Annotated in this window: 46 protein-coding genes (2 of these 46 cut by a window edge); 31 read left to right on the top strand and 15 right to left on the bottom strand. The window is 35.3% G+C overall.

From position 1 onward, the window contains the following. The 4 genes from ES765_RS10020 to ES765_RS10005 form a co-directional block, all read right to left on the bottom strand. Nucleotides 1–1,191, bottom strand: the start of a protein-coding gene (locus ES765_RS10020) for a penicillin acylase family protein (RefSeq protein WP_138113784.1). Its footprint begins 1,203 nt before the window's first position; only the first 1,191 of its 2,394 coding nucleotides appear in the window; its start codon is at nt 1,189–1,191; its stop codon lies beyond the left edge, outside the window. Between the two features lie 69 nt (nt 1,192–1,260). Then, a complete protein-coding gene (locus tag ES765_RS10015; RefSeq protein WP_138113782.1) occupies nt 1,261–3,225 on the bottom strand; it encodes a protein-disulfide reductase DsbD family protein in 1,965 nt (654 codons plus the stop codon). Then, on the bottom strand, nt 3,222–4,532 hold the full coding sequence (gene tilS / locus ES765_RS10010; protein WP_138113780.1) for a tRNA lysidine(34) synthetase TilS: 1,311 nt from the start codon (nt 4,530–4,532) through the stop codon (nt 3,222–3,224). Before tilS ends, ES765_RS10015 begins: the two co-directional genes overlap by 4 nt. A gap of 76 nt (nt 4,533–4,608) precedes the next feature. Then, entirely contained in the window at nt 4,609–5,145 is a 537-nt protein-coding gene (locus ES765_RS10005; RefSeq protein ID WP_138113778.1) for an NADPH-dependent FMN reductase, read from the bottom strand. 128 nt (nt 5,146–5,273) lie between these two features. Here ES765_RS10005 and ES765_RS10000 point away from each other — a divergent pair, with 128 nt between their 5' ends. Beyond that, on the top strand, nt 5,274–6,458 hold the full coding sequence (locus tag ES765_RS10000) for a heparan-alpha-glucosaminide N-acetyltransferase domain-containing protein (RefSeq protein WP_138113776.1): 1,185 nt from the start codon (nt 5,274–5,276) through the stop codon (nt 6,456–6,458). A 90-nt stretch (nt 6,459–6,548) separates the two neighbouring features. Here the strand turns inward: ES765_RS10000 and lpdA are convergent, their stop codons facing one another. Next, nucleotides 6,549–7,955, bottom strand: coding sequence for a dihydrolipoyl dehydrogenase (gene lpdA / locus ES765_RS09995; protein ID WP_138113774.1), 1,407 nt, complete (start codon nt 7,953–7,955; stop codon nt 6,549–6,551). Nucleotides 7,956–8,003: 48 nt separating this feature from the next. Further along, nucleotides 8,004–8,462 (bottom strand): Lrp/AsnC family transcriptional regulator, encoded by a 459-nt coding sequence (locus tag ES765_RS09990; protein WP_138113772.1) that lies wholly within the window; start codon nt 8,460–8,462, stop codon nt 8,004–8,006. 150 nt (nt 8,463–8,612) lie between these two features. Between ES765_RS09990 and ES765_RS09985 the strand changes: the two genes are divergently transcribed. The 11 genes from ES765_RS09985 to ribB all read left to right on the top strand — a co-directional run bounded on the left by ES765_RS09985 (nt 8,613) and on the right by ribB (nt 19,637). Next, entirely contained in the window at nt 8,613–9,833 is a 1,221-nt protein-coding gene (locus ES765_RS09985; RefSeq protein WP_138113770.1) for an aminotransferase class I/II-fold pyridoxal phosphate-dependent enzyme, read from the top strand. 76 nt (nt 9,834–9,909) lie between these two features. Next, on the top strand, nt 9,910–11,394 hold the full coding sequence (nhaC, locus tag ES765_RS09980; RefSeq protein WP_138113768.1) for a Na+/H+ antiporter NhaC: 1,485 nt from the start codon (nt 9,910–9,912) through the stop codon (nt 11,392–11,394). Between the two features lie 214 nt (nt 11,395–11,608). Further along, entirely contained in the window at nt 11,609–12,253 is a 645-nt protein-coding gene (locus ES765_RS09975; protein ID WP_138113765.1) for a peroxiredoxin, read from the top strand. Nucleotides 12,254–12,329: 76 nt separating this feature from the next. Further along, nucleotides 12,330–12,644: a thioredoxin family protein gene (locus tag ES765_RS09970; RefSeq protein ID WP_138113763.1), complete on the top strand. Its 315-nt coding sequence runs from the start codon at nt 12,330–12,332 to the stop codon at nt 12,642–12,644. After that, nucleotides 12,625–12,882 carry a DUF6952 family protein gene (locus tag ES765_RS09965; RefSeq protein WP_138113761.1) on the top strand — a complete coding sequence of 86 codons (258 nt, stop codon included), beginning with the start codon at nt 12,625–12,627 and terminating at the stop codon, nt 12,880–12,882. Before ES765_RS09970 ends, ES765_RS09965 begins: the two co-directional genes overlap by 20 nt. Before the next feature lie 117 nt (nt 12,883–12,999). Continuing rightward, a complete protein-coding gene (gene tpx, locus ES765_RS09960; RefSeq protein WP_138113759.1) occupies nt 13,000–13,503 on the top strand; it encodes a thiol peroxidase in 504 nt (167 codons plus the stop codon). Nucleotides 13,504–13,518: 15 nt separating this feature from the next. Next, a complete protein-coding gene (locus ES765_RS09955; RefSeq protein WP_138113757.1) occupies nt 13,519–13,884 on the top strand; it encodes a diacylglycerol kinase in 366 nt (121 codons plus the stop codon). A 64-nt stretch (nt 13,885–13,948) separates the two neighbouring features. Beyond that, nucleotides 13,949–16,312, top strand: a complete 2,364-nt coding sequence (locus ES765_RS09950; protein WP_138113755.1) for an FtsK/SpoIIIE family DNA translocase — start codon at nt 13,949–13,951, stop codon at nt 16,310–16,312. Between the two features lie 13 nt (nt 16,313–16,325). After that, nucleotides 16,326–16,970 carry a LolA family protein gene (locus ES765_RS09945; protein ID WP_138113810.1) on the top strand — a complete coding sequence of 215 codons (645 nt, stop codon included), beginning with the start codon at nt 16,326–16,328 and terminating at the stop codon, nt 16,968–16,970. A 26-nt stretch (nt 16,971–16,996) separates the two neighbouring features. Continuing rightward, complete coding sequence (locus ES765_RS09940; protein WP_410504495.1) at nt 16,997–18,490, top strand: LptF/LptG family permease; 1,494 nt, start codon at nt 16,997–16,999, stop codon at nt 18,488–18,490. Nucleotides 18,491–18,500: 10 nt separating this feature from the next. Further along, nucleotides 18,501–19,637 (top strand): 3,4-dihydroxy-2-butanone-4-phosphate synthase, encoded by a 1,137-nt coding sequence (gene ribB / locus ES765_RS09935; RefSeq protein ID WP_138113751.1) that lies wholly within the window; start codon nt 18,501–18,503, stop codon nt 19,635–19,637. Nucleotides 19,638–19,641: 4 nt separating this feature from the next. Here the strand turns inward: ribB and ES765_RS09930 are convergent, their stop codons facing one another. The 3 genes from ES765_RS09930 to ES765_RS09920 form a co-directional block, all read right to left on the bottom strand. Further along, nucleotides 19,642–20,835, bottom strand: coding sequence for a DegT/DnrJ/EryC1/StrS family aminotransferase (locus ES765_RS09930; protein WP_138113749.1), 1,194 nt, complete (start codon nt 20,833–20,835; stop codon nt 19,642–19,644). A 38-nt stretch (nt 20,836–20,873) separates the two neighbouring features. Beyond that, nucleotides 20,874–21,629 carry a sulfite exporter TauE/SafE family protein gene (locus ES765_RS09925; protein ID WP_138113747.1) on the bottom strand — a complete coding sequence of 252 codons (756 nt, stop codon included), beginning with the start codon at nt 21,627–21,629 and terminating at the stop codon, nt 20,874–20,876. A gap of 89 nt (nt 21,630–21,718) precedes the next feature. Beyond that, nucleotides 21,719–23,884, bottom strand: coding sequence for a thioredoxin domain-containing protein (locus ES765_RS09920; protein WP_138113745.1), 2,166 nt, complete (start codon nt 23,882–23,884; stop codon nt 21,719–21,721). Between the two features lie 644 nt (nt 23,885–24,528). On the opposite strand from ES765_RS09920, the gene rimK reads away from it, so the two are divergent. From rimK to ES765_RS09885, 7 genes are all read left to right on the top strand, one after another. After that, nucleotides 24,529–25,404, top strand: coding sequence for a 30S ribosomal protein S6--L-glutamate ligase (gene rimK, locus ES765_RS09915; protein ID WP_138113743.1), 876 nt, complete (start codon nt 24,529–24,531; stop codon nt 25,402–25,404). Next, complete coding sequence (locus tag ES765_RS09910; RefSeq protein ID WP_138113741.1) at nt 25,394–26,365, top strand: succinylglutamate desuccinylase/aspartoacylase family protein; 972 nt, start codon at nt 25,394–25,396, stop codon at nt 26,363–26,365. Before rimK ends, ES765_RS09910 begins: the two co-directional genes overlap by 11 nt. Before the next feature lie 191 nt (nt 26,366–26,556). Beyond that, complete coding sequence (locus tag ES765_RS09905) at nt 26,557–26,868, top strand: DUF6660 family protein (RefSeq protein WP_138113739.1); 312 nt, start codon at nt 26,557–26,559, stop codon at nt 26,866–26,868. A 120-nt stretch (nt 26,869–26,988) separates the two neighbouring features. Next, nucleotides 26,989–31,332: a CusA/CzcA family heavy metal efflux RND transporter gene (locus ES765_RS09900; RefSeq protein ID WP_138113737.1), complete on the top strand. Its 4,344-nt coding sequence runs from the start codon at nt 26,989–26,991 to the stop codon at nt 31,330–31,332. 1 nt (nt 31,333) lies between these two features. After that, nucleotides 31,334–32,518 carry an efflux RND transporter periplasmic adaptor subunit gene (locus ES765_RS09895; protein WP_138113735.1) on the top strand — a complete coding sequence of 395 codons (1,185 nt, stop codon included), beginning with the start codon at nt 31,334–31,336 and terminating at the stop codon, nt 32,516–32,518. An 82-nt stretch (nt 32,519–32,600) separates the two neighbouring features. Further along, on the top strand, nt 32,601–33,017 hold the full coding sequence (locus ES765_RS09890; protein ID WP_138113733.1) for a Fur family transcriptional regulator: 417 nt from the start codon (nt 32,601–32,603) through the stop codon (nt 33,015–33,017). A gap of 44 nt (nt 33,018–33,061) precedes the next feature. Further along, nucleotides 33,062–35,029, top strand: coding sequence for a heavy metal translocating P-type ATPase (locus ES765_RS09885; protein ID WP_138113731.1), 1,968 nt, complete (start codon nt 33,062–33,064; stop codon nt 35,027–35,029). 79 nt (nt 35,030–35,108) lie between these two features. Here ES765_RS09885 and ES765_RS09880 read toward each other — a convergent pair whose 3' ends face one another. From ES765_RS09880 to ES765_RS09865, 4 genes are all read right to left on the bottom strand, one after another. Continuing rightward, a complete protein-coding gene (locus ES765_RS09880) occupies nt 35,109–37,304 on the bottom strand; it encodes a PepSY domain-containing protein (protein WP_138113729.1) in 2,196 nt (731 codons plus the stop codon). Nucleotides 37,305–37,453: 149 nt separating this feature from the next. Beyond that, the gene (locus tag ES765_RS09875; protein WP_138113727.1) at nt 37,454–37,939 is read right to left on the bottom strand and encodes a DUF2271 domain-containing protein; all 486 of its coding nucleotides are present in this window, start codon (nt 37,937–37,939) and stop codon (nt 37,454–37,456) included. 113 nt (nt 37,940–38,052) lie between these two features. Then, nucleotides 38,053–39,552: an ankyrin repeat domain-containing protein gene (locus ES765_RS09870; RefSeq protein WP_138113725.1), complete on the bottom strand. Its 1,500-nt coding sequence runs from the start codon at nt 39,550–39,552 to the stop codon at nt 38,053–38,055. A gap of 4 nt (nt 39,553–39,556) precedes the next feature. Further along, complete coding sequence (locus tag ES765_RS09865) at nt 39,557–40,462, bottom strand: DUF6607 family protein (RefSeq protein WP_138113723.1); 906 nt, start codon at nt 40,460–40,462, stop codon at nt 39,557–39,559. A 114-nt stretch (nt 40,463–40,576) separates the two neighbouring features. On the opposite strand from ES765_RS09865, the gene ES765_RS09860 reads away from it, so the two are divergent. The 8 genes from ES765_RS09860 (at nt 40,577) to ES765_RS09825 (ending at nt 52,329) form a co-directional block, all read left to right on the top strand. Further along, nucleotides 40,577–42,682 carry a TonB-dependent receptor plug domain-containing protein gene (locus ES765_RS09860; protein ID WP_138113721.1) on the top strand — a complete coding sequence of 702 codons (2,106 nt, stop codon included), beginning with the start codon at nt 40,577–40,579 and terminating at the stop codon, nt 42,680–42,682. 38 nt (nt 42,683–42,720) lie between these two features. Next, nucleotides 42,721–43,347 (top strand): HmuY family protein, encoded by a 627-nt coding sequence (locus tag ES765_RS09855; protein WP_138113719.1) that lies wholly within the window; start codon nt 42,721–42,723, stop codon nt 43,345–43,347. Between the two features lie 312 nt (nt 43,348–43,659). After that, nucleotides 43,660–47,373 carry a PAS domain S-box protein gene (locus tag ES765_RS09850; protein ID WP_171017276.1) on the top strand — a complete coding sequence of 1,238 codons (3,714 nt, stop codon included), beginning with the start codon at nt 43,660–43,662 and terminating at the stop codon, nt 47,371–47,373. 24 nt (nt 47,374–47,397) lie between these two features. Further along, nucleotides 47,398–47,895 (top strand): response regulator transcription factor, encoded by a 498-nt coding sequence (locus tag ES765_RS09845; protein WP_138113715.1) that lies wholly within the window; start codon nt 47,398–47,400, stop codon nt 47,893–47,895. A gap of 224 nt (nt 47,896–48,119) precedes the next feature. Next, on the top strand, nt 48,120–48,353 hold the full coding sequence (locus ES765_RS09840; protein WP_171017275.1) for a sensor histidine kinase: 234 nt from the start codon (nt 48,120–48,122) through the stop codon (nt 48,351–48,353). A 5-nt stretch (nt 48,354–48,358) separates the two neighbouring features. Then, a complete protein-coding gene (locus tag ES765_RS09835) occupies nt 48,359–48,898 on the top strand; it encodes a response regulator transcription factor (protein ID WP_138113711.1) in 540 nt (179 codons plus the stop codon). 439 nt (nt 48,899–49,337) lie between these two features. After that, entirely contained in the window at nt 49,338–50,426 is a 1,089-nt protein-coding gene (locus ES765_RS09830; RefSeq protein WP_138113709.1) for a response regulator, read from the top strand. 979 nt (nt 50,427–51,405) lie between these two features. Further along, on the top strand, nt 51,406–52,329 hold the full coding sequence (locus tag ES765_RS09825; RefSeq protein ID WP_138113707.1) for a Gfo/Idh/MocA family protein: 924 nt from the start codon (nt 51,406–51,408) through the stop codon (nt 52,327–52,329). A 311-nt stretch (nt 52,330–52,640) separates the two neighbouring features. Here ES765_RS09825 and ES765_RS09820 read toward each other — a convergent pair whose 3' ends face one another. After that, nucleotides 52,641–53,369: a hypothetical protein gene (locus ES765_RS09820; RefSeq protein ID WP_138113705.1), complete on the bottom strand. Its 729-nt coding sequence runs from the start codon at nt 53,367–53,369 to the stop codon at nt 52,641–52,643. A 380-nt stretch (nt 53,370–53,749) separates the two neighbouring features. Here ES765_RS09820 and ES765_RS21720 point away from each other — a divergent pair, with 380 nt between their 5' ends. The 4 genes from ES765_RS21720 (at nt 53,750) to ES765_RS09805 (ending at nt 57,216) form a co-directional block, all read left to right on the top strand. Further along, complete coding sequence (locus tag ES765_RS21720; RefSeq protein WP_171017274.1) at nt 53,750–53,899, top strand: hypothetical protein; 150 nt, start codon at nt 53,750–53,752, stop codon at nt 53,897–53,899. A gap of 99 nt (nt 53,900–53,998) precedes the next feature. Then, a complete protein-coding gene (locus tag ES765_RS09815; protein ID WP_171017273.1) occupies nt 53,999–55,591 on the top strand; it encodes a tetratricopeptide repeat protein in 1,593 nt (530 codons plus the stop codon). A gap of 3 nt (nt 55,592–55,594) precedes the next feature. After that, nucleotides 55,595–56,260, top strand: coding sequence for a response regulator (locus ES765_RS09810; RefSeq protein WP_138113701.1), 666 nt, complete (start codon nt 55,595–55,597; stop codon nt 56,258–56,260). Between the two features lie 230 nt (nt 56,261–56,490). Next, on the top strand, nt 56,491–57,216 hold the full coding sequence (locus ES765_RS09805) for a hypothetical protein (RefSeq protein ID WP_138113699.1): 726 nt from the start codon (nt 56,491–56,493) through the stop codon (nt 57,214–57,216). Between the two features lie 261 nt (nt 57,217–57,477). On the opposite strand, the gene ES765_RS09800 is transcribed toward ES765_RS09805, so the two are convergent. Beyond that, nucleotides 57,478–57,671, bottom strand: the 3' end of a protein-coding gene (locus ES765_RS09800; protein WP_138113697.1) for an endonuclease/exonuclease/phosphatase family protein. The gene runs 619 nt beyond the window's last position; 194 of the gene's 813 nt are visible here — the last part of the coding sequence; its start codon lies off the right edge, out of view; the stop codon is at nt 57,478–57,480.

The raw sequence follows: 57,671 nt of genomic DNA, 5'->3' as shown, positions 1-57,671 counted from the left end.
TTGGGTATAAATCCAAGACATGGCTATAGGGCGATTACCTTGAATCTGGTCGGCTATACCATTTAGTATTGGTCCGTGTACCGATTTTTTATACGTGAATTCAACATCAGCTGAATCTTTAACCTTAATCGTTTTATTTATAATTTCATAATCTACATACCCATTCAATGTTAAGTATTGATTATCATTTTCTGGATTGTTTTGCTCGTAATAAAAATCTACATCATCATTTTCAAACATGGTAAGGCCATATGCCAATTCTCTATTATGCCCTAACAATGGAAACGGTATTCCTGCTATATGATACCCATACTTTGAATAGGTCGGGGTTTCTAAATGTGCTTCATACCAAACTGATGGCTGTGCGAAACCAATGTGAGGGTCATTCGCAAAAATAACTTTTCCGTTTTTTGTTTTCTCTGGAGCGATGACCCAGCTATTGCTTCCTTCAAATAAAGGAATATTTAATGCTCCCAAAGCTTTATCAACAACTGCGGTAAGATTGTTCTGTATGGAATCATTTAAAGATGGATTATAATTTTTTATCCATTCTGTATCTATATCAGACCCAATATGAAAATCTTTTAAATATTCCGGACCTAATTTTGAATTAATGCTCGTTAAGAGAGGATCTGTTTTATGTGCCATGGCAAAACTAAATGCCATGTACCCTATCGTATTGTATACATCTTCTAAAATGAACTTTTCCTTGTCAATACCCGTTAAATAAAATTCAATGGGTGTAGACCCTTCAGTTATAAACTGGTTGATACCATCTAAATAAGCTTCTGCCAAAAGAGTACTTGTATCTGCCTTATCGTTATTAGCAACCGTAATTTTAGAAGCATCTGCTATACCTAGAGAAAGGAAGAACTTATCTGTTTCTACTAAATCCGCACCAAAAATTTCAGATAGGCCGCCACTAGCAATTCTTCGTAACACCTCCATTTGCCATAAACGATCTTGAGCATGTACATATCCTAACGCCCGAAAAGCATCTTTTTCATTTTCACCATAAATATGTGGAATTCCAAAGGTGTCATAATACACCTTTACTTGTTGTTCTAAATCAACGAGCTCTTTCTCACCAGAATAATCGGGCGTTAACGTATATAGGAAAATTCCAATCACCAAGAGTAAAAGGGCTAGAAATGCTAATAAGAAGACTCCTGTTTTTTTAAATGTTCTCATTTTTATTAGGGAGGATTAGCTCCTAATTTATAGTTATTTTCAATATTAAATACTTCGTAGACCTTCTAATTATTGATTGTTACTTAGCCCTTCTAACAACCAATTTTTGTAGGTCGGTATATCAGAATTTTGAATAGCAACATTCAGTACTTCTAAATCTGGTGATAACAATACATAAAACGGTTGAGAAATAGAATTGAAGTTAATCTCTTGGAACGTTCCCCATTTTTGGGCGATATTAGTGATGGGCTTTACTCTGCCACTTTCAAACTGAAAATTGAATTTCTCAGATTCGGGTAGTTCCTCTCTGTCATCGGTATATAATGAAATTAAGACGTACTTATTTTTGATAATTGGAAACACTTCGGCATCACTCCATACATTTTCCTCCATTTTTCTACAATTAACACATGCCCAGCCTGTAAAATCTAGTAAAATAGGCTTATTTACTTCTTTGGCATAGGCTAACCCGGCATCAAAATCCTTAAAGCAATCAATACCTAAAGGGCAATCAGTTTCCTGTTCAAAAATGCTATAAAATTCTGGTGGAGGAAAACCACTTAATAATTTTAAGGGCATTATTTTAGTTATCCCCAATACGAGGTAAATAGTGAATACCAAGCTAAGAAAAGCGGTTAGTTTACGTCCGACAGATAATTTTTTAATAGGGCTATCATGCGGAAATTTATAAAGTCCGAAAAGATAAAGCGTCATGGCGATTGCTAAAATAATCCATATTCCCAAGAATATTTCACGCTTTAATATGCCCCAATGCCCTACTAGATCTGCATTAGATAAGAATTTTAAGGCTAAACCTATTTCCAAAAATCCTAAAACCACTTTTACAGTGGTCATCCATCCACCCGATTTGGGTAAGGAGTTTAACCATGCTGGGAATAATGCAAAAAGTGCGAACGGTAATGCCAATGCTACCCCGAACCCAGTCATACCTGCGGTAAGGTTGGTTGCAACTTCGCCTTCAGCTAAGGTTGTTCCACCTAATAGACCACCCAATATTGGACCAGTACATGAAAAAGATACTATTGCCAAAGTAACCGCCATAAAGAAGATACCAATAACACCACCTACTTTTGATGAAGCTGCATCCATTTTATTCGCCCAAGAGCTTGGTAATGTCAACTCATAATATCCGAAAAAGGAAAAAGCAAAAAACATAAATATCACAAAGAACAGAAGATTCAACCACACGTTGGTGGCTATTGAATTGAGAATTTGAGAATCGACCGAATCAAACAAATGAAATGGTAGACTTAACAAAAAGTAGATGAGAATTATAAAAAACCCATAGAGGATTGCGTTTATAATTCCTGTTGATTTTTTCTTTGACTGTTTCGTAAAGAATGATACGGTTAAAGGTATCATAGGGAAGACACAAGGGGTTAGTAGCGCAATAAGTCCACCAAGAAAACCTAAACCAAATATGACCCAAATATTAGTTGCTGCATTTATATCTTCCAACCCTTTGGTCAGCAGCTCTTTATTTTTTAAATCTAAACGTAACTGTTGTCCTAGCTCTAAGCTTCTACCATCTACGGTGGTAATTAAATCCTTGGCGGCTGAGCCATCTAAGGTGAAAATGAACTTCTTATCCATTGGGATACAAACCTCCTTACAAACCTGAAAAAACAAATCCACATCAATTTGATTGATTGAAGGGTCTGAAACTTTAATGCGTTGAGTAAAAATAGCATTATCCTTAAAATAGGTTTCCTCAACTTCAAAAATTTCACTGTACTCTGTTATAGTTTCACTTTCTATCGTACCGTCAACTAATTCATACATTGTTCCGTTACTATTATACGTGAACTCACTAGGCAACGAACCAAATTCTGATGTGAATTGAGAGTACATATGCCACCCATCAAATATTGAGGCTTGCATTACCAATTCATATTCGGTGTCAGAAATTTTATTAATTTGCTGCTCCCAAACTACAGGGTTCTTTTCAGTTTGACTGTAAACACCAAGTGGTACTACAACCATAAAAAGTAGTAAAGCAATAATTCTCATCATGTAATTTCTATTTTTAAAATCTCCTGACTATTGTCGGTCACTATAAAACGTTCGTCTGCACGCATTCCAACGACCCAAACTATTTGTTCATTTGAATATAATAACCATACTTCATCTTTTGACACAATGTCTATTTTTTCATCCTTAAAGTACTTTGACAATTTCTTTTTGCCTTTTAGACCTATCGGGTAAAAATAGTCGCCATTTTTCCATTTCCTTATCTTTAACGGATACTTTAACGTATCTTTTTGAATATAAATAACCTTACTGGTATTATCGTAACGTTCTTGCACAACTGAAAATTTCAGTGCTATTGGAGAATCTATTTGCTCGACCTCTTTCTGAACATAAAAAATTTGCTCATTTTGATTATTCTCTTTCAACGGTGACAATACTAAGAATTCACGATTCTTAACCAAAACATGTGTATTGGACACTAATTGTTTACCACTCAACCCATCCAATAAGTCTTCAAGGTTATCCAGTTCCTTAAATCCGTATTCTTTAAAAAGACCATGTAAATAAACTGATAGCGGACTTAATTCTTTAAGCTTCTCTATAGAAATTTCAAGCTTTTCATCTTTCTGAACAAAAAGGTCTTCTTTCAAGTTTTTTAAATAAGTCGAAGCTATTGCCTCTGTCTGCCCTAAATAATCTAATGTGTTTTTAAAATTATCTGAAAACGTAGGATGCAACTGATTTAGTAGTGGAATCACCTCTAATCGTATTTTATTTCGTAAATATTTGGTGTCGGTATTACTAACATCTTCACGCCATTGTAGCTGTTGCTTTTGGGCATACCCCTCTAATTGCTTTCTAGTGAATGGTAATAAAGGTCTTCTTAACACTTCGGTTTTAGCAGGTATACCAGTTAATCCATCAATTCCTGTACCTCTCGAAAGGTTGATTAAAAAAGTTTCCAGATTATCATTGGCATGATGGGCAGTCAATAAAAATGGAATTTTATGCTGAGATAATAAGTGCTCAAACCAAACGTATCGAAGCTCTCGGGCAGCCATTTGAACAGACACTTTGTGCTGATTTACATACCCCATAGTATCAAAATGGGTTACGTATATAATCTTGTTTAATTCTTTAGCTTGTTCTCTTACGAAAGCCTCATCGCCTTTACTTTCTTGTCCACGCAATCTAAAATTACAATGCGCCAATGAGAAATGCAAACCGGCTTCATGACAAAGTTCGGTAAGCACCATACTATCCAAACCACCACTACAAGCAATCAAGAAGTGATTTGTACCTAACTCAGGAAAGGTATTTTCAATATGTTTTTTGAATGCTTCTAACATGGAATAAAGGTAAAGAAGTCCCCTAAGTTATTAGGGATGTAAGCTACATATTTTATATAGGCTATTTAACCAATTACTATGAAATCGATTTCAAAAAAGAATTTACTTTTTCGTTATGAATTTTAGCTAAAGCTGCATGGGTAATTCCCTTCTCCTCATCAAAATTTACACTGTAATTTGCTAGAGAGAAGGACGCAACAACGTCACCCTTAAATCTAGTAAGCATTTTTTCAGCCACATCTAAAGCACCCATAGCACCACGATTTCCATTTGAAGTTGCCATTAATAAAATCTTCTTATCTACCAAAAATTTAGAATCCAATCTTGAAAGCCAGTCGATTACATTTTTAAAATAGGCAGACGGATAACTGTTATGCTCATTTACCGCAATAATTAAAGCTTCGGCGTTACCTATTTCATTCTTGAATTCTATAAGTGAATTTGAAAACCCATGTCCATTTTCATAATCTTCACTATACATTGGAAATGGATGCTTTGCCATGTCTCGTAAGCTAACTTCGTGACCCTTTACCAACGAAGCGGTATACCTTGCCAATTTATAATTGATAGAAGTTGAAGAATTACTACCCGCAAATGCTAAAACATACCCCATAGACCCTATTTTTAATAAGATTACGAATTTAATGTAAATAGGATTAACCTTAATTTATTTTATCTAGTTTTGCCGCTTTAAACATCCAAACATACTGTTTTATAAGTATATAGGATATAATTTGTACCATGAGCAACGCTAAGGCTAGACTGTATTTTTTAGACGCTATTCGCGCTTGGGCTATCTTAATGATGCTACAAGGTCATTTTATCGATGGCTTATTGGATAATGCCTTTAGGGATGATTCTAATTTACTATACAGCACTTGGAAATATTTTAGAGGTATTACTGCTCCTGTTTTTTTTACAGTTTCTGGATTCATTTTTACATTTCTACTCATAAAATCACCACAATCAGGATTTGACAATCCTCGTGTAAAGAAAGGTATACGAAGAGGTTTAGAACTATTAGTCATAGCCTACCTCTTAAGAATGAACTTATTCGGTATTTTTAAAGGTGAAATATATGATTCTTTTTATTTAGTAGATGTATTACACTGTATTGGTCTTTCCCTTTTATTTATTACAGGGTTTTACTTACTAACTAATGCTAAACAAAAGTGGATTTTCCCTACCGTCTTGGCATTTACGACCCTTTTACTGTTCTTGTTGGAGCCTGGGTATAAAGCATCTAGTTTTGAATATTTACCTCAGTTTTTAGCAAACTATCTAACAAAATCGAATGGATCTGTTTTTACAATTATACCTTGGTTAGGCTACGCAACAATAGGTGGTTTTATGTCTATTCTGTTCTCAACATATCAAGAGAATAAAAATATTTATTATTACATCGTGCCTATTTACATGGCTACAGGATTGATTTTAATCTTTTTTTCTTCAGATTTTTTCTATTCTATTTTCGAAGTAACAGGCATACCGTTATTTCGATCGATATTCAACAATAATTACCTATTCATTCGATTAGGTGATGTTCTATTGGTTTTTTCAATATTTATAATCCTTCGAAAGTTTCTTGTAAATACTACTTGGTTGAAACTAGGTCAAAGTACTTTATCAATATATATCATCCATTTCATTATTCTTTATGGAAGTTTTACCGGTCTAGGCCTTTATAGCTTTTTTCATCACTCCCTAAATCCTTGGATAGCGATACCCGGTGCTATTTTATTTATGATTTCTAGTTCTTTCTTGGCGTTGGGGTATGAACGTAATAAAGCGGATATTAAATCTGGCGTATTATTATTTTTATCTGCTACCAAAATGTATTTGGAGCATATTGCAATTATTCTATTTGAAGCTGCAAGAAGCGCAACAGAAAAAATATTACGGGTTTTAAGATTAATAAAAAACTAAGTATATAAAGGTTAAAAGTTACCTCTGAAAATATCTTATAATATAAAAAAGCAGCCTAATAGGCTGCTTTTCTTTCATAATACAATATTCTTAAATATGCAAAGCACGATCATCAGTTGCGGCTAATGCAGCTTCTTTCACAGCTTCAGCATATGTCGGGTGTGCATGGCTCATACGTGAAATATCTTCAGCAGAAGCCCTAAATTCCATAGCGGTTACAGCTTCGGCAATTAAATCTGCACAGCGTGCACCAATCATATGAACCCCTAAAACTTCATCGGTCTTTTTATCAGCCAATATTTTAACGAAACCATCGGTATCCATACTAGCTCTAGAACGTCCTAAAGCACGCATAGGAAATTGCCCTACCTTATAATCAATACCAGCTTCTTTTAGTTCATCTTCCGTTTTTCCAACAGCGGCAACCTCCGGCCATGTGTAAACAACACCTGGTATCAAGTTATAATCGATATGTGGTTTTTGACCTGCCAATTGTTCAGCAACTAAAGCACCTTCCTCCTCTGCTTTGTGCGCCAACATAGCTCCTTTTATAACATCACCGATTGCATAGATTGTATCAACATTGGTTTTCAAATGATTATCTACAACAACCTTACCCCTATCATCTAATTTCACACCGGCAGCATCTAATTTCAACCCATCGGTGTAAGGCCTTCTACCAACTGCAACTAAGCAATAGTCACCTTCAAATATAATCTCTTTCCCTTTTTTATCATCTGCCTTAACAATGACTTTGTCGCCTTTTCTTTCGACAGACTTCACTTTGTGAGATAAAGCAAACTTTACTTTTTGCTTTTTCATCACTTTCATTAGTTCTTTAGAAAGTGCGCCATCCATTCCTGGAATAATACGGTCCATAAATTCTACAACCGTAACATCTGCACCTAATCTTTTATATACCTGACCTAATTCCAGCCCAATCACACCACCACCTATAACAATCATATGTTTAGGAATCTCCTTAAGTTTTAAAGCTTCGGTAGAAGTAATAATACGTTCCTTATCTATTTTTATAAATGGCAAACTTGATGGTTTAGATCCGGTAGCGATTATTATATTTTTCGCTTCAATTTCCTCAGTATCACCATCATTCTTTTTAATGTTTACATGGGTAGCGTCTTTAAAACTACCAAGCCCCTCATAAACGGTAATTTTATTTTTGTCCATTAAAAATTGGATACCCTTTGTGGTTTGGTCAACAACACCTTGTTTACGCCCAATCATTTTTTCTAAGTTCACCTTAATCTCTCCTGAAATATCGATTCCATGTTCCTCGAAATGGGTGATTGCATCTTCATAATGATGTGAAGAATCTAACAAGGCTTTAGACGGAATACATCCTACATTTAAACAGGTTCCACCCAATGTGGAATATTTTTCAATTATTGCCGTTTTCATTCCTAATTGAGCACAACGTATTGCTGCTACGTATCCTCCAGGTCCTGAGCCAATAATGGCTACATCATATTGATCCATAAAATATTTGTTTTCTAATGTGATACAAAATTAATACTATTTTTAGTTTTACAATGGTATAGCCGTCGAATGCTTAACCTCTTTTATAGTAAACGAACTTTGTGTACTACCTATATGTTTCATTGCTGTAAGCTTATTAACCATAAAATTACGGTAACCCTCCATATCTTGAACATGAATTTTTAATAAGTAATCATAATCTCCACTAAGATGATGACATTCTACTACTTCTTGTAATCGCATTACCTGAGCTTCAAACTGAGCAATATTATCTTTCACGTGCTGTACCAATTTCACATGGCAAAATACAGTAAAGTTTCTGTCAACTATTGTTTTATCTACCAAGGCTACATAATTTCTAATAGCGCCTGTCCTTTCCAACCTTTTTATACGTTCGTAAATAGCAGTTGTTGACAACCCTAGCTTTAATGCATACTCTTTCGTGGTTCTTTTACTATTGGCCTGTAAAAGCTCCAATAGCTTTACGTCCGTTTCATCTAGTTTCATACTGATTGTAATTCTATCACACGCTGTTAGTCTAGTAATCTAACGATAATAAATCTGCCAATTGAATAATTTTAGATTTTAAATCTAAATTATTCAATTAGTATTGACAATTACTCTATCGTACGTTAGATTTACTTAAATTTTTATTCCATGAGTCAAAAAAACAGTAACGATTTACAGGATTTACAATATTTCGGAGAATATGGTGGCGTAAACCCATCCATATCCGATTCATCTACCTATACCTTTATATCGGCAAAAACCATGTTCGATACATTTGAAGGAAATACAGAAGGGTGTTATCTATATAGCAGACATTCCTCACCTTCAAATTTATATTTGGGGGAAGCACTTGCTGCTTTAGAAGGAACCGAGAGCGCTAATGTTACGGCCAGTGGTATGGGAGCCATTACAGCGGTAATTTTACAACTTTGCAATGCCGGTGATCATATTATTAGCAGTAGAACTATTTATGGTGGCACATATGCCTTCATGAAGAATTTTTTAATCAAATTCGGAATCGAAACCACTTTTTTAGATATTACCGATCTTGATGCAGTCGCAAAAGCTATTGGCCCAAAGACAAAAATGATCTATTGTGAGAGCGTAAGCAACCCATTATTAGAAGTAGCCGATATCTCTGCTCTTTCTCGTATTTCTAAGAAAAATGAACTTCCGCTGATAGTTGATAATACCTTTTCACCTCTTTCTGTTACACCAGCAAAATTAGGTGCAAACATCGTCATTCATAGTCTTACCAAATTTATAAACGGCACTAGTGATTGCGTTGCAGGCGTCGTTTGTGGAACAACAGAATTTTGCCTGGGCCTTAAAGATGTGAATAATGGTGCTGGAATGTTATTAGGTAGTACGTTAGATAGTTTGCGTGGCGCATCTATATTAAAGAATATGCGTACCCTTCATATACGTATGAAACAACATAGTGAAAATGCGATGTTCTTGGCCAAGAATTTTGAGAAAGATGGACTGAGAATTGTCTATCCAGGTCTTCCTTCACACCCAGGTCATTTGATTATGGGAGATCAAATGAATCCGGAATATGGCTATGGAGGATTAATGACTATGGATGTTGGCACATTAGAAAATGCCAATGCCCTTATGGAATTGATGCAAGAACGCAAATTAGGGTACTTAGCAGTTAGTCTAGGTTTTTACAAAACGCTGTTCAGTGCACCTGGCAGCTCTACTTCTTCTGAAATTCCCTTGAAAGAACAAGAAGAAATGGGACTTGGAAATGGACTTATACGTTTTTCCATTGGGCTAGATGATGATATTCAAAGAACTTATTCCATCATGAAAAAATGTTTAACAGACCTTAAAATATTGGATAACATGGGCATAAACGCTTAATTTCCTATTTATGCATGTAGTTGCACATTCGTTGCATAAATCGTAATATTACGAAATAACCAAACGCATTTTTTTTATGGCTAACCAAAATACCAATGAACATAGGGAGAACGAGCATATTGTCGACAATAAAGAACTAAGCATTATTGAAGCACTGATTCCCGTTGTAGCTCTTGTAGGAATGCTAGCTTATAATGTCTATGTTTTTGGTGATGACGCATTGAGCGGTTCAAATCAATTCATATTATTATTAGGAGGAGCGGTTGCTGCCATCGTTGGTTTTTTCAATAAAGTCTCCTACAAACAAATGTTAGCAGAGGTAGCCGAAAATATTAAAGCCACAACAGGGGCGCTACTTATTTTACTAATGGTTGGTGCCTTAGCTGGAACTTGGCTTGTGAGCGGTATCATTCCTGCTATGATATACTATGGTCTGCAAATTTTAAACCCCACCATATTTTTAGCTGCATGTGTAATTATATGTGCCATAATATCAGTAGCAACAGGAAGCAGCTGGACAACCTCGGCTACAGTAGGTATTGCTTTAATAGGTATTGGGGAAGCTCTTGGGGTTTCGCTTGGTATGACTGCAGGTGCCGTATTATCTGGAGCCTATTTCGGAGATAAATTATCTCCCTTAAGTGATACCACTAATTTAGCCCCTGCAATGGCAGGCGGAGAATTGTTTACGCATATTAAATATATGTTGTGGACCACCGTACCGACCATTTCTATAACCTTATTAGTTTTTATTATAATCGGATTGAACATAGAAACAAGTGGTGTAGCTGACATTGATGCTATTTTAGCCTCAATTGACACTTCTTTTAATATCAATGGGTGGCTCTTTATTGTTCCCATTGCTGTGGTTGTATTAATCGTAAAAAAAACACCTCCATTGGCCGCCCTCTTAATTGGCACCTTGCTGGGCGCCCTTTTTGCTGTTGTTTTTCAACCAGAAGTGGTAGCAGGTCTTACAGGTACTAAGCAGTTAGATTTTTATTCTGGCTATAAAGGAATACTAAAAGCAATCACAGTAAATACAGAAATACCAACTGACAACGAGGTACTGAGTGATTTGTTTTCAGCGAAAGGCATGGCAGGTATGCTAGGTACAATTTGGCTTATAGTATGTGCTATGGTATTTGGCGGTATTATGGATGGTATTGGTGCATTATCAAGAATTACAAAAGCATTATTAAGTTTAGCCAAATCAACATTTGGTTTATTTTTTAGTACCGGTATAAGTTGTATGGTACTTAATGGTACTGCGTCTGACCAGTATTTGGCAATTGTAGTGCCCGGAAAGATGTTTTCTAAAGCGTTTAAGGACAAAGGATTGGCTCCTGAAAATTTAAGCAGAACCCTAGAAGATACTGGTACGGTAACTTCAGTTCTAATCCCTTACAATACCTGTGGAGCTTACCACAGTGGAGTTTTGGGTGTTGGCGTTGCAGAATATTTCGTCTATGCTATTTTCAACTGGCTAAGCCCAATAATGACATTTATTTTTGCTGCTTTAAATATTAAGATCAAAAGATTAACTACTAAAAATAGTTAACTTTTAATTTTTAAAATTTGACCTCTTCTTTTCTAATTCTATTAATCTGATAATGATACAGCCAAATAACTAAACCTTTAGCAGTATAGTAGGCTTATTTTTTTAGCTATTCAAAATAGCTATTACCCTATTGAAAATACTAATTCAGAAAGTTACTTAACGCTTATTCAAATCTTAATTTTGCTTTATAATTAATTATAAAGCAAAATATATTATGGCATTTGTCGGAAAAAAATTTCCAAATATCAGTGTTAACGCAATGAATGACATGGGCGATACTTTTAAACTTAATGTTTTAGAAGAAGCTCAAAAAAACAATAAAAAGGTGGTTCTGTTCTGGTACCCAAAAGATTTCACTTTTGTATGCCCTACTGAACTTCATGCTTTTCAAGCTGCTTTAGGTGAGTTCGAAAAAAGAAACACTGTGGTTATCGGTGCCTCTTGTGACACCCCCGAAGTACATTTTGCTTGGTTAAGTACAGATAAGGACAATGGCGGAATTGAAGGCGTAACCTATCCAATTTTGGCAGATAGCAATAGAAATTTAGCCGCTACTTTAGATATTCTTGATATTACCAACAAAACCTATGATGAAGAAAATGACATCATTACGGTTGAGGGCGACAATGTAACATATCGTGCTACCTATTTAATCGATGAAGAAGGTACCGTTTTTCATGAAGGCATAAACCATATGCCATTAGGTAGAAACGTAAACGAATATCTTCGTTTAATAGATGCCTATACACATGTTCAAGAAAAAGGTGAAGTATGTCCTGCAAACTGGGAAGAAGGCAAAGACGCAATGTCGGCCAATAGAGAAGGTGTTGCGAGTTACTTGTCGGCACACTCCAATTAATCAACTATTTTAATGACGAGTAGCATTGGGTTTAAACACTCCATGCTCCTCGTTTAATATATAAACAACTACAATTATGTTAGTAGAATTGGAAGAGGATAATTTACAGGAAATAATAGAAAAAAATAAAAATGTTATAGTTCAATATTCAGCAACCTGGTGCGGTAATTGCCGTATTATGAAGCCTAAATTCAAGAAAGAAGCTTCAGTAAATGAGGATATTACTTTTGTAATTGCCGATGCTGAGAAATTTTCTGAATCAAGAAAGCTTGCCAACGTAGACAATTTGCCCACTTTTGCCTCATTTGTAAATGGTAAATTAAAAAATCAGGTGCAAACCAATAAGTATGACCTTTTAAAAGAATTGATAAGTGAGGTTACCAATAATTAAACTCCTTACAGAGTTCATAGAAAAAAAAGACAGCGATTACGTACTAGAGACAATAGATACTTTAGAAGCGCTAACAGAGCTACCTTCATTAAAAGATGAAGAATTAGATGTAATCGGAGAGCTGATTTCAAATATGTACGGCGCCTTAGATGTAGCTAAAAGCATACAAGAAGGAACACCCAAAAAAGAAGCGATGAACCAGTTCATGCAGCGCGTTTTAGGCTCGATAGACAAGTAATATTCTTATTTAAAATTAAAAAGTCCTTTCAAAATTGAGAGGACTTTTTTATCACATTACTTCACGTTTTATCTTTATATTTTATAATTTCACATCTTCTAATTTTAAACTAAGAAAATGGCTTCTATAACTTTAAAGGGTAGTGCAGTACATACAGTAGGTTCTTTACCTGCTTCAGGTGAAAAAGCACCAGATTTTCAATTAACGAAAAATGATTTATCTACCGTTAAACTTTCTGATTATGAAGGTTCAAGGGTTGTATTGAATATATTTCCAAGCGTAGATACAGGTACATGTGCCCAATCAGTAAGACAGTTTAACCAAGAGGCTGCAGAATTAGATAATACCATAGTACTTTGTGTCTCAAAAGACCTTCCTTTTGCACAAGCACGATTTTGTGGTGCTGAGGGAATTGAAAACGTTGAAATGTTATCTGACTTTAAGGATGGCAATTTTGGGAAGTCGTACCATGTTGATTTTTCCGATGGGCCATTGGCTCCTTTGCATTCAAGAGCTGTCGTTGTGGTTGACGAGAAAGGCACTATTCTGTATACTGAGCAAGTGACAGAGATTACTGAGGAACCAAATTATAAAGCGGCATTAGAGGCGTTAATGAATTAATTATAAACGACTCTCATGCCTAAGGAATCCTTTTTGGTCAATCGTATCAAAAGTGTTGGTTTTGCCTTTAAAGGTGCCTTTTTGTTGATACGCACAGAAGCAAGTATAAAAATTCAGGTTTTTATTGCTATTGTAATGACAATTGCAGGCTTTTACTTTGAGATTTCCAATATAGAATGGATTCTTCAAATATTTGCAATTGCTTTGGTATTAGGTGTTGAAGGCATGAATACGGCCGTTGAAAAACTATCTGATTACGTACAGCCCGAATTCGATACGAAAATCGGATTTATAAAGGATATTTCCGCCGGTGCAGTTATGCTTGTTTCAATAGCATCTGCCATAATTGGTCTTATTATTTACCTGCCTAAAATAATCTAGGTCGTTTTATCATTTACAATAGCTCATCGTAAATTTGTAATTTAGCAACAGAATAAAAGATTTAATGGCAAAGAAGGCAACTAAATCAAAGCCAAAACCTACTAAAAAAGGATCATCGTTTAAAGTATCCAAACAGAATAAAATTATTTTGGGTAGCTTGTTGATGCTTTTTAGTATCGCTCTGTTCTTTTCATTTATATCATTTTATTTTAATTGGCAAGATGATCAAAGTCTGCTATCAGAATTCAGGAATCGTAACGAGCTGGCCAAAAACCTATTGAACAAATTTGGTGCTAGCATAAGTCACTTTTTCATGTATAAAGGCTTTGGCTTAGCATCGCTCATACTTCCCTTTTTAATTTGTATTACTGGAATATATCTCTTTTTAGGACTTCCATTGAAAGCACTTTTCAAAAAATGGATTTGGGGTTTACTTTTCGTAATCTGGATTTCAATTGCTTTGGGCTTTTTTGCCACAAGCAGTCCTTTATTAGGGGGCTTGGTAGGATTTGAAATGAATGATTTCCTTCAAGATTATGCAGGAAAAATTGGCGTACTCTTATTATTGATTTTTGGTCTGATATTTATTCTAGTAAGACTATTTGAAATAACTCCAGAAGGTATTTCATCATTTTTTAAATCGAAAAAAGAAGTAATTTCCTCAGAGTTTAAAGCCAGCAAACAAAGAAAAGCTAGCGATAAAGAGAAAGTAATGACTACTTCGATGGAGAAAGAAACTCCTATCGTTGTAGACACATACACCCATAAAACAGAAATTCCGCATTTAGAAACGGTTAAGGATACTAACGAATTAGAAATTACTTCTACAGCACCTGAAGAAACACTGTCTATGGAGGTTGAGCAGGTGATTGAGGAACCTGAAGAAATTGATATTCTTGCCAATAAATTGGTGGATGATTTTGGTGAATTTGACCCTACATTAGAATTAGGTAACTATAAATTCCCAACTATTGAACTTTTAGACCAACATGGTGTTACGGGTGGAATAACCATTAACCAAGAAGAATTAGAGGAGAATAAAAATAAAATAGTTGAAACCCTCAAAAATTATAAGATTGGCATTGCACAAATAAAAGCAACAATAGGGCCTACCGTTACCTTATATGAGATTGTTCCTGAAGCAGGAGTTCGAATATCCAAAATCAAAAACCTTGAGGATGATATTGCTTTATCATTGGCAGCATTGGGCATACGTATCATCGCTCCTATTCCAGGCAAAGGAACTATTGGTATAGAAGTTCCCAATAAGAATGCGACCATCGTATCTATGCGTTCTGTCATTGCCTCTAGCAAATTTCAAAAAGCGGAAATGGAATTACCAATCGCTTTCGGTAAAACCATTAGCAACGAAACATTTGTAGTTGATTTGGCTAAAATGCCTCACATGTTAATGGCAGGTGCCACCGGACAAGGAAAATCTGTGGGTCTAAATGCCGTGTTAACTTCCCTACTGTATAAAAAGCATCCAGCAGAAGTTAAATTTATTCTTGTAGATCCCAAGAAAGTTGAACTAACGCTTTATAATAAAATTGAGCGTCATTTCTTAGCAAAACTACCCGATTCCGCAGAAGCAATAATAACTGACAATACGAAGGTAATACACACCTTAAATTCCCTTTGTATAGAAATGGACAATCGCTATGAGTTATTGAAGCTAGCGATGGTACGTAACCTGAAAGAATACAATACAAAATTCAAGGCACGTAAATTAAATCCTAACGACGGACATAAATTTTTACCCTATATCGTTCTTGTAATCGATGAGTTTGCAGATTTAATTATGACTGCCGGTAAGGAAGTGGAAACACCTGTTGCGAGACTAGCTCAATTGGCTAGGGCAATTGGCATCCATTTGATTATTGCGACTCAAAGACCTTCAGTGAATGTTATAACGGGTATCATCAAAGCTAACTTCCCCGCTAGGTTAGCGTTTAGAGTAACGTCTAAAATTGATTCAAGAACCATTTTAGATACTGCAGGAGCGGATCAATTGATTGGTAGAGGAGATATGCTATTTACGCAGGGTAATGATGTGACACGTATTCAATGTGCTTTTGTAGACACACCAGAGGTTGCTAAAATCGTTGAGTTTATTGGTAGTCAGCGTGCATATCCAGAAGCACATGAGCTTCCAGAATATGTTGGGGAAGATTCTGGCACGAGTGTTGATAATAATGTATCGGAGCGAGATCAAAAGTTCCGGGAAGCTGCAGAGGTAATTGTCATTGCGCAACAAGGTTCTGCCTCCTTAATTCAGAGAAAATTAAAATTAGGGTACAATCGCGCTGGTCGAATAATTGACCAACTGGAAGCTGCTGGAATCGTAGGTCCGTTTGAGGGCAGCAAAGCTAGACAGGTATATGTTTCAGACATGGTAGCCCTTCAACAAATATTGGATAATGAATGATATGAAAGAAGAAATGAAAAAAATTATTATTGTTTTAACGATACTGTTTACCGTAACAATGGCAAATGCCCAAAGTTCAGACAAAGCAAAGGCTCTTTTAGATGAAGTATATACCAAAGTAAAAAGCTATAATAACATTTTTGTGGATTTCAAATTCGACCTAAAAAATGCAGAAGCTGGTATTAACCAAGAAACTAGAGGAGATGTTACTCTTTCTGGGGAAAAATATATGTTTAACTATTTAGGTTCTCAACAGATGTTCGATGGTAAAAAGGTGTACACCATTGTGCCAGAAAATGAAGAAGTGACCATAGAAAATAAGTCTGAAGATGAAAATGCGATGACACCTTCAAAAATGCTTACTTTTTATAAAGAGGGTCACAATTATGCATGGGATATTTTGCAAGATATTCAAGGACGAAAAATTCAATTTGTAAAATTGACGCCTATCGATTCAGATACTGAAATAAAATCTAGATTATTGGGTATAGATATGGGCACAAAGCATATATATAAGTTAATTGAAACCGGTAAGAATAGCACAAAGACCACAATCACTGTTAATTCTTTTAAAACAGATCAAGATTTGTCCAAAACCTTATTTACTTTTGACGAAGCTAAATATAAGGATGAAGGCTATTTCATTCTAAGAAATTAGAACTATTGAGAATTCTAGACCGCTATATCCTATCAAGGTTCGTCTTTAATTTTGTCAGTTCGTTTGTAATATTGATGTTCATCTTCATATTCCAAACAATTTGGCTTTTTATTGATGATTTAGCGGGTAAAGGTCTAGATATTGTAATCATCGGTAAGTTCCTATTTTATTTAATACCTGATCTTACCGAAAAAGTACTTCCACTAACGGTACTTTTATCTTCTATTTTAACCTTTGGTTCCATTGCTGAAAACTACGAATTTGCGGCAATGAAGGCTTCAGGTATATCGTTACAACGATCAATGGTGAGCTTAATAGTATTTGTAACCATTTTAGGTGGTGTAACCTTCTTCTTCGCAAATAATGTGATTCCGCTATCGCAACGTAAAATATATAATCTTCGTAGAAATATTGCGAAGGTGAAACCTGCCGCAGTAATTTCAGAAGGCGTTTTTAGTGATTTTGAAGGAATGAACATCAAGGTTGATGAGAAGTATGGGGACAATGATCGTTTTTTAAGGAACGTGATTATTCATAAAAAGTCTGAATCTAATATTAACACCACAGTTATTAAATCAGAAACTGGAGAATTGATTAGTAGTGAAGATTCCGATATTATTCAATTGGTTTTAAAGAATGGACATTTCTATGAAGATGTTACTACAAAAAGTAACGATAGTAAAATGAAATTTCCTTTTGCTCAGGCCGATTTCGATACCTATACCATGAATATTGAAATTCCTGAAATCAATAATGATGACTTAGAGGAGGAGCGGGATATTAGTACTGATAAGATGAAAAATATTTCACGGCTTTCTAAAGATATAGACTCGTTACGAAGTGATAATTATAGAATTGTTCGTGCATTTTCCAAGAATATAGAGAGTAGGATTGGATTATTTGTACCGTTAATCACAAAGAATACCGATTCTACTATGGCCGATATGGTCTCCAAAAAAGATTCTATTTCTAGAATAAAGTCCATCAAAGCAAAAGCTAATATTGCCCTACAAGATTCAATTAAGGAAAACTTTCTTGTTCTATTCCCAGAGTGGCAGCAATTACAAATTTTGAGTAGCGCTAAAAATGCAACAAGTAGTATTTTAGGTACAGTAAGTGGTAAAAAAGAAGAGCTGGAAAAAAGATACAAAATCTACAACATGCATATCCTTTCTTTACATAGCAAATATGCACTGGCATTCTCTTGTATAATTCTATTTTTTGTTGGTGCTCCACTAGGCGCCATCATAAGAAAAGGAGGTTTAGGTTTACCAATGGTTATTGCAATAGTACTTTTTCTTATCTTCTATTTTATTGGAGTATTCGCTGGTAATTACGCTAAAGAAGGAAATATTCACCCTATGCTTGGGGCATGGCTTTCAACATTAATCATGCTACCTATGGGTATATTTCTAACCAAAAGGGCTACAGAAGACAAGGGAATGGTGAATTTCGGATTTATTACCGATTTCTTTAAAATACTATTTAAGAAACTATTTCAAAAAAAAGATAAAAGCTGATTGTTCAAACATGACAGATCTTAAGAAAATACAATTGAATACCATAGAAGAAGCGATTGAAGACATTCGTTTAGGTAAAGTAATTATCGTTGTTGATGATGAAAATCGTGAAAATGAAGGAGATTTTCTGGCAGCAGCTGAATTAGCAACACCTGAGACCATAAACTTTATGGCTACCCACGGCAAGGGTCTCATTTGCGCTCCATTAACAGAAGGAAGGTGTAAAGATTTAGGATTACACATGATGGTTAGCACTAATACCGACCCCTTTGAAACGGCTTTTACCGTATCTGTGGATTTGAGAGGAAATGGTGTAACCACTGGTATTTCAGCCTCCGATCGCTCTAAAACAGTTTTTGCTTTGACAGATAAAACTACCAAACCTCATGATTTAGTAAGACCAGGTCATATATTTCCTTTGGTTGCTAAAGAGGGTGGTGTTTTACGTAGAACGGGGCATACTGAAGCAGCAATTGATTTCGCACGACTGGCAGGGTTAAAACCTGCTGGGTTTATCGTAGAAATAATGAATGAGGATGGAAGTATGGCTCGGCTTCCCCAATTAGTGAAAGTGGCCAAAAAATTTGACTTGAAAATTGTATCGATAGAAGATCTTGTTGCCTATAGAATGGAACATGACAGTTTGATTAAAAAAGAAACCGATTTTAATATTGTTACACGATTTGGCGATTTTAGATTACGAGCATATAAACAAACTACCAATAACCATATTCATCTTGCCTTGACTAAAGGTTCTTGGTCTTCGGATGAAAAAATATTAACACGTATCAATTCTACGTTGATTAACAATGATATATTGGGAACGTTAACGCATAACCCTGACGAAAAATTAGAGGATATGTTCAATAAAATTAATCAAGAAGGTAAAGGTGCTATTGTATTTATCAATCAAGATGCTGAATCTCTCAACCTACTTTCTCGTTTAAAAGAACTTAAAGAGCTACAAAAACAGGGTATACATAAAGCTCCTAAAATTGAAATGGACAATCGAGATTTTGGTATTGGCGCCCAAATATTACACGATCTTGGCATTCACAAAATGAAACTCATGACCAATAGTCTACAAACTAAAAGAGTAGGTATCGTAGGTTATGGTTTAGAGATTATAGAATATGTTTCCTATTAGGCGACTATACTAATTTAGCCAATACTTCTTTCATTTTAACGGCACGTTCATTCACCTGTTCATCTGTCCAGCTCAATTTTATCAAACATGAAATAGTTCTACCAATCCATGCATCTGATTTTGAGAAATCCGCTTTTGAATAATCTGGTAATTGATTTAATACTTCTTGAGGAAGTTTTCCAAGTGATTTAACATTAGTCAAATGTTCCCATTTTTTATAATAATGCCAATTATTGTCAAACCAATAAAAACAAGCATCTACACCGGCCGCTATTAATGCAGTGTATGCTTTTTTAGCTAATTGCTCAGTAGGCAAAAAGAAACTTAAAAAAGAATAATTCTCCACACCACCAGTAGGCACCCTTCTAAATGCAATATTAGAAATTGGTTCAATAGCAGATTTTAATATGGTATAATGGTTTTTCTGAATTTCTAAAAACTCATCTAAACGCTGAATTTGGGCACAACCAACGGCTGCGTTCAATTCTGATATTCTAAAATTATATCCCAAAAAAGGATGCGTTTCCGCTCCCCTATCGGTACCAACATGGTCATGACCGTGATCCGAATAATGGTCTGCATTACTGATGTACGTATCATTATTGGTTATGATAGCCCCACCTTCACCACAAGTGATGGTCTTTACATAATCAAAAGAAAAGCAACCCAAATCGCCATAACTACCTAAAGGTTTACCTTCGTAACTACCGCCAATCGCCTGACAAGCATCTTCTACTAAAAGCAAGTTATGCCGATCACATATATCTTTCAATGCTTTAAGGTCTGCCATAGAACCGCACATATGTACTGGCATCACCACTTTGGTTTTACTTGTAATGGCTTTTTCTACTGCCGCCGGATTTAACGTTAACGTATCATCAACATCTACTAAAATTGGCACAGCACCTATAGCCAATATAGATTCGAAACTTGCCACAAAGGTAAATGTCGGCATAATAACTTCATCACCTGCTCCCACTCCTGCACTTGCAAGAGCCACAGTGAGTGCTGCGGTACCACTACTTACAAGTTGCGCATGCTTTGTGTTCATTCTAAGGGCCAAAGCTTTTTCTAGTTCTAATGCCTTCCATTGATTATTTCGCATTCCATCAAACCCATAGCGCATAAGTACTCCGGTATCCAACACATCCTGAACCTGACTTTTTTCACTTTCCCCGAACAATTCAAACCCTGGCATTCTTTCTTATTTTAGTAGTTATACAAATCTTGTTTAAATTATTGATAAAACCAAAGTTTTATGGCCAGTATCAGCACCATAACAATCAAGAATTTCTTAACGAATCCGTCTCCTTTATTTACCGATATTCTACTCGCTAACCAAGCACCGCTGCCGTTACCAATAGCTAATATCAATCCGATTTTCCAATTTACCTGATCGTTTACTGCAAACACAATTAATGCAGATACCATATACATAAATACCACTGCTACCTTAGTGGCATTAGAACGTACTAGTGTCATTCTATTTATATAATGCAAGAATAGAATCATTATAAATCCCAAACCGGCGTTAATAAAACCTCCATAAATTCCGAAAAAGAAAAATACAATGATACCAAGCCACAAGTATTTACCTGTAAGACGCTCTTCTACTTCTTTGATTCCTATTTTGGGTGCGAAGGCTATAATAGCTACCACACAAAACATGACAATAGCCAATATTCGATTAAATAATGCACCACTTATATCTACGGCCAATTGTGCACCTATTATTGAGCCAAAAAAAGCAGAACTACCTAAATATATATTAAATGGAAATGTACTTACCCCTTTACTTTTAAAACCTGCAGTTGCTATTGCTGTCTGAAATATTATGGCTACCCTATTGGTACCATTGGCCAAGGTAGATGGTAAGCCTAGAAAAATTAGAATAGGTAGTGAAAGCAAAGAACCTCCACCGGCAACTGTATTAATAAAACCAACTATAAAACCAACGAGAATTAATAAGGGGTATGCGTACCATTCTTCCATAAAACTAAGGTATAAGGAAATTTACTATTGAATTTAAGTTTATGGTTTGATGCTACAAGAAAAGGGTCGATCCTTTTAAAATAAAATCATTAAAATGACACATTGAATTGTGTTGAATCAAAACCTTTATAACCAAATGATTTCATTTGTTCATAAGCTTCCTTAACTGTTCTTACAGGCAACTTACACGTATTGTTTTGACACACATATATAAAGGTTCCATCAACGGAATAACGATCTTTAAATAACGCTATATCACTCGAAATTGCACTACCTACCAACAGCGAGTTTGCCAAATACATACTACCCATTTCTGCTATCAGATTATTAGCAGTAGTACCGACTATCGCAATTTCATAGAATGGATATGCTTGATTTAACAATAATGAACCCCAAGTTCCATAACTAACAGCTTGATTTTCAAAATTTTCTATCAGTAATGAACCCATCAATTTTGCATCTTCTAAATATTCGGTATTATACTCAAGATGACCTAATTTAAAAAGATTCTGTGCCATAATTGCATTAGCTGATGGTACTACCCCATCGGATGTATTTATGATTTTTGGTACTAATTTACTAGCCACATTATAATAAAACAACCCAGAATCACTGCTATATTTTGAAATCGCGCTATTCATTAATTCTTTTGCACTATTTAAATATGACACATCTAAGGTCACCTCATATAGACTAATGGCACTTTTGGCTAACAAGGCATAATCTTCTAAAAAGACTTCTTTTTGCTTACTATCTGTTGTGTAGGAGTGCACTAATTGTTTGTTTTTATAATTATTCGATTCTAAGTACTCAAAAATTAACTTTGCTTCAGTTAGATAATTTTCATCTTTAAAAGTTTTAAATGCTTCCACTAATCCATCAATTAATAAGGCATTCCATGAAGTGATTATCTTATAATCTTTGGATGGTTTCAGCCTTTTCTGACGAGCTTCATATAGTATCGTTTTCCAATTTTTGATTTTATTTTCTAAAACTTCTTTTGAAATTGATTCCTGTTTTGAAAAATCAGCAACAGACAAGGTATTAAATAGCACAAAATTCTCGTTTTCCCAAACTTCACTAGTCTTGATTTCATAAAACGTTGAGAATAATTCAAAATCATCTCCTAATATGGATTGCAGTTCATTCTTTTTCCAAACATAATATAGCCCCTCTTCCCCATTGGTATCTGCATCCATGGCACTAAAATAACCCCCTTCTTCATTTCGCATTTCGGTTTTTAAAAACGCAAACGTTTCTTCAACCATCTTCCCATACGCTTTATCTCCATTAATTTTAAATGCCTTTGATAATATCCCCATCATCTGGGCATTGTCGTACAGCATTTTTTCAAAGTGTGGTACTTTCCATTTAGAATCTGTGCTGTATCTAAAAAACCCTCCTCCAACGTGATCATAAATACCACCTTGCGAGACTTTATTAAGTGTTTTAAAAACATAACTCATCACATCTTCATTTTGCTGTAAAACTGAATACTCCAAAAGCATATTCAAATTAGTCGGGATAATAAACTTCTGTTGCCCTATAGTTCCACCCCATTCTAAATCCCATGATTTAGACCATGCCTTAACTCCCTTACTAATTTTATCAGGTGTGACCGAATTTGCAAGCTGTTTTGCCGGTTGTTCATAAACCTCTTGAACACCATTTGCCAACATGGTTGCATACTCCTTCATCTTATCTGGATTCTTCTCAAACTCAGTACTGAATTTAATCAGAATAGATTTCCATTCTTCTTTGGTGTGATATGTTCCTAAATAAACTGGACTCCCATTTGGCAATATAATAGCGTTCATCGGCCATCCTCCTGTTCCATTCACCAACTGCAATGCTGTTTGATAGACCATATCTAAATCTGGCCGTTCTTCGCGATCTACCTTTATGCTCACAAATTTCTCATTCATCAAGCGTGCCACCTCTAAATCTTCAAAAGATTCCTCTTCCATTACATGGCACCAATGACACGTAGAATATCCTATACTTAACACAACTAAGCGGTTTTTCTTTGCGGCGTTTTTAAAGGTGCTATCCGCCCAAGGTTTCCAATCAACAGGATTATGGGCATGTTGTAATAAATAAGGACTCGTTTCATGTATAAGGTCATTCGTATAATCGAAATCTTCTATAGCAATTTTCTCTTGCCCATTGTTCTCAACCATTTTAGAACCATCGTTCCCACAGGAACCTAAAAAAACTAAATAAATAACAACCAATACTTGCTTAATAATTTTCATATAATTAAAAGGAAATAAAATATAAATAGATTCATCAAATATAAATTTATTTTAAACCAATCCTTTTTACATCGCTCATAGACTTTTAATTTCTTAAAAGTTAATTGGGTTGACGCTAAAGGAATTTTTATTGCTAGTAGACCTTAAGGAAACGTTTATCTATTACTAGCTAGAATAGATTAAACGCAATAGAATTTCTTATGACAGGAATACCCTTATAGATGGTAAAAGTACGTTTAGACAACATACCGGAGACATAGCACTGACTCCAATTCGAGTGCCTGGACTACTTGGGCCCATAAATACGGTGGTTAATTATAAAACTGCTAATAAATAAATATCAAAATAGAAATACAGTCCTAAAGAATATATGTTACTTTAGAAAAGCTAATAATCAAACTATATTGGAACATTAAAAATTTTGGTTTTTGCATCACCGAAAGGAGCAAGTTCTTCAGATAATAATCTTATAATATAACGTAGTATATAGATTTCAAAGTTCATACATCAAATATTTAGTGTACTATTGTTCAAATAAATTGTAGTCAATACTGCAATATAATTCTTGTGACATTTTAAAATATTCTACTTGACAAGTACATATTAAGAATATAAATAATAACACTATTTAATCTAATGCTTAAATGAAAATTGCCATATTATCTCAAAACCCTAATTTATATTCAACCAAACGTCTCGTTGAGGCTGGTGAAGCTAAAGGTCATGATATGCATATAATTGATCACTCTAAATGTGATTTGATTATAGAGAAGAAAAAACCAGGACTTATTTATCAAGGTAAAGAAATAGAGGGTTTTGATGGTGTTATACCCCGTATCGGCGCCTCTATTACTTTTTATGGTACCGCAGTAGTGCGTCAATTCGAGATGATGAAAATTTTCAGTTCGGTAGAGTCACAGGCTTTAGTTCGTTCACGAGATAAATTAAGAAGTTTACAAATACTGTCACGAGCTGGTTTAGGTCTACCAAAGACTATTTTTAGTAATTATTCTAAAAATGTTGGAGCTATAATCGATAAAGCAGGTGGTGCACCAGTGGTCATTAAACTGCTGGAAGGCACACAAGGGTTAGGTGTCGTACTTGCCGATAACCGTAATTCGGCGGAATCTATTTTAGAAGCTTTTAATGGATTACAAGCAAGAGTAATTGTACAAGAGTTTATAAAAGAAGCAAAAGGTGCTGATATTAGGGCTTTTGTGATTGACGGTGTAGTCGTGGGTTCAATGAAACGACAAGGTCAAGAAGGAGAATTCAGGTCTAATCTTCATAGAGGAGGTTCGGCAGAAATTATTGAACTTACCGATGAGGAAGAAAATGCAGCAATAAAGGCAGCAAAATGTCTGGGCTTAGGCGTAGCCGGTGTAGATATGCTACAGTCAGCTAGAGGACCATTAATTCTAGAAGTAAATTCATCACCAGGTTTGGAGGGAATTGAGACTGCCACAGGTAAAAATATAGCAGGAAAAATTATTAAGTACGTAGAACGAAATGTCGAGTAATAAATACACGGTTTTAGGTCATGCCATTGAAAAAGGCAAAGGCGCCCAACTAAATTTAGATATAGCCAAATTACATACCAGAACTAAAATAGAAGTTCCTGTAATTGTTCAACGAGGTAAAAAGGACGGTCCTACCTTATTGATTACTGGAGGTATTCATGGTAATGAAATTAACGGAGTAGAAATTGTACGGCAACTCGTATCCAAAAAATATAACAAACCAGCATGTGGAATGGTCATCTGTATTCCTGTGGTAAACATATTCGGATTCCTAAATCAAAGTAGACAATTTCCCGATGGCAGGGATTTAAACAGGGTTTTTCCTGGAAGCTTACGAGGTTCATTAGCTAGTAGGTTTGCTTTTCATCTCGTTAAAGATATTGCTCCAATCATCGATTGCTGTATCGATTATCATACGGGCGGCGACAGTCGTTTCAACGCACCTCAAATAAGAATTGATAAAAATGATCAGGATGGGCTCGCATTGGCAAAAATTTTTGGTGCTGAATTTATTGTTAAATCAGCTGGAAGAGAAAAATCATTTCGGGAAACATTACATCAACTAAATAAGTTGGTATTGCTCTACGAGGGTGGTAAATCGCTACACATTGATAGCGAGATTACCGATACAGGTATTGTTGGGGCTTTACGCGTAATGCACCATTTGGGCATGCGCGATTTTAGTGAAGAACTCGCTGAATTGACCACAAAACAAATTATCCCTAAATTGGTAAATGCCTCTAAATGGCTAAGGGCCAAACACTCTGGCATGTTCCACCCACTTGTAAAGGTGGGTCAAAAAGTGGAAAAAGGCACTGAAATGGGTAGTATTTCAGGTCCGTTTGGTTATTTTGAACGTAAAATAAAAGCCAGTGATACTGGTTATATTATATGCATCAATGAATCCCCAATTGTAAATCAAGGAGATGCTATTTTTCATATTGCCCATGATATTGACTAACAGTTTTTTATTTAAGTCTGAATAAGAAATTCATTTCTATGATTCTAGATGTTTAAGGTATTGAAATGAATTAAGGCATACTATTCATATTATGAGAACGTTATACAGGGCATCACCGTCAATACTACTTAAAGCATTCATAAAATAGACAACGCACACCATTTGCATTTAGAAACTATTATCTTTGCTTTGTGAAAAATCTTACCATCATACTCGCAATTTATTTGCTAGGGCTCAATTTTGCCCCTTGCAGTGATACGATTGCAGATAATGATGATGTACAAACAGAATATTCACAAGCTACAGACGGTGACCATAATCACAATTCAAGCGATCTTTGCTCGCCTTTTTGCCAATGCCACTGTTGCCACATGCATACTATCGATTTTGGATTAATTCCTTATGTACCTTTTCAGCCATATATTTCAAACGAGGTATTTGCATATTCACAGAATGCTGGTAAAAACTTTCCGATTTCTTTATTACAACCCCCAAGGGCATAATTCTTTTTTTTTAGGATAACTATATCCTGATTTGATGTTTTCAATTCTGAAAGCATCAATGCTGTTTTGTATTCTCGAAAGCAAACACTCTTTTTTTAAACTGAATTAATGCCTTAATCTATGATTAACAAAATCATTGATTTTTCAATCAATAACAAATTTATTATTGGTCTATTCACCCTTGCTCTAATAGGAGCAGGAATATGGAGTATGACCCAAGTACCTGTTGATGCTGTACCCGATATTACAAATAATCAGGTACAAGTAATCACCCAATCACCCAACCTGGGTACAGAAGACATCGAACAATTTGTAACCTACCCTGTAGAGGTGGCGATGAGCAATCTACCAAGCGTAACAGAGATTCGTTCGGTATCTCGTTTTGGCCTTTCTGTTGTCACCATTGTATTCGACGACGACATGGGCACTTATTTACCACGACAGTTAGTAGCCGAAAAACTACCCGAAGTTCAAAAACAAATTCCATCCGGATTTGGCGAACCCTCTATGGGGCCAATTTCAACAGGCCTAGGTGAAATTTATCAATACACGCTAGAAGTTGATACTGAATTCCAGAATACATATTCAATAACAGAACTAAGGACCATGCAAGACTGGATTGTTCGTAGGCAAATGGCCATGGTGCCGGGAGTGGTTGAAGTAAACGCTTTTGGCGGAAATCAAAAACAATATGAAGTTGCAGTAGATCCAGATGATTTACAAGCGATTGGAATTTCTATTTCTGAAGTATTTACAGCTTTAGAAAACAACAATCAGAATACCGGTGGGGCATACATTGAACGAAACCATCAAGCTAACTTTATACGTGGCGAAGGTTTGGCACGTACCGTTTCAGATATTGAAAATATCCTTGTCAAAAACGTAAACGGTATTCCAATAAAAATTAAGGATGTTGGTGATGTAAATATCGGTAGTGCGGTGCGTTATGGTGCAATGACCAAAGATGGAAAAGGAGAGGCCGTTGGCGGAATGATTTTAATGCTAAAAGGTGCCAATACAAATGAAGTAATCGAGAAGGTCACCGAGCGAGTGAAGCAAATTCAAAAATCATTACCAGAAGGGGTAACGATTAAACCTTTTCTTGACCGTAGCGAACTTATTGCAGACACGACCAGCACTGTAACAGGCAACTTACTCGAAGGTGGGTTAATCGTGATTTTTATCTTAGTTCTACTTTTAGGAAACTGGCGTGGCGGTTTAATTGTGGCGTCTACAATCCCACTATCCTTATTGTTTGCCTTCATTCTAATGAATGTATTCGATGTATGGGTCAATCTAATGAGCTTAGGCGCCATTGATTTCGGAATCATCGTAGATGGGGCCGTTATCATTGTGGAGTCCACCGTCTTCTTAATGTATAGCTATGTGGTCAAAAAGAAAACAGTTACGACCGAAACAAGAGATGATATCGCTGCTAAGGCGTCTAAGAAAATGATGAACGCCGCCTTTTTTGGTCAGCTCATTATCTTAATCGTCTTTCTACCTATTCTAGCACTAGAAGGTGTTGAAGGAAAAATGTTTCGCCCCATGGCACTTACATTTATTTTTGCAATGATCGGTGCAATGCTACTTTGTTTGACGTATGTACCGATGATTTCAGCATTATTTCTGCGCGCGCCAAAAACAGATAAAAAATCATATGGCGACCGTATCGTAAAATGGGTAGAAAACAAATATGAGCCGTTACTGATACTATCGCTTAAAAAAGGTAAAGTTATTGTGGGTACGGCAATTGTACTTTTTATAGTTGCAGTAGTTGCCTTTACACGAATGGGAGGTGAATTCATACCTAAGTTAGATGAAGGTGATATTGCTTTCCACGCGATTTTAAAACCAGGTAGTTCCCTTTCTGAAACGATTGAGACAACTACCAAAATTGAACAAATTGTTAAAGCTAAATTTCCCGAAGTAAAAACTGTCATTAGTCGTATTGGTGTTGCTGATGTACCTACCGACCCGATGCCAATGGATATCGCTGATGTTTTTGCAATTCTAAAACCAAGCGATGAATGGACCTCTGCAAGTTCAAAAAGTGAATTAGTAGAACTGATAAAAAAAGAAATAAGTATCATACCTGGTGTAAATTATGAGTTTACACAACCCATCGAAATGCGGTTCAATGAACTAATCACGGGTGTTCGTGAAGACGTTGCCATCAAATTATTTGGTGAAGATTTAAACGTATTGGCAAGCAAGGCCACAGAAATGGGTAAAATCATCGCAAAAGTCCCTGGTGTGGCAGATATGAAGGTAGAAGCAATAGACGGTCTACCACAAATAACTATTGACTATAACCGCAACAAACTAGCCCAGTATGGTTTAAGTATCAATCAACTGAACGACGTCATACAGGCTGCTTTTGCGGGTGCTCAAGCAGGCGTCATTTTTGAAGGGGAAAAGCGATTTGATTTGGTAGTGCGACTTAAAGAAGAGAATCGTACCAGTATAGATGACATTCAAAATCTGTACATTAATCTCCCAAGTGGTGCGCAAATTCCCTTACGTGAGTTGGCAACTATTGATTATGAATCAGGACCGATGCAGATAAGTCGTGATAATACGAATAGAAGAACCTACGTTGGTATCAATATTCGTGGTAGGGACGTAAAATCTGTGGTAGAAGATATACAGGCAAGATTAGATGCTGATTTTAAATTACCCCCAGGATATTTCATTCGCTATGGTGGTGCATTTGAAAATCTTGAAAGAGCCAGTAATCGACTTCAAACAGTAGTACCCATTGCACTACTACTTATTTTCATCTTGATTTATTTTGCATTGAAATCATTTCCTCAAACGTTAATGATTTATTTGGCCATACCAATGGCTACCATTGGTGGAGTTTTCGCCCTATGGCTACGTGACATGCCATTTAGCATCTCGGCAGGTGTTGGTTTTATCGTATTATTCGGTGTGGCAGTATTAAACGGTTTAGTCATGATAAGCGGCTTGAATGAATTAAAAGAAGAAGGTGTCACTAATCTATCGGATAGAATTATAGAAGGAACCAAACGCAGGATAAGGCCTATAATGCTTACTGCATTTACAGATATTTTAGGATTCTTACCTATGGCTATTTCATTATCCGCAGGTGCCGAAGTACAACGGCCACTTGCAACCGTTGTAATAGGTGGTTTAGTTACGTCTACCCTGCTCACGTTATTCATACTACCCGTTTTTTACCAGTGGGTTGAAAACCGTGAAAAGATAAAGACCAAGATCAATTCTAAATTTGTAACTGTTACCTCGGTAGTTATATTCTTGTTTTCCTTTATTATAGCAGAGGCACAACAAATAGAAGGTACTGATAACCTTCCTCCTATTACCTTAGAACAAGCAACTCAGTTGGCAAAAGAAAATTATCCATCACTTAAATCGACCCGGTTAGCAATAGATAGGCAAAATGCCCTTTCTGGTAATACATATGATTTCGGAACTACCCAAGTTTTTACTGGTGGTGAAGAAATTTCAGCTGAGAAAGGCATCTATACAGTAATAGGTTTCGGACAGCAAAAAATTGACCTGCTTGGTATTCGAGCTAAAAAACGACTTCAAAAGCAACGGGTAGAATTAGCTAAAACCGCATACAGTCTATCCGAATTACAAGTTGAGTTGGAAGTAAAAGAAGCGTGGTCACATGCCTATCAAGCAAAACGAAAGTTTAGGTTGTATAAAGAATTGGATAGCATCTATGCTCAGTTCTCCCTAACTGTAGAACTCAATTATGAAGTGGAAGCAATTTCAAGATTGGAGTATGCCTCTGCAAAAAATCAGGCACTTCAAATAAACAATACCCTTCGGCAAGCGATTGGTAATTATCATATAGCGTTACAGAAATTAAATTTGTGGCTTGTTCCAGAAACGATGTACACCGTGACTGATGAATTTAAACCATTTGAAATAACTGGTTTGGTTCATGATTTCAACAGTAACGAACATCCAGAATTTCTACTTTCTCAAAAACGGGTAGATGAAGCAGATGCCACCTACAGTGCTGCTAAAGCCGATTTACTTCCTAAATTCAATATTCAAGGCGGACTACAACGTGTAAATGGCGAAAGTGGATTTAACAGCTATCAAGCGGGTATTTCTGTTCCGTTATTTTCGGGTCCTGAGCGAAGTCGCGTGAAAGCAGCCGATTTAGATAGACAGATTATAGAAAACGATGCCGCCTTTAAAGAGCGCCAGTTACAATCTGAATATATCCAAGCAGAACAGAATTTTGAAATTTGGCAGCAGAGTTGGTTCTTCTATAAAGACAAAGCAATACCCCTTGCCTTAGAACAACGAAACGGAGCCTTACTTGCTTATAAAGAAGGCGCAGTAGATTACGCTTCTTTTACACAAATAATTCGTGATGCTATACAGACGGAAATGGATGCTCTCGATACACTTGACAACTACTTAAACTCATTATTTAAACTACACTATTATACTCTATAAAATGAAACTAATACAAACCTATAAATGGATCGGATTACTGCTAATAAACCTCAGCATCTCATCCTGTGGAAACTCAAAATCAGATATCGCCAAAACAGTTGATAACCATAAAGATGATGCTGTTCAATTTCAAGAAGTTATGATTTCTGGCCAACAATTTAGTGCACTAAAGATGCAAATTGACACGCTAAAACAACGAAAAATGAGTGGTTATGTGGAAGCAAATGGTCAACTTGAAGTCCCACCGCAAAATGAAGCCACAATTACCACTATAACAGGTGCAAAAGTGGTTTCAATAGAAGTTATCGAAGGCGACAAAGTCGATAAAAATCAAACTGTAGCCTATGTATCGCATCCCAGTATTGTACAACTACAAAGCGATTATTTGAATGCATATAGCAATAGCCAATATTTGGATAAGGAATACCAAAGACAGCTGAAACTATATGAAGCTGGTGTAGCGTCTGGAATGAATTACCAAAAGGCTACAGCAGATTATCAGGCATCTAAAGCAATGGTCAATGGATTAGAAGCACAGTTGAAGCAGTATAGCATTAACGTGAGCGGTGTTCGCAAGGGCACAATATATCAACGAGTCGCTTTACTCAGTCCCATCGAAGGATATGTACAAAAAGTGAAGGTTAAAACAGGTCAATTTGTGCAGCCCCAAACAGATATAATAGATATTGTAAACACACACCATGTACATGCCGATTTGATGGTGTTTGAAAGAGACGTGGATAAAATTAAAAAGGGTCAAATGGTACGGTTCGTACTACAATCTAGACCCAATGAAGATTTAACAGCCGAAATTTATTCAGTCAGTAAAACCTTTGAACAAGACCCAAAAGCTGTACATGTGCATGCTGAAATTGAAAATAAAGATAGTAACTTAATACCTGGTATGTTCATACAGGGTCGTATCGAAGTTGACAATATTCAAACCAATGCAATGCCCGAAAGTGCTATAAGTATCGATGGAAATAAGTCCTTTATTTTTAAGGCCGTACCCGAAGGTGATGATTGGAGTTTTAGACCGGTTGAAGTAATTACAGGAGAAAAAGATGGCGATTGGGTTTCGATACGCTTAATGAGCGAACAAAAACAAAACGAACGATTTGCCTACAATAATGCGTACTATCTAATGGCAGAATTTAAAAAAGGTGATGCCGAACATAGTCATTAAGAATGATGTTAAAATAAATTTGATTATACAAACCATAACCGCATTGCTTAAATTTTAACCCAATATTTTTAGTAAAAATGGAATGACTAAAATAGAAAAAACCTTAGAAAATAAAAATGTTCGCCCAACTGCAATGCGCATCCTGGTTTATAAGTATATGGCCGAAAAGGAAATCGCAGTCGCCTTAACAGATATTGAGAATGCTTTCGATAAAGCAGAGCGCACTACACTATATAGAACACTCAAAACTTTTGAGAATAAAGGAATTGTACATCAAATAGACGATGGCACAAATATTTCAAAATTCGCATTGTGTGAACCTGGTTGTAACTGTGAAATCGACCAAGATTTACACCTACATTTCCATTGCAGTAATTGTGACAAAACGGTTTGCTTGACCGAGCATAAAATACCACATATTAATCTTCCGGTAGGCTATATCGCTGAAGACGTAAATTTGGTTATTAAAGGTATCTGTGACAAGTGTAGTAGTCAATAATTGCACTATCGTTGCATTACTATTTTTAAGACCTTGCACGTATTATGAAAAAGAAAAAAGTAAACTTGCGGGATATTGATACCCAAAAACATGCTGGCATTCACAGTCACGACGATGGGCATAATCATGATAACTCAGGTAGTGCTACAGACTTAAAAACCTACCTACCAGCCATTTTCAGTTTTATAATGTTGATCGTAGGTATCGCATTAGATTATTTTGACACATTTACATTTTTTGATGGATGGATACGTCTTGCTTGGTATATAGTTGCTTATATCCCTGTAGGATTCCCAGTTATAAAAGAAGGATGGAAAAGCATCAAAAATGGTGACTTCTTTACCGAGTTTCTATTAATGTCAATAGCTACATTAGGTGCTTTTGTAATTGGCGAATATCCCGAAGGTGTTGCTGTAATGGTCTTTTATGCCGTAGGGGAACTTTTTCAAAGTGCTGCCGTTACCCGAGCTAAAAGCAATATTAAAGCTTTACTTGATGTTCGACCGAATGAAGCGTTAGTTTATCGCAATAACGCTTTTATTTCTGAAGATCCAGAAAAAGTAGAAATAGGAGAAAAAATTCAAGTTAGAGTAGGTGAAAAAGTCCCTTTAGATGGTGTTTTACTTTCCGATAAGGGAACATTCAATACCGCTGCATTAACGGGAGAAAGTAAACCGGATACCCTTAAAAAAGGCGATTCTGTATTTGCCGGTAGTATCAATCTTGAAGGTGTAATAGAAATAGAAACCACCAAAGAATTTAAAAATAGTTCAATTTCCCGTATTCTAGATTTGGTCCAAAATGCAACAGCTCGAAAGTCAAAAACAGAGTTGTTCATTCGAAAATTTGCTAGAGTTTACACGCCTATTGTAGTTTATCTTGCGATAGGTTTAACGCTACTCCCCTACTTTATTGTAGATGATTATGTGTTTCGAGATTGGTTGTATAGGGCATTGATTTTCCTCGTAATTTCTTGTCCGTGTGCCTTAGTAATTTCTATTCCGTTGGGATATTTCGGAGGTTTAGGCGCTGCATCGCGCAACGGAATCTTGTTTAAAGGTGCCTCGTTTTTAGATAGTATGACCAAGATAAATACCGTGGTAATGGATAAGACCGGTACGGTAACCAAAGGTGTTTTTAAAATTAAAGATCTTGTTACATATCAAGATTTTAGCAAGGCAGATTTGATGAAGTACGTGATGGCTATAGAAGCGCAATCTACCCATCCTATTGCCAAAGCTATTATGGAATATAAGTCTGAAGGCACCGATTATAAAGCAACCGATGTTACGGAAATTGCAGGTAAAGGATTGAGAGGAACTGTAAATGGCAAGACTGTTTTAGTGGGCAATAAAGCACTAATGACGTCAAACCAGATTGAGGTTTTATCAGAAATGGATAACATAGTAGAATCTATTGTAATGGTAGCCATTGATAGCCAATTTGCTGGCTATGTAACAATTGCTGATGAACTAAAAGATGATGCGCATCAAGCTATAAAGGAAATCCGTGCAGCTGGTATCACCAAAATTATCATGCTATCGGGAGATAAAGATTCCATTACCCAAGAGGTAGCAAAACAATTGGGTATTGATTGGGCAAAAGGCGGATTACTACCTGAAGATAAGCTCGAAGAAGTTGAAAAGCTCAAAAAAGAACCAGGCACAAAAGTAGTATTTATTGGTGATGGTATTAATGATGCACCCGTACTTGCTGTTAGTGACGTTGGTATCGCAATGGGTGGCCTAGGAAGTGATGTGGCCATTGAAACGGCAGATGTAATTATACAGACTGATCAACCTTCTAAAGTTGCAAGGGCAATCAAAATAGGTAAGTCTACCCGAAGAATCGTCTGGCAAAATATCGGACTAGCCTTCGGAGTGAAAATTATCGTTCTTATTTTGGGAGCAGGCGGACTAGCAACCATGTGGGAAGCCGTTTTTGCAGATGTTGGTGTCGCTTTACTGGCTATTTTAAATGCCGTACGATTACAAAAAATGAAGTGGGATTGATATTTTCGAAACTATAAGTTAATGGTGTTAAGTCTATATATCTTGACTTAACACCATTTTTTTAACAAGCTTTTACAGACTAATAACAATCCATTTTTAATTGTCCGTTATGCTCAAGCTCAGCAAAATTAACGGTACTATTTTCTTCCAGTACCTTTTCTAACATATCAAGAACATCATGCTGCATTGCCAGTGAGCCACAAATCATAACGGTACCACCTATATTAATCGTGTTAAGTATGGTTTCTTTTTGTTCAGTGACTAAGTCTTGCACGTACTGTTTATTCTCTTCTCTAGAAAAGCAATTATGAATTGTTATATGTTCGTTTGTGGCAATTCCGTTTTTTAGAATATCATTATAAATAGCTGCTGATGCTAAAGTTCGGCCTCCCCAGAATAAAGAAATTTTCTTCATATTATTTTGCTCCATCATCCCTAAAAACGGAGCAATACCGGTTCCGTTGGCGATAAGTACCGCAGTATTAGAATTTTTCGGAAAATGAAAATGTGGATTAACATAAATGGCAGCTTCAATACTTTCTCCTATTTTCAAAGCAAATAGATACGTAGATCCACGACCTAATTTGTGTTTTTTAATGCTTAACAAAACCTCATCTCCCATTCTAGCAATTGAATAGTGTCGCGCCAATGCATTTCCATCCGGGAAAATGACAAGTAAATCCCCTGAGGTAAATGCTATCTTTCGCTTTGGTTTAAAGCGAAGTAGAAACGTATTATCTAGGTTTGCTTCAATACGCTCAATTAATTCAAAAGGTATTTTTTTACGCTTCTTTATCTTTACTAACGGACGTTCAATTGATACTTGAATACCAACCTGATTACTCCATTGAGCAACCCAAAGTTCGAGAGCATCAAAATCCGCATTGTTTATTTTACAAAGCGGTATTAGTGGTTGAAAATTTGAATTTACTTGTAACTGGCCATCCACTTTAATAGCAAACTTGCAATAATCAGGATAGTCTAACGAACCAAATCCTACTACTGCATATTCTATTTTATTCGGTTGCTTAAAGCTTGGAAAAATTGCTTCAAATTTCCGTGCATTGGTAGGTGGCTCACCTTCACCATACGTTGCCGTACATACAATAATGTGTTTCGCCTTCGCATAAGTAGTATACTTATTCAATTCAGTCAAATAGACTTTTTTACCAGCTTTACTCAATGCATTATAGAAACGTTGTGCAAAATCAAAAGAAGTACCCGTTTCTGAACCAACCAAAATGATGAATTCACAAACGTCTTTATCCGGCATATTTGAACTGACTTTCCCTTTTTTTCTTCGTTTCAGCGTCATCACAAAACCAGAATATATAAAGAACAGAATCGAAGCGGTGGCGAGGAGTAGAACGATAGACCATAGAACATTTCCTTCCCCAGTATGTACTACCCAGCTTAATCGGGATACTAGTACTACAAAAGGATAATCTCCACTACTCACTATAGCCCCCGTTTGTTGATTCACTTGAATCTCCCTATCCGTCATGGCAATTTGATAATAATCTTCTGGGTCTTCGGAAAAAGGAAAATCGACTTGGCGAACATCATCGAGTGTAGTTTCATGAAAAAATGGAACGTCCTTAATATGCTCATAAACTTTGTCTGAATATTCATTATTAATTTCTTGTTGCGTAAGTGCAGTATTAGGAAGCAAGTCAAATTTTTCCGCCGATAGATAAACTCCGGTAAGTGATAGAATGATAATCGGAATAAAAAACCACCTACTCAAAATTACATGGTAACGCAACTCAAAATAATCTTGCTGAACTTTAAAAAATAATTTAGTGAAACCACCCTGTCTTTTGGCAAGTAAGAACAAACCTGTACTAACAATTATAAAAAGAAGTAATGAAATAAGTCCGACGAAAAACCGACCCATACTTTTCAGGAATAAAGAACGGTGAACATTGGTCGCAAAACTATAGATATAGGGTCGCTCTTGCACTTCACCTAACTGCTCACCCGTGGTAGGGTTTATATAAATATCAAGCGTTTCCATATCCATCGTAAGTACGGAAACCTTTACAAAACCAGATGATTCTACTTCAAGCGCTAAAACCTCATCATACGAATTCTTTAATGCAGCAATAGTAGTGGCTAGTGAAACTTCATTAAGATTCTCGGCTGCGTACCCTTTTGCCTGATGAGAAATAGGCTCAACGGCTAAAATAATACCGGTAACAGAAGCTACTATTAAAAATAGAGAGGAAACAAGGGCAAGGGCAAGATGACTATACCGCCAGATGGAAATGGTCATAAAAAGAAGTTATATTAGTTGTGCTGTTGGTATTAAATTTTCCTTTTAAGCATACTCTTAGAAAAGAAATAGTCCGTTATAATTTACATGTTCCGAAATATCATTTCATAGCTATTCCGAAACATGTATCACTACTTTAATTGTTCTTTCTATTGTGGAAGCATACGCACGTAACGAATGAATCCTTTTCCTTCTACTTTTGTTTTTAAATTATCCGAAGTCAACTCAAATTGAATATCATCTGCGAAGTACCCTTGATCTTCAACAGAAGTTTCAAATCGCAGACTGTATCCTTTATCGATTTTATCGATTGGTATTTGTAATACAGACAAAGTACGTTCGCCCCCGCTTATGGTTTCGCCAGAAATAGCATCTATATTCGGACGGTTCTTTCCGTAAAACTTCCACCATTCGGTTATCTCACTATACCACTCGCTATCTTTCCCTATGACATACAAAGTCTCTTCATAGTTCTCTTCGGCATTAACAATCGAAACCACTATATAAGCACCTTCGCCACTATAATTCGTTAATTGAATAAGACATTTAACGGGTTGCTTATCTACTGTGGTAAATGCAGTCAATAATGACCCTGCTAATAAAATTACTGGAATAAATTTGATTAATTTTTTCATCTATATAAAAATTCGCTAACCAGTTAAAATATATCTGATTATATCGGCTGGTATTGCCATTATTAAATTAAATACCCACTCGCCTTTCGGCTGGCAAGTTATTGACTTTCAGACTACTTTAAAAAGCTCAATGAGATTTGCCCATTTTTTAATAATTCATTTTCACTTGCCAAATCATAAACCGTTTCTTCAAAATCGGTCGTTACTTTTGTATCAGCTCCTTTTGAAATAAGGTATTTCAACATCTCATCATTCTCGGCTTTCATGGCTGCCAAATGCAATGCCGTTAGTCCGTCGTCATTTTTAGTATTGATATCAATATCAATATCAGAAATCCTTTTTAACAACGCAAAATCATTGTTTTTGGCAGCAATATGGTACAATATATTTCCTTCAGACTGTGCGGTATTGAATGCAACCCCTTTTTCTTGAAGTAACTTCAATTTGGCATCAAAAGCTTCCGTCTTTCTAGTATCAAATGATTCTGCCAAATAATACGCAAGTGTATTGCCTTTAGCATCCTTTACTAAAATATCAGCTTCATTTTGTAGTAAAAATTCAACCACATCAGCTTGATTATTCTCCACGGCAAGCATTAAAGCCGTCTGACCATTTGTATTCGCTACGTTGAAATCTTTTACATCCTTAGAAAGTAGTTTCACTTGAGCCAATTCATTTCGAGAAGCGGCATTAAGAAATGGTGTATTTCCTTCTTCGTCCTTTTGATTCACATCTGCACCAGCAGAAAGAAAGAGTTCAAAAATAGCTGTATCCTTATTATTGCTCGCTAGTCTATGCAAAGGTGTACTACCTTCTTTGGTAACGATATTTGGTTCTAAACCTAGACTTTTTAAATAGTCATAAACTGCTAATGGATTACTAGACCCACGACCACCTTGCGTTGCAAAAAGAAAAGCATTACCACCTTTATTGTTTAGAGACTTATAATCAACCCCTTTATTAACGAGTAGTTTTAAGAAATCTATGTTGCCTTTTTTGGAAGCATAATTAAATATTCCATTTCCATCGTCATCTTTACTATCTAGTTCCATCCCTTTAGACAAAAAGAAATCTAATTCTTTCTCATTTTCAAGCGAAGAAGCCACCATCAGCAATAAGTTTGCGCCATGATTATTTTTCTCATTAGCTAGATTTACCCCTTTCTTTTCAAATGTTTCATATACAACAGGATTTGTTGAACCTGCGTTTGCTGCAAACGCAAGCGGTGTATATCGGTGACTATCTAAGGCCGTTACTGAAGAACCTTCGTCAAGCAGATACTTAACCAAATCAACATTGCCAGCATAACCTGCCCAATGTAAATAAATTCGGCTATCGTGCGTTTTCTTGTCAATAGAATTCCCTTCTAAGGATACTAAATACTTTAACACCTCAACATCTACTTTTCCCAACAAGGCAAAGGTTGTTGCATCAAAAGCATTGTCATTAAATGCCGTTGGATTATTACCTTCTGAAATTTTTTGTTTTACAGCTGCTATATCTGGATTCCCTTTCCAAAAATCTCGATTATGTAATTCATTCTTTTGTTGGGCTGTACTTACAAAGCTCACAACTAATAAAGCGACTACCGCTATTTGTTTTACTCTATTCATTTTCTTATTTTTTTACAAAAGATTCGATAACAGTTTCAATTTCGGTTTGTTCGTCATACTCATCATCAAAAAGATATTTGTACAACACTTTATTATCCACCTTTTCTTCTAGAGTTAAATTTTGGTTACGACCATAGACATCATCCCATTTTGAACGCACCAATGTCCATTTATCAGTATTCTCTTTCCACCAATTAGCCGCAGCGGCACATGTACTGTCATCCACCTTTACATACGTATTATATCCTTTTTCCTTTGCCAGTAGAACATCTTCTTTACCAGGCTCACGAATTACTTTAGCATTATCTTGATCATGCAACCAACCATAATCAGTAATTTCTTGACGGTTGCCACGAACGGTCAAATTATAATCACTTCTTGTAGTGTATTCACGTCTAGGCATTGGTGCATCGGCCGTATTTTCCCAATAGCTTTTTCCATCTACATGTACCCAAGTTGATGAACCTTCGTACCGCGGACTGTCATCTACTTGATACACTTTTTGTGTCCATTGCCCTTTTACTTCAGCCGCAGGTAATTTAGAATATGTCCACGTGTTATCTGAATTATAAGAATATTGATCTGTGTTCTCAAACAACCAATCTTGGCGCCAGTGTTTAACAATATAGGGCTCTGCAGGATTCCCCACTTGAAGTAAATGCTGAATAGAAAGCTTATCATCTTCATCGATAATTAATTGCGCCCATTCTAAACCTTTATCAATTTTCATTTTTGATGGTTTATACAGAGAATCATTACTATAGTTGAAGGTTTCTGCGAAGTTGAAGGTTACTTCATAACAACCACACATATTCTTAATTGCGTTGCGGTCTTCTTTCAATTTTTGTTTTTGTGAAAAGACACTTATCGAAACCAATAGTGCCAATAGTGTATGTAAAGGTGTTCTCATTAGGTATGATTTATTTTTTTTAGGTTCGGTGCCAAAAATAACTATTTTTATTTATTCTAAATAAGAATAGTTATTATATTTGCTCGCTATTAAGATTAATTCTAAATAAATACAATGCAATTTCGCTTTACGTCCCTCTTACTAATTATAGGCTTTCAGTTTGTCACTGCTCAAGCAGAAGATGAAAATACTCCCTCACAAGTGCTAGAAGAGGTAATTGTAACAGCAACACGAACGCGTAGACAACTATCATCTCTACCACTACCTGTGACCCTAATTGGAAAAAAGAAGATTCTACAGTCAGGTAGCATCCGATTAGATGAAATTTTAAATGAACAGACTGGTATTATAACTGTCACCGATGAAAGCGGATTTAAAGGTGTACAGATTCAAGGTATCGCATCCGACTACATACTTATACTAATGAATGGTGTTCCCCTTGTAGGTAGAAGTGCTGGTAATTTTGATTTAAGTCGACTTACTATAGGCAACATCAAACAGATTGAAGTTGTCAAAGGCCCGTCAAGTAGTCTTTACGGTTCTGAGGCTTTGGGCGGTGTCATCAATATTATTACCGAAAAACCAACATCGAATGTATTGAACGGAAATGTATCATACCGTATTGGTAGTTACACGCAACAAGATATTAATCTAGACCTAAAACAAGTTTTTAAAAAATTTAGGTATGGCTTTTTTGCCAATCGATTTTCAAGTAACGGCTATGACCGAGATAATGATACTAAAGGACAGACTGTTAATCCGTTTGAGAATTATACACTAAATGGACGCTTGTATTATGATTTTAATGAAAAGCTATCCCTATTCACTTCTGCCCGATTTTATGACCAAAAACAAGATGCTGGCTTTCCGGTAGATAGTATACAGTATGAGGGTGACACAAAAGAACGAGAATGGAACGCACACGCACGACTCGACCACAAATGGAATAAGAAACTTACTACTGCATACGAACTGTATTACACCAATTACACCGCCAAAGAGTTATTGGCAGACCCTATTACTACAGCTATTTTAAGTGATAGTGATTTCTACCAAAAACTATTTCGCCCAGAAATTCGTGGTAGCTATAAATTTACCCCAATTGAACAAAGTGAAACCGTAGGTTGGAAATCGGGAACACTTACAACAGGGTTAGGTTTTCAATATGATGAATTAAGCAGAACCTATTTTGATGAAACCGTACAATTTACGTCGCAATACCTATATGCTCAGTATGATTTTAATTTGATAGAACGATTGAATATAATTACTGGTGCTCGCTTTGACAATCACTCAGAATACAGTAATCAATTTAGTCCGAAATTGGCTATGCGTTATAAATTAACCAATGCTTTTGCCGTAAAAGCTTCAGTAGGTTATGGCTTTAAGGCTCCCGATTTTAGACAGTTGTATTTCGACTTCACGAACTCGGCAGTAGGCTATACCGTTCTTGGGTATAATGTGGTATTCGATAAATTACAAGAGCTTGATAAACAAAATCAGATTCTTGATATTCTTGCATCAGAAGATGATCTCAACACCCCTTTAGAAGCCGAAAGTTCTATTGGCTACAATATAGGTTTTGCCTATACCGAAGGGAAAAGCAATGTTGAATTGAATTTTTTTAGAAACGATTTTAAGAACCTTATCGACACACGCATTATTGCTCGTAAAACAAACGGTCAAAATGTATTCAGCTATATCAATTTTGATGAAATCTATACCACCGGGTTCGAAGTGAATTCGCGGTATAAAGTATCAGATTTTGTACATGTAAGTACCGGCTATCAGCTTTTATATGCTTACGATAAGAAGAAAAAACAAGATGTGGACGATGGACAAGTATTTATACGTGATCCATCTACAAGTCAGGCCGTAGCAGTCTCCCAATCCGATTATTTCGGACTCGTAAATCGCTCGCGGCACAATGCCAACTTCAAAGTGTTTTATGATATCGCTTCCGCTAAAACAAACCTTAATCTACGGCTTCTTTATAGAAGTAAATATGCTCAATTCGATACCAATGGCAATGGGCTTATCGATACATACGACACCAGTTTTATTGATGGATTCGTAACAATAAATGTAGCCGCTGGCAAAACTTTTTATCAAAATTTCACACTACAGGTAGGAGCAAATAATCTTTTGGACTATACCGATAACAATATCCCGACCATGCCGGGAATTCAAGGATACTTAAAATTAAATTATCAATTCTAACCTACCTGACAATGAGCAGGTTTTCAATTCCAAAACCCATGACGAAGAACATTTTTTTAGGAGCATTTTTAACACTAGTATTCACATCTTGCAGTAATGTCGATGACAACACCCCAGCAGCAGTGCTAATACAAGCAGAAAAAGTGAGCAACTTACATGCGCCACAAACTGGCGGACAAGGGCAACCCGTAGGTGGCGAATTTGCCAAGTTTGATTTTGAGACAGGCTTACCAACTACCAGCGATACCGATTGGGACATCGCATTTAGAGGAACTACAATTGCCGTAAATGGAGGCGCTGAATCTGGTACTGCCGAAGAGCCTGCCCGTAATGGAAATGCTGGTGTCGCAATAGTTACCGGAACTTTTGATAGTGTAACCTCTGCAGAAGGACTTACATTTAACCAAGATGCCGATGCATCATTCGCAATCCCAACTGGGAGTGATAACGGATGGTACAATTACAACCCTCAGACGCATATAATTTCTGCCATTCCTGGTAAAGTTTTTGTTTTTAAAACTACGGAAGGAAACTTCTCAAAAGTTGAGTTACTTAGCTACTATGAAGATGCACCGACAACGCCAGATGGTATGATTGATGCATCTCTATATTATACCTTTAATTATGTCTATAACCCAAATGAAGGGGAAACGACATTTAAATAAGTTTGTTTTAGTTTAAGTTGTTTGTACAAAAGCTCATCTAATGTAGATGAGCTTTTGTTTTTTTAATGCTTTATCCTACTTTCTAGTACAGTTTCAGGTCTGGTACGATATACCTAAAATAGTATTCTATTATTATGAGTAAGAAAATTCTTCATATATTGACAGAAATAAAGGTTTAAATATATATTAATTTTTGTATTTTTCGAAAATATTAAGTTTGCCTTAAATACAGTTCAGCGTATAATTGATACATATGAATACGATACTGATAGTAAAAACGTCGAGTTAATAGTTAATAAAATGAATACTGGTTTGAAGATACAATTACTTGAAAAAGCCCTAAAAATAGAGAAAGAAGCAAGGCAAGAGGCAGAGCGTATAGCTACAGAAAAAAGTATAGAGCTTTCCAAATCAATTCAATCTTTAGAAGAAATAGATAAACTGAGAACTGCATCAGAATCCATTGCAACCGAATTAAGACAGTTTATTAAAACGGCCAACGTTCCTGTTTTTGGTATCGATAGCAAAAGGCTTGTAAATGAGTGGAATCAGGCTAGTGAAAAACTTTCTGGATTTAAAAGAGCAGAAATGTTAGGCAAAGGTCTAACACAATATATTGCCGAAGACTACCAAGAAGCAGCACTAAAAATATTGGACGATGCTTTACTTGGAAAAGAGACTGCCAACTATGAGCTGCCTGTATTTACCAAAGAAGGAAAGCGTTTAGTGCTTTTATTAAACTTAAATACACGTCGTAATACTAATGGCGTAATCACTGGTGTATTAGGAGTAGGGCGAGATGTTACAGAACGAGCCCTTCAAAATGAAGAGGAAGAAAAACGAGCAGATGAGTTAGTTCTTGCCAACAAAGAACTTACTCTTCAAAATGAAGAGGAAGAAAAAAGAGCAGATGAATTAATTAGTGCCAATGAAGAGCTTGCCTTTCAAAATCAAGAGGAAGAAAAACGAGCAGATGAGTTAATTATTGTCAACAAAGAACTTGCCTTTCAAAATAAAGAGAAAGAAAAACAAGCAAATGAATTAGTCCTTTCCAACGCAGAAATCACTTTCCAGAAAGAACTTAGTTATCGTTCTGAAATGGAAAGTATAGCTCATGATTTAACGCTACTTATTGAAACGGTCAACGCTCCTATTTTTGGTATAGATAGTAAAGGACTTGTTAATACATGGAATCGGGCTTCTGAAAAAATTACTGGATTTACAAAAGACGATGTATTAGGAAAAAATCTGGTACAAACGTATGTCACGGAAGAACACCGAGAATCCGTAAAAAAAGTATTAGACGATGCTTTGCTTGGTAAAGAAACCGCCAACTACCAGTTGCCGTTATTTACAAAAGATGGACAGCCTGTATTGGTCTTATTAAATTCAAGTACTCGTCGTGATGCTAAGGGTGAAATTACAGGTGTATTAGGAGTAGGACAAGATATAACAGAGCAAAGACAAGCATCGCAATATGCCCGTAGTTTAATTGAAGCTTCGCTTGACCCCCTGGTTACTATTTCTCCTGAAGGGAAAATTACCGATGTAAACAATGCCTCAGTTAAAGTTACAGGTGTCCCAAGAGATGCATTAATAGGTACTGATTTTTCTAATTATTTTACCGAACCTGAAAAAGCTAGAACAGGCTATAAAAAAGTTTTTGACGAAGGCTCTGTCTCCGATTATCCATTAACCATTCTAGATAAAAAAGGAAAATTAACCGATGTTTTGTACAATGCCTCTGTTTATAGAGATGACAAAGGAAATGTTCTAGGCGTATTTGCTGCGGCTAGAGATGTGACCGCTCAAAAACAAGCGTCGCAATATGCCCGTAGTTTAATTGAAGCTTCCCTTGACCCCCTGGTTACTATTTCTCCTGAAGGTATTATTACCGATGTAAACGATGCTTCTGAAAAAATTACAGGTGTCCCAAGAGATGCATTAATAGGGACGGATTTTTCTAATTATTTTACCGAACCTAAAAAAGCTAGAACAGGCTATAAAAAAGTTTTTGACGAAGGCTCCGTCTCCGATTATCCATTAACCATCAGAGATAAGAAAGGGAAACTAACAGATGTTTTGTACAATGCCTCTGTTTATAGAGATGACAAAGGAAATGTTTTAGGTGTATTCGCTGCGGCCAGAGATGTGACCGCACAAAAACAAGCGTCGCAATATGCCCGTAGTTTAATTGAAGCTTCCCTTGATCCTCTGGTTACTATTTCTCCTGAAGGCATTATTACCGATGTAAACGATGCTTCTGAAAAAATTACAGGTGTTACAAGAGATGCATTAATAGGTACGGATTTTTCCAACTATTTTACCGCACCTGAAAAAGCTAGAACAGGCTATAAAAAAGTTTTTGACGAAGGCTCTGTCTCCGATTATCCATTAACCATCAGAGATAGGAAAGGGAAACTAACAGATGTGCTATATAATGCCTCTGTTTACAGAGATGATAAAGGAAATGTTTTAGGTGTATTCGCTGCGGCTAGAGATGTGACCGCTCAAAAACAAGCGTCGCAATATGCCCGTAGTTTAATTGAAGCTTCCCTTGACCCCCTGGTTACTATTTCTCCTGAAGGTGTTATTACCGATGTAAACGACGCTTCTGAAAAAATTACAGGTGTCCCAAGAGATGCATTAATAGGTACGGATTTTTCGAATTATTTTACCGAACCTGAAAAAGCTAGAACAGGCTATAAAAAAGTTTTTGACGAAGGCTCCGTCTCCGATTATCCATTAACCATTCTAGATAAAAAAGGGAAACTAACCGATGTTTTGTATAATGCCTCTGTTTATAGAGATGACAAAGGAAATGTTTTAGGTGTATTCGCTGCGGCTAGAGATGTGACCGCCCAAAAACAAGCGTCGCAATATGCCCGTAGTTTAATTGAAGCTTCCCTTGACCCCCTGGTTACTATTTCTCCTGAAGGTATTATTACCGATGTAAACGATGCTTCTGAAAAAATTACAGGTGTTACAAGAGATGCATTAATAGGTACGGATTTTTCCAATTATTTTACTGAACCTAAAAAAGCTAGAACAGGCTATAAAAAAGTTTTTGACGAAGGCTCTGTCTCCGATTATCCATTAACCATCAGAGATAAGAAAGGGAAACTAACAGATGTTTTGTACAATGCCTCTGTTTATAGAGATAACAAAGGAAATGTTCTAGGCGTATTTGCAGCGGCCAGAGATGTGACAGAGCTAAACGCTCAAAATAAACAGAAAGAAAAGTGGGTAAATGAATTAGCCAATACTAAAGTTGAGTTAGAGTTAAAGGTCGATGAAAGAACCTTAGAGCTAAATGAAGCTTTAAAAAAGGAAAAAGAATTAAGCGAACTAAAATCGAAATTTGTTTCAACAGCATCTCATGAATTTAGAACTCCGTTATCAGCAATTAATTTTGCTGCAGGCTCCATTAAAAAATACTGGGCTAAAATGGAGCCAAGTATGGTAGATAAAAAACTGAATAAAATTGAAGATCAGGTGAAGCATATGACAAAATTATTAGATGATATTTTAGTTGTTGGTCAGGCCGACGCTGGTAAAACGAGGTACAAACCTTTATATGTAAACCTCGGAGATTTTATTAATGAAATAATTGAAGAAGTTTATAGTTCACACGAAAAATCACACGAAATAGTGCTAATTGATCATGAAGAATTAAAAAACTCTGATATTCTCATTGATGAAAAATTAGGACGAAATATATTTATCAACTTAATGGGTAACGCTATAAAGTTTTCTCCAGATGCCAAAAAGGTTACTATTGAGTTTTCGTCTGAAAAAAACTACGTACTTATTTCAATAACAGATTACGGAATTGGAATTCCCCAATCTGAGTTTGAAAATATATTTCAGCCTTTTACCCGAGGAGAAAATGTTGATTTAATTCAGGGAACTGGTCTTGGTTTATCAATTGTAAAGGAAGCAATAGAAGCAATGGGAGGAAAAATAATTGTTACTAGTACTATTGGGAATGGCACATGTTTTATTGTAAAAATTGCAAAGAATTAAAAATTAAAAAATTAAAAAATCATCATGAATAAAATTTTAATTGTAGAAGACACATTGGCCATAAGAGAAGAAGTTTGCGATATTCTTGAAATGGAAGGATATACCGTTTTTCAGGCTGGAAATGGAGAAATTGGTTTTGAAATTGCTGTTAAAGAGAATCCAGACCTTATCATTTCAGATATACTCATGCCCCCCCTTGACGGTTATGAAATGTTTCAAAAACTACTGAGTAATGATGAAACAAGGGCTATTCCTTTGATTTTTCTTTCTGCAAAAGGCGAGAAAGAAGACATTAGATTTGGAATGAATCTAGGGGCTGAAGATTATTTAAGCAAACCAATAAATATTAATGATTTGGTGAATGCCGTTGAAAATAAAATTAAAAAGAAAATGATTTTAGATCAAAAGTATATTAATAAAACAGCAGCATTATCAAATCTTGTTGAAAACCAAAAAAGTCAAATAGAAAAACTAGAAAATCAAGTTTTAGAAATAACACAATTATTAAACAAAAAGATTTAAATATTGGCCAGCCTGACAATGGCACATAAGATACTACCTCTTTAAATGCAAATACAGGAAACGTTATTAAAGACCGAATTGAAGATATTTATAATCCCTATAAGGAACATAGAAAAAATTAAAAAGTACTGATATTCTCATTAATCAAAAGTTAGGGCAGAGTATTTCTACTACTATACGTAGTAAGGCTATATACTTTTCTCGAGATGCTAAATAAGTTACTATTGAATTGTGTTGCAAAAAGGTATGTGATTTTTTTAGTTACCGATATTAAAATTTTTGAATCAGCCCTTAAAAATATATTTCAGCCTTTTAGAAGAGGAGAAAATGGTGATTTAATTCAGGGAACTGGTCTTAGTTTATCAATTGTAAAAAAAGCAATAGAAGCAATGGGAGGAAAAATACGTGTTAATAGTACTATAAGGAATGGAACATCCTTAACTCCAAAATATAAATAAATACTATGTCTAAAATATTAATTGTAGAAGATACATTGGCGATAAGAGAAGAAGTTTGCGATATTCTCGAAATGGAAGGGTATAACGTTTTTCAGGCTAGAAATGGAAGAATTGGGTATGAAATGAGTGTAAAGGAGACTCCTGATCTTATTATTTCAGATATACTGATGCCCTCCCTTGACGGTTTTGAAATGTTCAAGAAACTACAAAACAATAAAAACACAAGGTCGATTCCTTTGATTTTTCTTTCTGCGAAAGGTGAAAAAGAAGATATTAGAGTTGGAATGAATCTAGGAGCTGAAGATTACTTAACGAAACCAATAAATGTAAATGATTTGGTGAATGCCGTTGAAAATAAAATTAAAAAGAAATTAATAATAGATCAAAAAATTATTGATAAAACGGCCGAGTTATCTCAACTGCTTAGATCTCATAAAAATGAAATAAATAGACTAGAAAATCAGATTATACATATGACAAAATTATTAGATGATATTTTAATGATAAATCAGGATGATGCCGATAAATTAGATTCAACTCTTTAAATGTATCTATTGTCTATTGTATTCCTAAAATAATTTAAGAGATATATCCTTTGTGCCTAAATCATACTACATGTTACTACCTGAGAACGTTTAGTTACTAAGCGCTAACATTCTCATTAATAAAAAATTAGGTTAAAACATTTTATCAAAATAATTAGTAACACAAAAAAATAGCTGCTAAAAAGATTACTATTGAATTTCCGCCAAGAAAAAGCTCCATCATTGTTTTGATTACAGCATACTAAATTGAGATTCAAAATCAGCCCTTAAAATTATATTTCAGCCTAGTACACGAAAAGTACATGTTGCTTTAATTTTGGGAGCACGACTTGGTGTATCAATTGTAAAAGAAGTAGTTGGAGGTAACATATGTGTGTATCGCAATCTCGAGAATGAAACCTCTTCACGAGTAATGGTTCCAAAAAATTAAATACAAATTATGTATAAAGTATTAGTTGTAGAAGACACATTGGCCATAAGGGAAGAAATTTGCGATATTCTCGTAATGGAAGGCTATACCGTTTTTCAGGCTAAAAATGGAAGAATTGGTTTTGAAATGGCTTTAGAGGTGAATCCAGATCTTATTATTTCAGATATACTGATGCCCTCCCTTAGCGGCTTTGAAATGTTTGACAAACTACAACGTCATAAAATAACAAAAGCTATTCCTTTGATTTTTCTTTCTGCGAAAGGCGAAAAAGAAGATGTTAGAATTGGAATGAATGTAGGAGCTGAAGATTATTTAACGAAACCAGTAAATGTGAATGATTTAGTGAATGCTGTTGAAAATAAAATTAAAAAGAAATTAATTATAGATCAAAAAATTATTTTTAAAACAACAGAATTATCTACTATTCTTTCAAACCAGAAAAACGAACTAGATAATTATTCACATATTATTTCACATGAATTAAAATCTTCACTAAGAAATATTTCAGACCTATTAACTTGGACTCAAGAAGAACTGGAAGAAACTAGCAGTTTTGAAAATTCTATTAGTAAGATTCAACTTATGGGAGAAAAGGTTGAAAGAATGGAGTTATTATTAGTAAAACTCGAACAGCACAAAAATATAACGCCTGCTTCTTTTAAGACTAACGCTATAAACATGAATACGATTGCAGAGCGGGTTATTAAAGAAATAAATAAGCCTCCTCATATCACTATTAAAATAAATAATGAACTACCCACCCTGTTTGCGGATGAAATTATGTTTGAAAAAGTTTTTGAAATTCTAATACAGAATGCTTTGGACCATAGTGATAAAGAAAATGGTTTAATTGAATTAGGATGCGAAACAACGGAAAAAGACTATGTTTTTTCAATCAAAGATAATGGAATTGGAATAGATCTAAAATACCAAGAAAAAATATTTAGTATGTTTCAAACAATTGAATCAACTAAATCTACAGGCATTGGATTAAGTATTGTTCAGAAAATTATCTCTCATTTTAAAGGAAAAGTATATGTAAAAAGCACCCCTAAAGAAGAAACAACCTTTTATTTCAACCTTCCAAAAACAAATTAATGATGCCTAAAATGTAGTGGCTAGACATCAAAAAAAATGGATAATAGTATATTAATTTATAAATAGTAGAAGTAGAAACTCCCAACCGAAAAAACATATCCTTTGTAAACTTGCCTATGTTTAAGAATATAAGGTTAACCTTTAAACTTATTACTTAAAAAAGGCAACTATCCCTAGACGAATACAGTAGTACACCTACTCCAAAATCTTAATGAAATCTTGAAAAACAATATACGAAGGGTTAATCATTAAAACAAAATCGAAAGGTAGGCTCCAATTCTCTACATACCTCCACCGTATAGCTTCTGTCATAGCTAAGCTTACTGCCCTTTTGTTTGAATTCGGTCGTGTATTCTCTTTTTTTAGATATATTTCAAAATTAAATTAAACAGCCAACGTGCTCTTACCTTGACGTCCAATCAAATGTTATACGTACAGTGTTTTAGGTACTGTACAATGCTAAGGCAGTTCTTCATCAATAGCATCGACTCAGAAAATAGTAGCTCCAAGCGCATCGAATAATAATCACTAAGTTAGCAATCTATACTAATATCTCCCAAGTAACCCACTACGCACAATTTGAAGAAATCTAAAAAATTATAACTAAAGAAAGTTTCATCTTGAACGCTATCCCATACTAATTAATGGTCAGATTATAGAGAAATGATAAATCGAGCACTCCTTGTAATCGTCGGTAGAAATTGGTCTCTGATACATCATTATTTATTTGAAAGATATTGAAAAGCTTCTGTTGATAATCCTTTTTACCCTGCATCCTAAAATTGATTATTAGTGCTGTCTTCAGCAAAGACTTGTGCACCAGACACACCGTATATACCGTATGGCTTGGTCTGCTCCTATTTGGAGAAATTCGTATTAAAACCCGCCACAGCGTATATACATAAACGTTAGCAAAAATGAACAAATAAAAAAATCATGGTAAATTTACAAACCAGTTTAATTTTTTTAGATTCGTTACATGTCAAATAAACCAAAAATAAGAATTGCATTAGTTGGATTAGGGAGTATTGCTCAAAAAGCTTATTTGCCAATTTTAGCAAATCACTCGAAAATCGAACCGATTCTTTGCACAAGAAATACTCATACTTTAAAGAAACTTTCAAATCAATTCAGAATAACTGAAGCCTATGCGAGTTTAGATGAACTAATTTTAGCAAAGCCAGATGGAGTAATGGTTCATAGTTCAACTGAAAGTCATGCACTTATTTTATCTAAATTATTAAAAGCAAAGATTCCTGTTTTTGTAGATAAACCACTAAGCTATTCACTTGAGGACTCTGAAAAAATATTAGAATTAGCCTCAAAAAACAAATTGCCTCTTTACTTAGGATTTAACAGAAGGTTTGCACCTTTAATAAAATCGTTATCAGAAGAACCAAATCCTATTCAAATAGGATGGCAAAAAAATAGAGTCGATTTAGCTGGAAATCCAAGAATTTTTATTTTTGATGATTTCATTCATGTAATTGATAGTCTTCGTTTTTTAGGAAAGGGATCAATCCAGAATATAAATGTTGTTTCTAGAGTTAAAAATGAAAAGCTCGAGAATATTCAAGTTCAATGGCAGCAAGGAGAAACACTTTTACTCGGTGGAATGAATAGAATTAGTGGTATTACCGAAGAAAGAACCGAGTATTTCACAGAAGGAAATAAATGGGTGATTCATAATTTAGATTCGGGAACTCATTTTACAAAAGAAGAAGAGAACACATTGAAATTTGATAATTGGGAATCTACTCTTCACAAAAGAGGGTTTGTAAATATGATTGAAGATTGGATAAATGTTTTACAAGAAAGGAAATTCACTCATGAATCAATTGAAGATATTTGGGAAACCCATAAGTTGTGCGAAACTATTTTAAACAAAGTATTGAGTAACTGATTGAAAGAAAAAAAATCAATTCAGATAGTCGAGCGGATGTTTGAACCATTAATTGACGGTGTGCTCCCCCCACACCACAGTAAATAAGTGTATCTTATAACTCGGTTAAATCTTAGACCCGTAACAATAAAGTAAGCCACAATAAAGCGGCAACTTTTTTGACTAAACGCCTTTATTTAAATATTGTATAAAACAGCCAATATGCTCTTAACTTGGTGTCGTAGTCAAATATAGTATGTTCACAATACGACTTATTTCTCTTTTAAATTTTTAATTGAGAACAATCCTAAATCAGAAAATTATGATGATGATTATTCAGTGAAAGAATTTTCATTATAAATATGTTTGGGTACATACTTTTTAACAATATAAGGTGTAATAACTTTAAGCGTTTTTCCATTAATTGGATGTAAACCAGGAGCAGTAAAATAATCTATTTCATCTGTATCCTTCTTATAATACCAGATCATAGGTTGACGGGTAGACTCATCAAAAAAGGCAGTAGCCACATTGACTTTCACCTTTTTAAAATTAGTGAGTTTTGCTAGATTTAAAGGTTCTATGTATAAGTCAGCTGCATTAGTACAAGTTATTTTTTTATAGTGTGTTTCTCTCCAAACCATACAACTAGTATTAGTACTTTCAGAAAGGGTGTCGTTACCCCTGTACCAGAAGAATGAAAGACCTATAATCACAACACCAACGAACCAAATAATATTCTTCCTATTTATAAAAATAGAAGCATCACCTACAGGTAATGCATTTACCGGTTGGTTCTTTATAAAATCACCATAATTTTCAAAGCTTAAATAATTACATAAAAGATGAATTGTATCAGGGTTTGGTTCTCCTTTCGATGTATCATTAAGAACATATTTATCATATGCCCGCTCTATAGTTCTAGCCGCTATATAATCAGAACGCTCAGATATTTCTTCTGCAATCAATTTTGCCAGGGTACTTTTCGCTTGTGAAACGCTATTTCTTTTTGCCTTGTCAAATGCTTTTTTTATTATTTCTTCTTTCCTATTGCGTTCCATTCTGTTAAAATAATGATTTTTTCGACGTTAAAAAAAACACATTAAATCTTCATAAAGCCCGATTTTAATAGTGTCGAACAAATGTCTACTACAAGTCTAAGCTTTGTCTAGACTAGAACTCCCATCGTTACTTTTCTTTGTCTCAGATTGATTTAGACTTTGCTTTGCTCCCATAGTCTTATAAAACATCAGTCTCTCGGAAATCTAAAATACGGTCAGTAAATAACCCGATTGAGAGGTAGGTTATGCACTACCACATTTGGATTTCTACTTCTCAAGCTTGGGAGACGTCCCTTCATTTTACGACGCGATATACATCGCAAAAAATCACTGAGTAAAAACTCGGACGGCCATTGGTATGTTCGGAAACAATTAACAAAATGAAGAAAATATATATCGTTTTACTTACAGTTATCCTCAATTCAGCTTTTTTTTCCTGTAATCCAGAAGATTTAGCAGAGAATGAAATTGAACTACAGGCTTGTTGTAGCGATGGTGAAGACATTCCACCTCCTCCTCCAACCAATTAATACATAAATTGTTTTTACATTTGAGGAATGAAACACATTAAATTTTCATTCCTCTTTTATTGTTCCCTTCATATTTTATTAGGATTATGTCTGTCTACTATGTCTTTCGCACAAACGAGGCAAGACAGTACACTCTTGTACTATAAAGCCATTGTAGACCCCGAAAAACCAGAAAATCTTCCGGCTGGAATAAATTTTTATCTTAAAAAAAAGCAATCCGCTTTAATTAAAAAAGATACACTAAGTGCTATACGAAATTTAAGATTAATCGCTATTGGTGAGTTTAAAATCGGCAATAGTTATAACAGTGAAAACTACATTGTTGAGGCCTTAAATCTCATCAAATCAATGTCATCGAATGATACCCTATTTAATGAAAAAGTTGGCCTTTATAATCAATTAGGTAGAATTTATAGAGCCTCGCGTAACCCCACCGCTGCAATAAACTCCTTTAACGAAGCTTTGGCAATTGCACAAGAAACCAAAGACAGCATCATTATTCTCAATAACAAGGCGAATGTTTATAAAGATGAACTGGATTACACTAATGCAATGGACATCTATTCGTTACTCTATGAAAAAGGTATAAAAAGCCAAGATAGTTTACAGATGGCCCTTGTACTAGACAATTTAGGCTACGTACAATCTAAACTAAACTTACCAGAAGCACTAGAAAACTTAAAAAAGGCATTGGATATTAGAACGCATAAAAACTATTTGGTCGGCTTACATTCAAGCAATAACCATTTTTCGGAATACTACTTAGATAGAAATGACACAGCTCAAGCAAGAGCGTATTCGAAGAAGGCGTTGGCATTGGCACATACCATAAATAGCAGTTCCCTTAAATTGGATGCGCTTTCACTACTTATGCGATTAGACGAAAACCCTATCGTTAATGAATATAAACGATTAACGGATAGTATCTCAGATGCCAAGCAACTTGCCGAAAACAAAAACGCCTTTTTAAAATATAACGTAGCCGAGGAGCAAAAGAAAACCCAAGCAAGCAAGCTGTTACAAGAAGTAGAATCTCGAAAACTCTTGGTATATCAATTCTTAGCTTTGTTCATTCTATTACTATTAATCGCTTCCTATTTTATCTATAGCTATCGATATAGAAAAGCAAAAATTGAAGAAATCTATAAGACCGAAACTAGAATCGCCAAAAAAGTACATGATGAAGTAGCCAATGATATGTATAAGATGATGACATCACTTGAGAATACTCCTGGAATAGAGAATGGAGTACTGGATGAAATGGAGAGAATCTATTCAAAAACAAGAGATATTTCTAGGGAAAATAGTGCTATAGACCTTCACCATAATTTTGGGCTACAGTTAAACGACTTACTGTTGGGCTATACTAACCAAGAAGTAACCATTGTAACTCGTAATCTTTCAAAAATTGATTGGGAAGCCGTTACAGAAATTAAAAAAACTGCTATTTACCGAGTGCTACAAGAACTGATGACCAATATGCGAAAACACAGCATGGCTTCTTCAGTCGCTCTTATTTTCTCGAAAGAAGGTTCTAAAATTGAAGTAAAATATCGTGATAATGGAATAGGATGTGACCTTTTAAAAAAAAATGGTCTGCAAAATACGGAATCCCGTATCGTATCGATTAATGGAACGATTAATTTTGAATCGAAGAAAAATGATGGATTTAAGGCAACGATAACAATTTAGAGTATGTTCAAAAAGGTTTTGATTGCGGAGGATATGGAAGACATCAATAAAGGAGTACACACCCTATTGACCGAATTAGGTGTGCCCGATATTCAACAAGTGCAATATTGTGATGATGCTTACCTGAAGATCAAAAGATCCGTATTGGACAATGATCCCTTTGAGTTGGTTATCACCGATCTTTCCTTTAAAGCGGACCATCGCTCCCAAAAATATCCTTCAGGTGAAGCGCTGGTCGAAAAAATAAAAAGCGAGTTTACTACCTTAAAAGTAATTGTCTATTCTGTCGAGGACCGATTGCAACCGGTAAGGAACCTTTTCAATAAACATCATATACATGGCTATGTATGTAAGAGCAGGTCTGGATTAAAAAACCTTACCAAGGCTATTCACGCAGCATACGAAAATACCACATACCTTTCTCCAGAGGTATCTAATGCGTTTAGTTCTACTAATAATCTGGAAATTGACGATTATGATATTTCACTTTTGGACAATCTTAGTAATGGATTATCACAGGAAGAAATTAGTGCCTTGTATAAGAAACATCATATATCACCCGCAAGCTTAAGTGCTATAGAGAAACGGCTTAACAAACTACGCATTCAATTCAATGCCAATAATGCCATTCATTTGGTAGCGATAGTCAAAGATTTAGGGCTTATTTAATACTCTATTTTTTAATCTTTTAAAACCCTTTACGGATTCCCGTAAGGGGTTTTCCTTTTAAGGACCTAGGTTTGAAATATGAAAACAATTACCCCTAAAAAAATAAATAAAAATCTACATCCTATTGATTTAAGGCCAGCCTACTGAAGAGGTGTTCGGGGGAACTATCTGATTTGGTAGGTTTGGCTTTTTAAACAAAACACCTATTGTTAAAACATTAATATATATTTATGAAAAACTCTATAGTAGCCTTTTTTATAGTATTTATCTTAATTCCTAAACTAGGTAACGCTCAAGACAAAGGTGCCGCTATCGCAGGAGCAGTTGGAGCCCTCGCAGCGATTGGAGTAGGAATAGCTGCCGTCGAGCAAATGAAAGAGCGTGCAGAATTAACAGCTACGGAATGGATATTGGCCAACAATCCTGAGATTAACAGTTTTTCATTAAAAACAATAGATTTCGATGGTAAAAAATTGAAGGATATGTCTTCTGCTTCGGTAATTACTTTTAAAATTCAAGAATTTATACCAAGTGATAAACCCAAATTGGATGGTAAAAAACAGGTATTACTTGGATTTACGAGCTATGGCTGGATTAATGAATATGGGATAGACTTTAATAAAATCAAATGGTTTTTACTTGATGAAGCAGAATGGACAAAAATGATGGTTGCCTATATTAAAGTAGCCTCAGGAGAAAATAACGACACAAATGTTCAGTCAAATTTGAGGGATGGAAAAATTGTAAATAAAGGGGTGAAAGTAAAGAGTAAAATGACCATTCCTTTTTATCAACTATCAGGAGATATGTATGTAGTAACAGATTATTCTAATGAGATGAAATTCATTTACAATGAACGTTCTCTAGGTATTTTCCTGAAGGACACGCAAGATTTGGTACAGATAAAACGTAGCAGCTTAATTGAGCTACATAAGTTCTTTTTTGAAGACAAATAAATTCTGTGCTATACTAAACCAAAAAGTATTAGTCGTTTCTATTTTAGAAAATCGTACCAAAAAAAAATTTCTTAAAACAGCAGACATTCAGGAAAACACCTATTCAAAATGAGTCCTAAAGAAAAAAAAATACATCTTGCGTTATTAATCCTAATGTATTCCTGCATAGTATTTGGCATTCTGTCTATTATAAAAATAATATTTCTCTAATTACCAGTTTGGTAGAATCATGCATTTTATGCTATGGTGAATAGTTGTTCATTACTGTATACTAAATCTCAGAACTACAGGCAAATGGTCAGACAACGTTCTTGCATCATCAAGGTTTTCACAAACCCTTACAAAATCAATTGTTGAACTCTCCACTTTGGTTATGTTCTTGGAGTAGAATATATTATCTATCGCATAGTTTAGATAGTTATTGCCGTCACAACCTTGCTTTAGCGTGGTTCTAT

Origin of the sequence: Maribacter sp. ACAM166 (assembly GCF_005771495.1) — a bacterium.
GTDB lineage: Bacteria > Bacteroidota > Bacteroidia > Flavobacteriales > Flavobacteriaceae > Maribacter.
The sequence above is the reverse complement of the archived record's forward strand: the minus strand, read 5'-3'. Positions and strand labels throughout refer to the sequence as shown.

Excerpts from the sequence above, each read along its gene's own strand:
- ES765_RS09815 (WP_171017273.1), top strand. The coding sequence starts at position 53,999 with ATGTCTTTCGCACAAACGAGGCAAGACAGTACACTCTTGTACTATAAA.
- ES765_RS09985 (WP_138113770.1), top strand. The coding sequence starts at position 8,613 with ATGAGTCAAAAAAACAGTAACGATTTACAGGATTTACAATATTTCGGA.
- lpdA (WP_138113774.1), bottom strand. The coding sequence starts at position 7,955 with ATGGATCAATATGATGTAGCCATTATTGGCTCAGGACCTGGAGGATAC.
- ES765_RS09845 (WP_138113715.1), top strand. The coding sequence starts at position 47,398 with ATGAATAAAATTTTAATTGTAGAAGACACATTGGCCATAAGAGAAGAA.
- ES765_RS10005 (WP_138113778.1), bottom strand. The coding sequence starts at position 5,145 with ATGGGGTATGTTTTAGCATTTGCGGGTAGTAATTCTTCAACTTCTATC.
- rimK (WP_138113743.1), top strand. The coding sequence starts at position 24,529 with ATGAAAATTGCCATATTATCTCAAAACCCTAATTTATATTCAACCAAA.
- tpx (WP_138113759.1), top strand. The coding sequence starts at position 13,000 with ATGGCTTCTATAACTTTAAAGGGTAGTGCAGTACATACAGTAGGTTCT.
- ES765_RS09855 (WP_138113719.1), top strand. The coding sequence starts at position 42,721 with ATGACGAAGAACATTTTTTTAGGAGCATTTTTAACACTAGTATTCACA.
- ES765_RS21720 (WP_171017274.1), top strand. The coding sequence starts at position 53,750 with ATGAAGAAAATATATATCGTTTTACTTACAGTTATCCTCAATTCAGCT.
- ES765_RS09860 (WP_138113721.1), top strand. The coding sequence starts at position 40,577 with ATGCAATTTCGCTTTACGTCCCTCTTACTAATTATAGGCTTTCAGTTT.
- ES765_RS09900 (WP_138113737.1), top strand. The coding sequence starts at position 26,989 with ATGATTAACAAAATCATTGATTTTTCAATCAATAACAAATTTATTATT.
- ES765_RS09925 (WP_138113747.1), bottom strand. The coding sequence starts at position 21,629 with ATGGAAGAATGGTACGCATACCCCTTATTAATTCTCGTTGGTTTTATA.
- ES765_RS09950 (WP_138113755.1), top strand. The coding sequence starts at position 13,949 with ATGGCAAAGAAGGCAACTAAATCAAAGCCAAAACCTACTAAAAAAGGA.
- ribB (WP_138113751.1), top strand. The coding sequence starts at position 18,501 with ATGACAGATCTTAAGAAAATACAATTGAATACCATAGAAGAAGCGATT.
- ES765_RS09885 (WP_138113731.1), top strand. The coding sequence starts at position 33,062 with ATGAAAAAGAAAAAAGTAAACTTGCGGGATATTGATACCCAAAAACAT.
- ES765_RS09970 (WP_138113763.1), top strand. The coding sequence starts at position 12,330 with ATGTTAGTAGAATTGGAAGAGGATAATTTACAGGAAATAATAGAAAAA.
- ES765_RS09975 (WP_138113765.1), top strand. The coding sequence starts at position 11,609 with ATGGCATTTGTCGGAAAAAAATTTCCAAATATCAGTGTTAACGCAATG.
- ES765_RS09805 (WP_138113699.1), top strand. The coding sequence starts at position 56,491 with ATGAAAAACTCTATAGTAGCCTTTTTTATAGTATTTATCTTAATTCCT.
- ES765_RS09990 (WP_138113772.1), bottom strand. The coding sequence starts at position 8,462 with ATGAAACTAGATGAAACGGACGTAAAGCTATTGGAGCTTTTACAGGCC.
- ES765_RS09835 (WP_138113711.1), top strand. The coding sequence starts at position 48,359 with ATGTCTAAAATATTAATTGTAGAAGATACATTGGCGATAAGAGAAGAA.
- ES765_RS09890 (WP_138113733.1), top strand. The coding sequence starts at position 32,601 with ATGACTAAAATAGAAAAAACCTTAGAAAATAAAAATGTTCGCCCAACT.
- ES765_RS09895 (WP_138113735.1), top strand. The coding sequence starts at position 31,334 with ATGAAACTAATACAAACCTATAAATGGATCGGATTACTGCTAATAAAC.
- ES765_RS09955 (WP_138113757.1), top strand. The coding sequence starts at position 13,519 with ATGCCTAAGGAATCCTTTTTGGTCAATCGTATCAAAAGTGTTGGTTTT.
- ES765_RS09820 (WP_138113705.1), bottom strand. The coding sequence starts at position 53,369 with ATGGAACGCAATAGGAAAGAAGAAATAATAAAAAAAGCATTTGACAAG.
- ES765_RS09875 (WP_138113727.1), bottom strand. The coding sequence starts at position 37,939 with ATGAAAAAATTAATCAAATTTATTCCAGTAATTTTATTAGCAGGGTCA.
- ES765_RS09865 (WP_138113723.1), bottom strand. The coding sequence starts at position 40,462 with ATGAGAACACCTTTACATACACTATTGGCACTATTGGTTTCGATAAGT.
- ES765_RS10015 (WP_138113782.1), bottom strand. The coding sequence starts at position 3,225 with ATGATGAGAATTATTGCTTTACTACTTTTTATGGTTGTAGTACCACTT.
- ES765_RS09930 (WP_138113749.1), bottom strand. The coding sequence starts at position 20,835 with ATGCCAGGGTTTGAATTGTTCGGGGAAAGTGAAAAAAGTCAGGTTCAG.
- ES765_RS10000 (WP_138113776.1), top strand. The coding sequence starts at position 5,274 with ATGAGCAACGCTAAGGCTAGACTGTATTTTTTAGACGCTATTCGCGCT.
- ES765_RS09825 (WP_138113707.1), top strand. The coding sequence starts at position 51,406 with ATGTCAAATAAACCAAAAATAAGAATTGCATTAGTTGGATTAGGGAGT.
- ES765_RS09910 (WP_138113741.1), top strand. The coding sequence starts at position 25,394 with ATGTCGAGTAATAAATACACGGTTTTAGGTCATGCCATTGAAAAAGGC.
- ES765_RS09830 (WP_138113709.1), top strand. The coding sequence starts at position 49,338 with ATGTATAAAGTATTAGTTGTAGAAGACACATTGGCCATAAGGGAAGAA.
- ES765_RS09945 (WP_138113810.1), top strand. The coding sequence starts at position 16,326 with ATGAAAAAAATTATTATTGTTTTAACGATACTGTTTACCGTAACAATG.
- nhaC (WP_138113768.1), top strand. The coding sequence starts at position 9,910 with ATGGCTAACCAAAATACCAATGAACATAGGGAGAACGAGCATATTGTC.
- ES765_RS09810 (WP_138113701.1), top strand. The coding sequence starts at position 55,595 with ATGTTCAAAAAGGTTTTGATTGCGGAGGATATGGAAGACATCAATAAA.
- ES765_RS09920 (WP_138113745.1), bottom strand. The coding sequence starts at position 23,884 with ATGAAAATTATTAAGCAAGTATTGGTTGTTATTTATTTAGTTTTTTTA.
- ES765_RS09870 (WP_138113725.1), bottom strand. The coding sequence starts at position 39,552 with ATGAATAGAGTAAAACAAATAGCGGTAGTCGCTTTATTAGTTGTGAGC.
- tilS (WP_138113780.1), bottom strand. The coding sequence starts at position 4,532 with ATGTTAGAAGCATTCAAAAAACATATTGAAAATACCTTTCCTGAGTTA.
- ES765_RS09880 (WP_138113729.1), bottom strand. The coding sequence starts at position 37,304 with ATGACCATTTCCATCTGGCGGTATAGTCATCTTGCCCTTGCCCTTGTT.